This is a genomic window from Dyadobacter crusticola DSM 16708 (assembly GCF_000701505.1).
In the GTDB taxonomy this organism is placed as follows: Bacteria; Bacteroidota; Bacteroidia; order Cytophagales; family Spirosomataceae; genus Dyadobacter; species Dyadobacter crusticola.
The window spans coordinates 1-57,671 of the sequence record NZ_JNJB01000006.1; the positions used below are offsets into that span (position 1 = coordinate 1).

At 46.6% G+C, this 57,671-nt stretch carries 51 protein-coding genes and 1 pseudogene (1 of these 52 running past the window's edge); 25 read left to right on the forward strand and 27 right to left on the reverse strand.

Annotated elements, in window-relative coordinates; translation table 11 throughout:
- The 6 genes and pseudogenes from Q369_RS0108485 to Q369_RS27575 form a co-directional block, all read right to left on the reverse strand.
- Positions 1-858: an IS3 family transposase gene (locus tag Q369_RS0108485; RefSeq protein WP_157488114.1), complete on the reverse strand. Its 858-nt coding sequence runs from the start codon at positions 856-858 to the stop codon at positions 1-3.
- Between the two features lie 20 nt (positions 859-878).
- Positions 879-1,172 (reverse strand): transposase, encoded by a 294-nt coding sequence (locus Q369_RS0108490; protein ID WP_084165687.1) that lies wholly within the window; start codon positions 1,170-1,172, stop codon positions 879-881.
- A 338-nt stretch (positions 1,173-1,510) separates the two neighbouring features.
- The gene (locus Q369_RS27565) at positions 1,511-2,068 is read right to left on the reverse strand and encodes a peptide deformylase (RefSeq protein WP_445438675.1); all 558 of its coding nucleotides are present in this window, start codon (positions 2,066-2,068) and stop codon (positions 1,511-1,513) included.
- Between the two features lie 225 nt (positions 2,069-2,293).
- The gene (locus Q369_RS27570; RefSeq protein ID WP_229206774.1) at positions 2,294-2,722 is read right to left on the reverse strand and encodes a Crp/Fnr family transcriptional regulator; all 429 of its coding nucleotides are present in this window, start codon (positions 2,720-2,722) and stop codon (positions 2,294-2,296) included.
- Positions 2,723-3,039: 317 nt separating this feature from the next.
- A pseudogene (locus Q369_RS29655) lies at positions 3,040-3,123 on the reverse strand (hypothetical protein); the annotation flags it as partial.
- 12 nt (positions 3,124-3,135) lie between these two features.
- Positions 3,136-4,101, reverse strand: a complete 966-nt coding sequence (locus tag Q369_RS27575) for a helix-turn-helix transcriptional regulator (protein WP_051663976.1) — start codon at positions 4,099-4,101, stop codon at positions 3,136-3,138.
- An 88-nt stretch (positions 4,102-4,189) separates the two neighbouring features.
- Between Q369_RS27575 and Q369_RS0108515 the strand changes: the two genes are divergently transcribed.
- The gene (locus Q369_RS0108515) at positions 4,190-5,383 is read left to right on the forward strand and encodes an FAD-dependent oxidoreductase (RefSeq protein ID WP_031527381.1); all 1,194 of its coding nucleotides are present in this window, start codon (positions 4,190-4,192) and stop codon (positions 5,381-5,383) included.
- Positions 5,370-5,750, forward strand: coding sequence for a hypothetical protein (locus Q369_RS0108520; protein WP_031527382.1), 381 nt, complete (start codon positions 5,370-5,372; stop codon positions 5,748-5,750). The genes Q369_RS0108515 and Q369_RS0108520 overlap by 14 nt, the downstream gene beginning before the upstream one ends.
- A 527-nt stretch (positions 5,751-6,277) precedes the next feature.
- Here Q369_RS0108520 and Q369_RS0108525 read toward each other — a convergent pair.
- The 12 genes from Q369_RS0108525 to Q369_RS0108580 all read right to left on the reverse strand — a co-directional run bounded on the left by Q369_RS0108525 (position 6,278) and on the right by Q369_RS0108580 (position 16,788).
- The gene (locus tag Q369_RS0108525; RefSeq protein ID WP_031527383.1) at positions 6,278-6,808 is read right to left on the reverse strand and encodes a glycosyl-4,4'-diaponeurosporenoate acyltransferase CrtO family protein; all 531 of its coding nucleotides are present in this window, start codon (positions 6,806-6,808) and stop codon (positions 6,278-6,280) included.
- A 24-nt stretch (positions 6,809-6,832) separates the two neighbouring features.
- Positions 6,833-7,948, reverse strand: coding sequence for a serine hydrolase domain-containing protein (locus Q369_RS0108530; protein WP_031527384.1), 1,116 nt, complete (start codon positions 7,946-7,948; stop codon positions 6,833-6,835).
- 89 nt (positions 7,949-8,037) lie between these two features.
- Positions 8,038-9,603, reverse strand: coding sequence for a carbon-nitrogen hydrolase family protein (locus Q369_RS0108535; protein ID WP_031527385.1), 1,566 nt, complete (start codon positions 9,601-9,603; stop codon positions 8,038-8,040).
- A gap of 297 nt (positions 9,604-9,900) precedes the next feature.
- Positions 9,901-10,584, reverse strand: coding sequence for a phytoene/squalene synthase family protein (locus Q369_RS27580; RefSeq protein ID WP_310588981.1), 684 nt, complete (start codon positions 10,582-10,584; stop codon positions 9,901-9,903).
- A 186-nt stretch (positions 10,585-10,770) separates the two neighbouring features.
- On the reverse strand, positions 10,771-11,484 hold the full coding sequence (locus Q369_RS0108545) for a hypothetical protein (protein WP_031527386.1): 714 nt from the start codon (positions 11,482-11,484) through the stop codon (positions 10,771-10,773).
- Positions 11,485-11,501: 17 nt separating this feature from the next.
- Entirely contained in the window at positions 11,502-12,266 is a 765-nt protein-coding gene (locus Q369_RS0108550; protein ID WP_031527387.1) for a LytR/AlgR family response regulator transcription factor, read from the reverse strand.
- 46 nt (positions 12,267-12,312) lie between these two features.
- Positions 12,313-13,356: a sensor histidine kinase gene (locus Q369_RS0108555; protein WP_031527388.1), complete on the reverse strand. Its 1,044-nt coding sequence runs from the start codon at positions 13,354-13,356 to the stop codon at positions 12,313-12,315.
- An 81-nt stretch (positions 13,357-13,437) separates the two neighbouring features.
- Positions 13,438-14,391, reverse strand: a complete 954-nt coding sequence (locus Q369_RS0108560) for a fasciclin domain-containing protein (protein WP_031527389.1) — start codon at positions 14,389-14,391, stop codon at positions 13,438-13,440.
- A gap of 343 nt (positions 14,392-14,734) precedes the next feature.
- Positions 14,735-15,139: a hypothetical protein gene (locus Q369_RS0108565; protein ID WP_031527390.1), complete on the reverse strand. Its 405-nt coding sequence runs from the start codon at positions 15,137-15,139 to the stop codon at positions 14,735-14,737.
- Positions 15,139-15,603 (reverse strand): hypothetical protein, encoded by a 465-nt coding sequence (locus Q369_RS0108570; protein WP_031527391.1) that lies wholly within the window; start codon positions 15,601-15,603, stop codon positions 15,139-15,141. Before Q369_RS0108570 ends, Q369_RS0108565 begins: the two co-directional genes overlap by 1 nt.
- Before the next feature lie 120 nt (positions 15,604-15,723).
- Positions 15,724-16,002, reverse strand: coding sequence for a hypothetical protein (locus Q369_RS0108575; RefSeq protein ID WP_031527392.1), 279 nt, complete (start codon positions 16,000-16,002; stop codon positions 15,724-15,726).
- 105 nt (positions 16,003-16,107) lie between these two features.
- Positions 16,108-16,788 carry a VCBS repeat-containing protein gene (locus Q369_RS0108580; RefSeq protein WP_157488116.1) on the reverse strand — a complete coding sequence of 227 codons (681 nt, stop codon included), beginning with the start codon at positions 16,786-16,788 and terminating at the stop codon, positions 16,108-16,110.
- A gap of 215 nt (positions 16,789-17,003) precedes the next feature.
- On the opposite strand from Q369_RS0108580, the gene Q369_RS0108585 reads away from it, so the two are divergent.
- Together Q369_RS0108585 and Q369_RS0108590 are read left to right on the forward strand one after the other, a co-directional pair.
- Complete coding sequence (locus tag Q369_RS0108585; protein WP_084165709.1) at positions 17,004-17,750, forward strand: MBL fold metallo-hydrolase; 747 nt, start codon at positions 17,004-17,006, stop codon at positions 17,748-17,750.
- A gap of 9 nt (positions 17,751-17,759) precedes the next feature.
- The gene (locus Q369_RS0108590) at positions 17,760-18,335 is read left to right on the forward strand and encodes a GrpB family protein (protein WP_157488120.1); all 576 of its coding nucleotides are present in this window, start codon (positions 17,760-17,762) and stop codon (positions 18,333-18,335) included.
- Positions 18,336-18,402: 67 nt separating this feature from the next.
- Here Q369_RS0108590 and Q369_RS0108595 read toward each other — a convergent pair whose 3' ends face one another.
- Positions 18,403-19,182 carry a hypothetical protein gene (locus Q369_RS0108595; protein WP_035333180.1) on the reverse strand — a complete coding sequence of 260 codons (780 nt, stop codon included), beginning with the start codon at positions 19,180-19,182 and terminating at the stop codon, positions 18,403-18,405.
- Positions 19,183-19,509: 327 nt separating this feature from the next.
- On the opposite strand from Q369_RS0108595, the gene Q369_RS0108605 reads away from it, so the two are divergent.
- The gene (locus tag Q369_RS0108605; RefSeq protein WP_229206775.1) at positions 19,510-20,193 is read left to right on the forward strand and encodes a response regulator transcription factor; all 684 of its coding nucleotides are present in this window, start codon (positions 19,510-19,512) and stop codon (positions 20,191-20,193) included.
- Between the two features lie 11 nt (positions 20,194-20,204).
- Positions 20,205-20,531, forward strand: a complete 327-nt coding sequence (locus Q369_RS0108610; RefSeq protein ID WP_084165688.1) for an Hpt domain-containing protein — start codon at positions 20,205-20,207, stop codon at positions 20,529-20,531.
- Positions 20,532-20,549: 18 nt separating this feature from the next.
- Here Q369_RS0108610 and Q369_RS0108615 read toward each other — a convergent pair whose 3' ends face one another.
- Positions 20,550-26,174, reverse strand: a complete 5,625-nt coding sequence (locus tag Q369_RS0108615) for a hybrid sensor histidine kinase/response regulator (RefSeq protein ID WP_031527399.1) — start codon at positions 26,172-26,174, stop codon at positions 20,550-20,552.
- A 191-nt stretch (positions 26,175-26,365) separates the two neighbouring features.
- On the opposite strand from Q369_RS0108615, the gene Q369_RS0108620 reads away from it, so the two are divergent.
- From Q369_RS0108620 to Q369_RS0108670, 11 genes are all read left to right on the forward strand, one after another.
- On the forward strand, positions 26,366-27,616 hold the full coding sequence (locus Q369_RS0108620; protein WP_031527400.1) for a styrene monooxygenase/indole monooxygenase family protein: 1,251 nt from the start codon (positions 26,366-26,368) through the stop codon (positions 27,614-27,616).
- Positions 27,617-27,652: 36 nt separating this feature from the next.
- A complete protein-coding gene (locus Q369_RS0108625) occupies positions 27,653-28,660 on the forward strand; it encodes a class I SAM-dependent methyltransferase (protein ID WP_031527401.1) in 1,008 nt (335 codons plus the stop codon).
- Positions 28,661-28,708: 48 nt separating this feature from the next.
- Positions 28,709-29,926, forward strand: coding sequence for a serine hydrolase domain-containing protein (locus Q369_RS0108630; protein ID WP_031527402.1), 1,218 nt, complete (start codon positions 28,709-28,711; stop codon positions 29,924-29,926).
- A gap of 234 nt (positions 29,927-30,160) precedes the next feature.
- Entirely contained in the window at positions 30,161-30,883 is a 723-nt protein-coding gene (locus Q369_RS0108635; protein WP_031527403.1) for a DUF3784 domain-containing protein, read from the forward strand.
- Positions 30,884-30,942: 59 nt separating this feature from the next.
- Positions 30,943-31,836, forward strand: coding sequence for an alpha/beta hydrolase family protein (locus Q369_RS0108640; protein WP_031527404.1), 894 nt, complete (start codon positions 30,943-30,945; stop codon positions 31,834-31,836).
- Between the two features lie 113 nt (positions 31,837-31,949).
- Positions 31,950-32,630, forward strand: coding sequence for a response regulator transcription factor (locus Q369_RS0108645; RefSeq protein WP_031527405.1), 681 nt, complete (start codon positions 31,950-31,952; stop codon positions 32,628-32,630).
- On the forward strand, positions 32,627-33,979 hold the full coding sequence (locus tag Q369_RS0108650; protein WP_031527406.1) for a sensor histidine kinase: 1,353 nt from the start codon (positions 32,627-32,629) through the stop codon (positions 33,977-33,979). The genes Q369_RS0108645 and Q369_RS0108650 overlap by 4 nt, the downstream gene beginning before the upstream one ends.
- A 108-nt stretch (positions 33,980-34,087) precedes the next feature.
- Entirely contained in the window at positions 34,088-35,383 is a 1,296-nt protein-coding gene (locus Q369_RS0108655) for a TolC family protein (RefSeq protein WP_031527407.1), read from the forward strand.
- A 24-nt stretch (positions 35,384-35,407) separates the two neighbouring features.
- Positions 35,408-36,505 carry an efflux RND transporter periplasmic adaptor subunit gene (locus Q369_RS0108660; protein ID WP_031527408.1) on the forward strand — a complete coding sequence of 366 codons (1,098 nt, stop codon included), beginning with the start codon at positions 35,408-35,410 and terminating at the stop codon, positions 36,503-36,505.
- Between the two features lie 9 nt (positions 36,506-36,514).
- The gene (locus tag Q369_RS0108665; protein ID WP_031527409.1) at positions 36,515-39,613 is read left to right on the forward strand and encodes an efflux RND transporter permease subunit; all 3,099 of its coding nucleotides are present in this window, start codon (positions 36,515-36,517) and stop codon (positions 39,611-39,613) included.
- A gap of 34 nt (positions 39,614-39,647) precedes the next feature.
- Positions 39,648-41,150: a capsule assembly Wzi family protein gene (locus Q369_RS0108670; RefSeq protein WP_031527410.1), complete on the forward strand. Its 1,503-nt coding sequence runs from the start codon at positions 39,648-39,650 to the stop codon at positions 41,148-41,150.
- 307 nt (positions 41,151-41,457) lie between these two features.
- Here Q369_RS0108670 and nhaA (Q369_RS0108685) read toward each other — a convergent pair whose 3' ends face one another.
- A complete protein-coding gene (nhaA, locus tag Q369_RS0108685; protein ID WP_035333182.1) occupies positions 41,458-42,663 on the reverse strand; it encodes a Na+/H+ antiporter NhaA in 1,206 nt (401 codons plus the stop codon).
- 248 nt (positions 42,664-42,911) lie between these two features.
- Between nhaA (Q369_RS0108685) and Q369_RS0108690 the strand changes: the two genes are divergently transcribed.
- The gene (locus tag Q369_RS0108690; protein ID WP_031527413.1) at positions 42,912-44,336 is read left to right on the forward strand and encodes an alanine/glycine:cation symporter family protein; all 1,425 of its coding nucleotides are present in this window, start codon (positions 42,912-42,914) and stop codon (positions 44,334-44,336) included.
- A gap of 54 nt (positions 44,337-44,390) precedes the next feature.
- On the opposite strand, the gene Q369_RS0108695 is transcribed toward Q369_RS0108690, so the two are convergent.
- On the reverse strand, positions 44,391-44,714 hold the full coding sequence (locus Q369_RS0108695) for a recombinase family protein (protein ID WP_051663978.1): 324 nt from the start codon (positions 44,712-44,714) through the stop codon (positions 44,391-44,393).
- A gap of 200 nt (positions 44,715-44,914) precedes the next feature.
- On the opposite strand from Q369_RS0108695, the gene Q369_RS0108700 reads away from it, so the two are divergent.
- From Q369_RS0108700 to Q369_RS0108710, 3 genes are read left to right on the forward strand one after another with little or no spacing between them, the layout of a single operon-like run.
- Positions 44,915-46,684 carry a TrkH family potassium uptake protein gene (locus tag Q369_RS0108700; RefSeq protein WP_031527415.1) on the forward strand — a complete coding sequence of 590 codons (1,770 nt, stop codon included), beginning with the start codon at positions 44,915-44,917 and terminating at the stop codon, positions 46,682-46,684.
- 11 nt (positions 46,685-46,695) lie between these two features.
- A complete protein-coding gene (locus Q369_RS0108705) occupies positions 46,696-47,373 on the forward strand; it encodes a potassium channel family protein (RefSeq protein ID WP_031527416.1) in 678 nt (225 codons plus the stop codon).
- 43 nt (positions 47,374-47,416) lie between these two features.
- Complete coding sequence (locus Q369_RS0108710; RefSeq protein ID WP_031527417.1) at positions 47,417-48,742, forward strand: DUF389 domain-containing protein; 1,326 nt, start codon at positions 47,417-47,419, stop codon at positions 48,740-48,742.
- Between the two features lie 23 nt (positions 48,743-48,765).
- Here the strand turns inward: Q369_RS0108710 and nhaA (Q369_RS0108715) are convergent, their stop codons facing one another.
- The 3 genes from nhaA (Q369_RS0108715) to Q369_RS0108725 form a co-directional block, all read right to left on the reverse strand.
- Positions 48,766-49,980: a Na+/H+ antiporter NhaA gene (gene nhaA, locus Q369_RS0108715; protein WP_051663979.1), complete on the reverse strand. Its 1,215-nt coding sequence runs from the start codon at positions 49,978-49,980 to the stop codon at positions 48,766-48,768.
- 130 nt (positions 49,981-50,110) lie between these two features.
- Positions 50,111-50,425, reverse strand: a complete 315-nt coding sequence (locus Q369_RS0108720) for an HPF/RaiA family ribosome-associated protein (protein WP_031527419.1) — start codon at positions 50,423-50,425, stop codon at positions 50,111-50,113.
- Between the two features lie 53 nt (positions 50,426-50,478).
- On the reverse strand, positions 50,479-51,633 hold the full coding sequence (locus tag Q369_RS0108725) for a baeRF3 domain-containing protein (RefSeq protein ID WP_051663980.1): 1,155 nt from the start codon (positions 51,631-51,633) through the stop codon (positions 50,479-50,481).
- A gap of 206 nt (positions 51,634-51,839) precedes the next feature.
- Between Q369_RS0108725 and Q369_RS29660 the strand changes: the two genes are divergently transcribed.
- The 3 genes from Q369_RS29660 to Q369_RS0108740 all read left to right on the forward strand — a co-directional run bounded on the left by Q369_RS29660 (position 51,840) and on the right by Q369_RS0108740 (position 53,971).
- Complete coding sequence (locus Q369_RS29660; RefSeq protein ID WP_262485482.1) at positions 51,840-51,968, forward strand: hypothetical protein; 129 nt, start codon at positions 51,840-51,842, stop codon at positions 51,966-51,968.
- A gap of 12 nt (positions 51,969-51,980) precedes the next feature.
- Positions 51,981-52,961, forward strand: a complete 981-nt coding sequence (locus Q369_RS0108735; protein WP_031527421.1) for a nucleoside hydrolase — start codon at positions 51,981-51,983, stop codon at positions 52,959-52,961.
- A gap of 194 nt (positions 52,962-53,155) precedes the next feature.
- Positions 53,156-53,971, forward strand: coding sequence for a universal stress protein (locus Q369_RS0108740; protein WP_031527422.1), 816 nt, complete (start codon positions 53,156-53,158; stop codon positions 53,969-53,971).
- Between the two features lie 40 nt (positions 53,972-54,011).
- Here the strand turns inward: Q369_RS0108740 and Q369_RS0108745 are convergent, their stop codons facing one another.
- Positions 54,012-54,848 carry a putative universal stress family protein gene (locus Q369_RS0108745; protein ID WP_031527423.1) on the reverse strand — a complete coding sequence of 279 codons (837 nt, stop codon included), beginning with the start codon at positions 54,846-54,848 and terminating at the stop codon, positions 54,012-54,014.
- Positions 54,849-55,142: 294 nt separating this feature from the next.
- On the opposite strand from Q369_RS0108745, the gene Q369_RS0108750 reads away from it, so the two are divergent.
- Positions 55,143-56,453, forward strand: a complete 1,311-nt coding sequence (locus Q369_RS0108750; protein ID WP_169739243.1) for a S41 family peptidase — start codon at positions 55,143-55,145, stop codon at positions 56,451-56,453.
- Positions 56,454-56,614: 161 nt separating this feature from the next.
- Here Q369_RS0108750 and Q369_RS0108755 read toward each other — a convergent pair whose 3' ends face one another.
- Positions 56,615-57,671: the end of a TonB-dependent receptor gene (locus Q369_RS0108755; RefSeq protein WP_031527425.1), read on the reverse strand. 1,112 nt of this gene lie beyond the right edge of the window; only the last 1,057 of its 2,169 coding nucleotides appear in the window; its start codon lies off the right edge, out of view; the stop codon is at positions 56,615-56,617.

Below are 57,671 nucleotides of genomic sequence, written 5' to 3' on the forward strand. Positions count from 1 at the left end.
TTAGACTTGGTTGTTGATTGTAATGGTTGATCCTTCTTTTTTCATGGTACTTACTTTCAGCTGTATATGCTTTTGATTTGGTGTTAGTCCCTTCATTGATCTGTGCGGATGCTTGCTGTTGTAATTGTCGAGCCACTTATCCGACAAAATGCGTAGCTGCTCCAGGGAATCAAAAAAGTATGCATCCAGGACGTCTTCCCGATAAGTTCTGTTCAGTCTTTCGTTGTAGCCGTTCTGCATCGGCTTTCCTGGCTGAATAAATTTTTGCTCAATCTGCTTTTCTTCGCACCATTTGGCCAGTTTCTTGCTAATGAACTCCGGGCCATTATCAGTTCTTATTGATAACGGCAATCCGCGCTCCAACTCTAACTGCTGCAAAATTTGTATTACTTTACCAGCACAGATGGAATAGTCTGCATGCGCTGCAAGTGCTTCTCTACTAGCGTCATCCATGACTATTAACGTTCGCACGCGTCTGCCAGAGCTAAGCGCATCGCTCACAAAATCCATGCTCCAGGTTTCATTCAACGTTTGAGCCTCGATTAAGGGCTGCTTTGGTCGTTTCAGAATACGCCTTTTTCGCTTACGCCTTAATTTGAGATCCATACTTCGATAGATTCGAAGCACTCGTTTGCGATTCCAAGGCAGGCCTCTGTTTCGCAAATTACCGCGCGGCGGACCGCCATAATACCAATCGAAACCTCTGGTGGGATGTTCTTCTGCCAGCTCATTAAGCACGTCTACAACAGGCATGTCGTCCTTGACCGTTTTGTAATAAAAGACACCCGTACTTAACTGCAAAACTCTGCACGCCCGCTCAATGCTAAATCCAGTTTCCTGAGAAATGTCGGAAACAATTAGCCGCTTCTGAGCAGGCTTTAAAGCTTTTTTTCGATAATCTCTTTTGCCAGTCTATGATCCAGAGCCAATTCCGCATACATGTGTTTCAAACGACGGTTCTCCTCCTTGAGTGCTTTCAATTCGGAAAGTTCCGAAGCACCCATACCGCTGTACCTCTTGCGCCAATTGTATAATGTGGCTTTGGAGATACCATTTTCCCGAGCAACGTCGGTTGCTTGCTTGCCAGAATCCAAATCTTTGAGGATTTTGACGATCTGAGTTTCTGCGGACGCCGCGCGGTGAACGTTTTTCCCTTCATAGCAGATTAAAATTAGAAAATTTGTCTAATTCATCACCACTCTATTTTTGGGGAAGCGTACACACTCACCTGAAGCTGTATCAATAAAGTCGGGAGTGCCCTCAATAAACGATCTTAAGGAGAATTTACTTAGGATAGGTGAGTGACTTTTAACCTCTTTACTTCGCCGTTATAAATCAAAACAAGCAAGCGAAATGAGGGAAAGCGCGAAGGGAAAAGACGGCTTGCTGACGCTGGCCCGGATCAAAGATTTCTGGGTTGAAATATAACATTCAGCTGCATGCTGCGAAAATTGGTTGGAACATACTGACAGGAGCAACGTGCAGCAAGCATTATCAAAGACTACCACCGCTATTGTAAAAATTCAATAGGATACATTATCTTAACATTACCCCTTCTTAGCCGTTTTAATTTGTTTTCCAACAGTTGCCGCTTCAATATGTCTAGATGGTCTAAATATAGAATACCCTGCGTATGGTCATATTCGTGTTGGATCATGCCTGCAGTTTTGCCGCTGAATGTTTTTGTCTTTTTATCAAAGTGCCGATCAGGATATTCAAGTGTAACAGACCAGTTTCTGGGTACAAGCCCACCTATGCCCGGAATACTCAAACACCCTTCTTCCTGAAACCATACGGATTTGGATCGACTGATGACTTTGGCATTTGTAAATGTTTCTACAATGCCAGTGTCTCCAGTTTCAAAATATTGTTTCCGCTCGTCAGGATTGTATGTTTCGTAGATAGATTTACTGTCTACGATGAACAGGCATAGCGATTGGTTCACCTGGGGTGCGGCAAGTCCGCAACCGTTTGCGTTATACATGGTGTCCCACATATTACTGATCAGATCATCCAGTTGGGTGTATTTACTGGTACCTGTGCACAGGGCTGCCGTAGCACATTGCATCTATAACCAAGAATCGGAAGTATCATTTTAAATCAGAGTTTTTGGCAAAAAACTGATATATCATAGACCTGGGCAATGAACAAATGTTAACAAATTTGCTTTCGCACTCTGCTCAGTGCTTGTGGAGTGATGCCAATATAAGAGGCTACATATTTTAGAGGAACATTCTTTAAGATTTGAGGCTGTTTGCTGAAAAGGTTCAAATACCGCTCTTTGGCTGTATGGTTAACAAGCCGATAGCTCCCGCTGCGCTTTCATCACCAAAAGCCGTTCTGTGAATAGTCTGCCCAGGTAGTTTCCCACTTTTGTATGATCATAAATGTCTTGCAAACTGGAATAGGAAATTTGCCAGCTCACCGTTTTTACTAGCGCCTGGACAGAATACTGAGATGGGGTTTGGGATAGAAATGAGTCGTATGCACCGGCAAATTCTTTCTCAAAACTGAAATTGAACGTTAGTTCGTCATCCTCCTTTGGGATGTAATAACGGGACATTCCGGTTTCAATAAAGTATAGGTTCTTTCCCCGCTCGTTTAGCTTGACAATATCTTCCCCCTTGTGAAATACTCTGCGACCGAAGCAGGATGCAATAAAGTGCCAATCTGATTCAGGTATTGCACCCAGTTGCTTGTAATATTCCTTCAAGTATCCCATTGTATAAATATTAATGATAAAGGCTTGTTATGTGCATTTAATCAGTAGGCCATCGCACGTTATTATGCGATACAATATTATCAAAATGGAAAAAACCTACCTGGCCAGATAAATTTAACTGTCACAGCTCATTTCGTCAAATAATGATGTTGAACAAGTTTTGTATCAAAATGCTTTACGGTTTGGGGTTCGACCAATTGCTTGGGACGAAGATCTTAAATAGTCATATGCTCGAGTAGGTAGGGGTTCATTGTCAGGAGGCGAAAAATGGTATGAAAGGAAGTTCAGAAAGAAAAAGTTGCCCGTAATCGTTTAAGCTATATAATTTTAGACCAGGTTACTTTCTCGTTCTTAACCGCCTTCGTACCCAAACAGCTTAATGCCAACAATACCAAATCAAATACTTTCGTATACTATTGCTTCAGATTACTCTGAGTCCATTTCTTGGGTTTGGAGCCAAAGTGCCTTTCAAACAATCTCCCGAAATAACTTAAATTACTGAAGCCTAACTGATAACCTGCCTCAGAAACGGATAAATGTTCTTCTCTTAAAAGTCTAGCGGCCTCTTGCATACGCAAATATTGATAGTATGGATACATGCCTTTTCCGAATACTTGCGTAAAAACTTTGCGAAGTTTAATTATATTCATACCACTTAGTTTTATCAATTCTTCCTGCGCAAATGGCTGGTCCGTCGAAGCAGCAATTTTGTCTCGGACGCGATAGACTGATTCTATTTCGTATTTCGATAAATTTTGATGCGGAGTATCTTCTCTTATCAATAGATTTTTAAAAAGATAAAATATTAACTCAAATGACTTCAATCGATAGTAAGCGTCCGATAACGTTTTTGAAGAGGCAATATCTGCAACTTCGTTTACCAATACAGCTAGTTCTGGCGACATAAACTCTTCTATCCAAAGTGTTTTTTCATTATCGAAAAGGTAGTCAAACCGCTCGTGATCTTTCCCTATAAACGTCTTCAAATAGTCAAGGCTTATGATGATCGTTATCTGCTGAATATTCATGTCTTTAGGGAAGACAACTTCACTTTCAGTATTCAGCGGTACAATGCGGACGTGTGGCTGTACATGCTTCAATATATTTTTGTCGGCAGCGGATGAGTTTAATGATAGGTTGACAATATTCATAAATGAGATTAAGATCCCATTTTCTATCAGCTTTATCGGTTTTCTCCGAAAGTGAAATGTTTTCTTTGCTATAACAGAGCGAATCATCAATAACATTGCGGGTAAGAGATCTACGATTTTGATCTCATTAAGCTCTAGCACTTTTAATTCCTCTGCATATTGCGTTAGCGAAACCCCCAAACGCTCCGCCCAATAGATCATCTCCTGTTTGTTGTTCTCCTTTTTCATCTTTATGGACTATTTTTTATGCTTTAGCAGCTATTTTAGCATTGAAAGTATGAATAAGTTTGCATTATCAATTTAAAAAGCAGAAAAAATGAAAAAGCACATCCTAATATCCGGTGCGGGAATAGCTGGTTTAACGGCAGCCAATTTCTTAGCGAAACAAGGTTATACTATTACGATTATTGATAGATCGAACTCGTTCAGTAAAGCCGGATTTCTTATTTCGCTGAAAAGTTTCGGGGTCAGAATCATGGATGAACTGGAGTTAACCCAGAAACTTCAGGCAGAATCGTCCCCGTCTGAAACAGTTCATTTTGTAGAAAGCAATGAGGAAATCATTCGAAGCATCAAATATGATAAAATGAATGAAAATATCGAACGTTCGGTACTCATATCCCGCGGCGGGCTGCATCATGTTTTGTATGAGGCTATCAACAACGATGTAAATATACTTTTCGATACAACGATTTCACAACAGGCGGAACAAGCAGGTAAGACGATAATTATGCTTTCAAACGGAGATACGATAGTAGTTGATTTGGTAGTTGTTTCGGAAGGATTGCGTTCTGTTACCAGAGAACGTTACTTTAATAATTGCCAATTAGAAGATTTTAATATGCTTTATATGGGAGGAAAATTGATGCAAAGGCATTCGCATCAGGTTGGTGTTTTTAAGATATATATTGACGTCAAAAAGATGTTGTCTATATATCCAATTGCGTCGGATGAGATTGCCGTTCAGTGCTATATCCATAGTACACAAGATATAGGAACGATCAAAAATAATGCTTCTTTAATTCTTAAAAATTCTTTTCATGATTATGAGCCCGAAGTAAAGAAGCTGTTAGATGATCTTTTGGATAACGGCTTAGTTTTCGTTGATAAAATGGGGATGATTAATGCTTCAGGTCTAGTGAGTGGAAACTTGGTATTGCTGGGAGATGCAGGCTATTGTCCAACAGCCCTATCAGGCATGGGCGCATCGTTATCTATTTTTGGGGCAAAGGTACTGGCACATCTTATAGCGGAATACCCGGATGATATTTTAGCCGCCTGTGAAAAGTACAATAGACTGATGCAGCCGATAATCGAAAAGTTTCAAACCAATGCAAAAAATAACGCCGCATCTTTCATACCGAAAGACGAGGTCGATTTAGAGAAATTCGTCAAAAAGTTCCAGTCTGCAAGCGATAAAGATGTTCAAAAGATAATGACTGAGCCTATCGTGCTTACAAAAGATCAGGAAAATTTTATAATTAACAAGATAAGTCATGAAGTTCAGTAAGATATTATCCGTTGTGTTAGGATTCGGAACAATCGGATTGTTGAGCTCCGTCTTAGCAAAAATCCAGGGATATGTATTCCCCGGTTCATTGGCGTTGTTTGACAATTCCATCGCCGGGAGCCACGATATTATTCAGTATTTTATTAAACTATTTTGCGTGTACATCAGTTGTTTTATGGGAGGACTTGTATGTGCTTTATTAAAAGGAGGGCGGCGGGAAATACTAATTATTGTCGGATGTATTACCATCGCAATTGGCTGGTTATGGCTGAGTGTGGGACAGCCCATTTGGTTTTGGACGTTCTTAGTTTCGGGTGTTTTCCCTTTTTCATTTTTGGGAAGCCGAAATAATTTTGTCAGAAAATAGAAATCGTATTCTATGAGCTATTGCTTCCTTTTCCATTGCGCTTTTTTCTTCATTTTATTGGCAAACGCCTGTTCTTCGTAATCTTCTCCTTATACTTTGGGCAATAACTCGCCTAATGCTTCAATAAGCCGTCTCGTGTTTGTCCGGAGTTAAGAAGTCGAACAAATGGTGTGGTTCTTCCGCAAGAAAATCTGCATCATTTCATGTATGGCAGCAATCATCATTTGAACAGACTAAATCGTCAGTTCGAATTTTACGAAAATCTCTGGGCAACACACAAAAGCATTGAATTCTTCTGTTAGTAGGTCTGCGATCAAAATATTCTCTCAATTTACGATGCAATGCAGCTAGTGACGTCGAGGTGAGCTATTGAGTGAGCAGTCTTTTTGAAGAGTTATAGTTAATTGATACATAGGAGTTTGGTGTATAGTTCGACTCCCCGCATCTTCACTGATTGAAGAATCAAAACTTACAAAAACCCGCAAAATTAATTTGCGGCTTTTTGCATGTAGAAGGCGCAGGGTTTCTCACATCACTCTCTCCAACCGACTCAGCAATTTTCGTATTCTCAATCGGTTGTATTGCTGCAATAAGATAGGGTATACATTATATATGATATTCCAGACGGAAATCAGCAGGGCCATTCTGATGTTTCCGACAGGTAAGGCACTGATTGCACTGAGGGCAAAGAAAACAAAACAGCTGTAATGATATCTTTCCTGAAGTGCGATTTTACTCAGGTATGTACGGGCACTTTGTCGGTTGCTGATCAGTACGTTTTTCTTGCCAAAATGTTGATTGATTTTTTTGACAAGCAAGCCGTCCTGAACCAGCCAACGCATCATTCTTACTCCTACTAATTCATAAGTTCGGGGTTTTGAACTTAGGTTTAAGGTCGAGATCAACTTCGCGGGAATATTAAATGCGAACACACTGACCACAACAATGATATACAAAACCCATACAGATCGCCCTTCCGAAAAATACTCACCCCAGTACCATCCAACCACACTGAATGAGACAATGGTCCAGAATATATTGATCAGTTGATTGACCATAGAATTGTACAGTATAAAGAATCGCTACTGACCTGTTTTATCGTAAAGCAGTTCAATCAGTTTCCGCCAATCTATGTACGACGAAAGCTCGCCATTCGTCAGAATAGCCAACCCATTCTTTGAATGTGGATCGTAAAGCATGTAAGTCGAGACACCAGGACCATGCCCATTGTGGCTATACATAGGTGTTTCAGTGTTCAATAAATATAAGAACCAGGTATGATAGCCCAAGCTCATATCCTTGGGCGTGATTGATTGCACAGCCGCGCTATCGATTATAGCCCTTCCATTGTATAAGCCATTGTTAGTCCAGCATATCAAAAAATTTGCAAGATCCCCTATGTTGCAACGAAGCTGGCCAGCTGGATAATCCGGGAAAGTACTTTGGTGTTGTGTCTCGTAGGTTTTTAAGGAATCAGAGAAAGTGTAAGGAGTCGCAAGCATACTTGGGTCGGCTTTATCCAGAAACCAGTTGGTATGGTACATCTGAAGGGGAGCAAATAGGTACTTTGTACAATATTCATGGAAAGGCATCTTCGCAATGCATTCAACCAAATATCCCAAAAGCGCATATCCTACATTTGAGTATTCAAACTTTTCACCGGGGGCAGCTTGAATGAAATTTTTTCCCGCGTGATAATTTGCGCCATCCACTGCAAGATAGTCTCGTATAAATTTGTTCAATTGAATTTCGGGACCTTTGTAATCGCCCTCCCAAAAAGGAAGAAGATAATCTAAATCATCGCGTATCGAAGACCTGTGCCTCAGTAACTGCCTGAATGTGATTGGTCGTCCTGGGTAATCTGGACTTTTTACCGCAAATGGCAAAAAGCGGTTGATGTCATCGTCAAGTGAAATAATCCCATTCCCCAACAACTGAGTGATGGCCGCGGCTGTTATCGTTTTTGAAAGAGAAGCTATCTGAAAAATTGTATTTTCCGTAACAGGAACTTGTTTTTCCAGATTTTGATAACCGTAGTAACCTGTATAAGCAATCCTTCCTCCTTCTACCTTGGCAAAGGCCAGGCCTGGTATGTTCAGCCGTTTCAGTTCAATAGAAATGTCAGATTGATTGCGATTCTCCTGCGCTAAACATGGATAGATTCGCAATACAAACAGAAAAATCAGTAAAACCCGCATGAAAGAATTCAGTCCTGGTATAAAATTCGCAATATAAGTCCTACAAACTTCATTACTTAACGCTCTCAGCTGTGGCGTGTAACCCTCCGCTAAGTATGTTTAATTGCTACACTCTTATTCTTGCGCGTTACTGAATAGATATCGCTCCTTCTGTCTTTCAAATTCCGGACACTTCCAAACTGGTTCAATTCCCGCAGCATATCAATATCTACATCTGCAATCAGGATCATTTCAGTGTTGGGTGTAGCTTCCGCTTTGATCCCATTCGTAGGAAATGAAAAATCGCAGGGGGTAAAGACCATCGATTGCGCATATTGAATATCCATATTATGAACTTTCGGCAAGTTCCCCACGCTGCCTGCGATTGCCACGTAACATTCATTTTCAATGGCTCTTGCCTGGGCACAGTTCCTTACTCTGGAATAGCCGTTTTGGGTATCAGTAAGGAAAGGCACGAACAGAATGTTCATTCCTTCATCGGCAAGAATGCGGCTTAATTCGGGGAATTCGACGTCATAGCAAATCAGGATACCTATTTTGCCGCAGTCAGTGTCAAAAGTTTTCAGTGCGTTGCCGCCCTGCATACCCCATACTTTCGCTTCATCAGGAGTAACGTGCAGCTTTTCGAAGCGTTCAACCCCGCCATCCCTTTTGCATAGATAACCCACATTGTAGAGACTATTACCAACCACTTCCGGCATGCTCCCCGTGATAATGTTGATATTATAAGAAATAGCAAGCTCAGAAAACCGCGTAACGATTTTTTCTGTAAATTCTGCAAGCTTTCTGATCGCGTCAGGTTCCGAAAGATGGTTGTAATCCGACATCAATGGAGCGTTGAAAAACTCCGGGAATAATGCAAAATCACACCGGTACCCAGACACCGCATCCACAAAATACTCGACCTGCTGCATCAGTTCGTCAAAGTCACTGTACAGCCTCATTTGCCATTGTATCAAACCTAGCCGGATAATGGATTTCTTGAACGCAGCCCGATCAGAAATGTTCTCGTAATAAACATTATCCCATTCAAGAAGTACTGCATATTCATTAGAATCCTTGTCGCCTTCCAGGTACCCTTGCAGTATCCGCGCAGGGTGGAAATCGTTGGACAACTGAAAATTCAAAACCGGGTCGTGAATGTCCTTGTTGCGCACCTTTTCAATGTATTCCTTCGGCGACATCAAATGAGAATATTGATGGAAATTCGGGATCCGGCCACCGAATACAATCCCTTTCAAATTCAGTTTCTCACAGAGTTCTTTCCGGTAATCATACAATCGCCTGCCCAATCGGAGGCCGCGATACTTAGGGCGAATGAAAACATCAATCCCGTAGAGAATATCTCCCTTATCGGTGTGGGTATTAAAACTGTAATTTCCTGTTATCGCTTTGTAGGTGTGTTTGGAATCGACCTTTTTATAGTCAACAATAATGGATAGCGCGCAGCCGGCCAGCTCATTATCAACTCTTATTCCCACTTGTCCCTCGTGAAAAACGCTGATTAGCGTCTTAATGTGATGCTCTTTCCAATATGCATCCGGCATACTGGAATAGGTTTCAATCATCATTTCCTTTATCTCCTCGTAATCTTCCGGTTTGAGAAAAACCAGCTCTATATTCTCGATTGTCTTATTGTCTTTGGTTGATTCCATGATAAATTTCCCGTTTACCTGTGTTAACAGATCTTCGGTTCGGGACTGATTTTGTGGTTGTCGATTAGTTTAAATTCAATTTGCTTCAAGATCGCTCCGTCTTGAGCAAGGCTACCAGTTTGCGTTGGGTCTGCGACGTGTGGTGCTACTTATATTGCAAAAGTACAATAAAGTGGTAAGGAATGAGCGGGAAGATTTGAGCAGAAGCAAACCTTAATCACATTTGACATCTGCTTCAAGTCGAAAGAATGTGAATGGAGCAGCCACTTACCTAAAAACGGAATAAAGCGGCATTTCTTATAACAGGTCAAACTGATGTCTGATCAGGGAATGCATCATCAGCCAGATCTTCTCGTGGTTGGGGATCCTGATCCTGGTATCCATCACCTTTTCTGCTGGTGTCGCCCTGATCCGCAGGAAAAGCTTTTGGTAGTAATAATAAGCCAGGTAAACGCCGCGTCTCGACGAACCGGGTAACTTTTTGATACCAATTAATGCCTGCTCAAAATCATCCTGGATCTCGCGCTGGATAATTTCCTTGTTTTCACTCGAAAAACGGGTGAAGTTGATCTCCGGAAAATAACTGCGTCCAAGATCCTCGTAATCGGCTTTCAGGTCGCGCAGAAAGTTGACTTTCTGAAATGCTGCGCCCAATCTCATCGCATAATACCGCAGGTCATCATATTGGGCAGTATTCCCTTCGGTAAATACACGCAGGCACATTAAACCCACCACTTCGGCTGAGCCAAGCACATAATCCTGGAAACTATCCTGATCATGCTGCTTTTGACCCAGGTCCATTTCCATGCTTTTTAGAAATGTATCAATCAACGACCATTCAATGCAGTATCGGTTTACAACCTGCTGAAAGCTATTCAGGATTGGGTTAACGCTGATTCCGGCTGCAATTGCATCGGCGGTATCCTGCCTGATCTTGGCCATTAATCCGTGTTTGTCATAGCCATGAAAGCTGTCTACGATCTCATCGGCAAGACGGACGAAACCGTAAATGCTTTAAATCGGATCGTGGAATTTGGGCTGCAGGAAGTGGATTCCGAGTGAAAAAGAAGTGCTGTACAGCTGCGTGGTTTTCTTGCTGCAAGAGACCGAAAGTTGGTCATACAAGGCCTTCATGACATATTCATTTTAATAGCTTACAATTTTTGGTCAAAAAGAAAAACCTGCCCTTAATGTGAGCCGGTTGAAATCTTCCAACTTTTCAATACCGGTCTGGGTAACCGATGATCTTTGAAAACGATAGCCCGCGCCTATGACGAAACCGGTGTTGCCGCTGAAAAGCAGCTTGAGTCCCAGCCCCGCCGAGAATGTGGCGCCGCCGCCGAACCGGACGCTGTCCACGTCATTGGAAGTCGCATTGAAACCATAACCGCCTTCGAGAAAATAAAAGGGGATTTTCGAGCCTTTGCTGGTCAGATCGCCGCGGAGGCTCAACACGACCGGTACGAATGTCTGCACTGCATACAAATCAGCTCCGATTCCTACGCCTGTGTAAACCCATTGATTGAATTTATATCCGTTCGTAGTCTGAAAGGAGAATGCAGAAGTCGTGACGCCATTCGAAGCCCGGTTGCTCATCGCCAGCGGCCCGAGTTCGGTGTAATGGACAAATCCTTTTGTCTTGTATAGTACGTTGGGGTTCGCGCGCTTTTCCTTTAAGAGCGTATCGACTTCCTGTTTTTGAAGAACCCAAACGCTTTTATCGTACGTTTCTATCCGGTAAGCCGGACCTGCTTCGAGCAGTCGCCCGCGGATCACTGAGCCGTTTTTCAGGTGCACGCTGACTTGTTTTTCCTCCTGTCCAAATGCTTTGTAGGAACCGGCGGCAAGCAGCAGCATCAAAAATTTAAATACCAATTTCATGAGGTGAAGGATTTTTTCTAGTTGTCAAGCCAGTTTTTGAATTCCTGACTTCTGTATTTACTGATGAAAATGTCCTGGTCAAAAGGAGGTTTCAGATAAACCTGTAACCGGTAGCTGAGCAGGGTTTTGACTTTCTGGATAGATTCAATCCGGGCGATGACTTTGCGGTTCATCCTGAAAAACAGGGAAGGATCAAGCACTTCTTCAAGGCTTTCCAGCTTGCTGTCCATGAGGTACTTTTTACCGTCGGTACTCACCATAAATACGACCTTATCATCCGCATAGAAGTAGGCTACTTCCTCCACATTCTTGAAATGAATGGTATCTGCATACCTGACCAGAAACCGGGTTTTGTATTTTTTAGTCAGCTGCTGTATCGTGGATCTCAGCTTTTCAATGTCCGACGCGGTAATGTTCCTGTAATCACGGTTCAAGCTGTGGTATTTATCGAGTGCGCGGCTTAATTCGGCCTTATCCAGCGGTTTGAGCAGATAGTCAATGCTGTTGATCTTGAAAGCCTGCAATGTATACTGGTCATAAGCGGTGGTGAAAATGACCGGACTTTTGACGGTAACTTGCTCGAACAGATCAAAGCACAGTCCGTCGGCGAGATGAATGTCGAGCAGCAGCAGATCCGGCTCCGGATTCTGACTAAACCAGCTGGCTGCGTCTTCCACGGAGTCCAGGATATCCAGCACCTGAATATCCGGGTCGTATTCTGTTAATAGCTGTGAAGCCCTTTTTGCCGAAAGCGCCTCGTCTTCTAAAATAAGTACTTTCATAACGGTGGGTAAGGAGCGTTGATTCGCACGCAATGCGCTGCTTTCTTTAAGAACTCTGGGTTTCCGGTTTAAGGTGTATTAATGGGATTGTTACGCTAAAAGAATGCTCGTTCTCCTGAACACTGATGCCATGATGCCCGAGAAAATCATACCTTCTTGCAATATTGGTCAGTCCGAGGTGTGTGGATTGATCTTCGCTCACTTTCTTTTTCTGCAGGTTATTTCTCACAGTGATGGATTGATCGTCCAAACACAATATTTCAATATGTAAAGGCTTGCTTTTCGAAACAATGTTGTGTTTAACAGCATTCTCCACGAGCATTTGAAGAGAAACCGGGAGTATGTATGCAGAGAGGCAACTCTCAGAGATATTGATATCGATACTTAACCCGGAATCGAAACGTGTTTTGAGCAAATACAAATAGGAATGGATAAAGCCGATCTCATCGCGCAAATGGGTCAGCTCGCTTTCATCGCTCTTTAAGATATACCGGTAAACGTTTGAAAATTGCTTTACAAATTCAATGGAGGCATTCGTATCCTGACCGATCAGCGCGGTTAACACACTCAGGTTATTGAATAAAAAATGAGGGTTAACCTGATTTCTTAAAGATTGAAGCTGTGCCTGACTACTGATCCGTTTATAGGTTTCCAGCTGCTGGTGACTGGATTCCAGCTGCTGCATGTAAAGAAAAATGACGTGAATGGTATTCAGGAACAAATTGATCCGGAAACAAAACATGAGCAGCAGCTTCATCGGCAGCAGCCATTCCCGCCAATTTTCTGATAAAGCATAGCGCGCAGTGGGAATGCCAATCAACAACGCGGCAAGCGCTGTAATAACCAGACTGCCCGCAAAATTATAGAGAATTCTTAACCAGAACGGTTTGATCTCCCTCTCAGAAAGCCAATTGTCCCAAAACCGGTTACCTTCCCAAATGGCGGCTGTAACTGCAAGAAAGAGTAAAAAGATAATCCACCTGTCCGCACCAACATGGTAGTAATCAAAAGTTTCTATCAGCAATGTATTCAGAAATGAATACCCGCCGAGCAAAAACATGAAAACGTACCGGTACCTGAGTTGGAACATGATTCTGGCAAATGGGCTATAAAAAAGAAAGACTGGCAAGATAACGCAACGCGCCAATCTGCCAATCTTTCCAGTACTTCATTAAGGCATTAACACCTTGTCGATTACATGTATCACACCGTTTGTTGCCAGGATGTTTGCAGCAGTGATGTTCGATGCACCGCTTGTCGCTCCCACTACTTTGGCGCCGCCAGCAAGGTCGAAAGTGAGTGTACCGTTTGTGTTGGCTGTTGTAACAGGCGCTGTTACATTAGGCAGATCCGTAGAGAATACACGGTTTGGCAAAACGTGGTAGAGCAGCACACTGGTAAGGAGCGCACGGTTTGCAGGCGCGAGGAGTGTTGCTTTTGGCGTCGTTCTATAAAGCTCGCGAAAGGCTGCATTGGTAGGGGCAAATACAGTTAATCCACTCGTAGCCGACGAAAGTGCCGTTGCAACAGCCGGATCCGCCGCAAGTACCAGCGAAACGAGTTCAGTAAAATTCGTATCCGCCTGGGCAATTTCTACCAACGATCTGGTAGGCGGCACAATCACATTGTCGATGACATGGATAACCCCATTTGTAGCAGACACGTCGGTGGCAATTACCTTGATATTACCATTGATGAAAACGCCGTCTGCATTCTTGGATAGATAGATATCGTTATTTGTATTTACCGTTTCCACAGTTCCGCTTGTTACATCGGCCGCCTTCACCGAGCCGCTGATCACGTGGGAGGTAAGAATGGGCGTGAGCGCTTCTTTGGTAAGTGAATTCAGGCTTGTTATCCCAGCTTTCGCAAATGCATCATTATTAGGAGCAAATACTGTAAACGGACCTGTTCCCTGAAGCGTAGTCACCAACTCTGCTTTTGTAAGTGCAGCCACGAGCGTCGAAAACTCCGGATCGGCGGAAGCAACTGCAGGGATATTTCCTGTTACGGGATTTACTGTCTGGTTGTCGTCATCATCATCATTGCAGGATGAAAGCGAAAAAGCCATTAAAGCAGCCACCGCGCAGGTTTTCAAACTTTGGTTTCTTAGCATTGTTTTCATGATTTTAACTGTTGAAAGTTGTGAAAGATTGATAAAACACTTACCCAAGCAACCCTTCCTTGATTTGATTCCGTTCCTTGATAAGAGCCAACAGTCCACCGCAGCGCGTGAAGTGGTAAAAAGTGGCAGTGAATGGCAATTTTTGCAGAGCTTTAAGCCAAATACAAGGAGCCCTCCAAGTTGTACAAACCGCTCAACCGCGAATGAAGTGAAGCAATCATGAAGATTGTTGAGCCTGCATGCACCGTTAAAGAGAGGCTTCGGTGCTTAGTTGATCTTGAATGCTATGCGAATGAGAGAGGTTAGTCTAGAAAGTAAGAATAAGTCACAACTTGTAGAATCCTTATTTCATACGATCAAAAATTAACTGCTCCTTACTTGCGTGCTTCACAACAGAAAGCAGCTTTCCCGATTTTATATCTGAGATTAGATCTTTTAGGAGTTGCGTTTTGGCTTCGTCAGTGATATTGGGTGATCCGTCCGGTCCGGTCTTTGGATGAAGGAACATTAGATACAAATTATCGTCCTTAATAACAACGTAAAAGTAGGTGCGATATCCCCCGGAGCCGCCCAGGCGCTTTTTGATATAAAGATTTTCAGCGTTGCCGCCCAAACGCCTGCCAGCTGAAAGATCTATCTTTTCTGCGAAAAAATATTCGATGATCTCCTTTTCCAAATCTCTGTAAGCATTCTTTTTAATGAGCTTTTTGAATATCTTCTCAAACGCAGTAGTACAGAAAACTTTCATCAAAGATTTTCAAGTTCATTCATAGCGTCATTGAACTCCTTAGAAGCCGGCAATGTGACAATCGCCGATTTCAGATCTGAAATCGCTTCACCCAAATCCTCGATAGCCGCCTGATATGCTTTGAACTCCTGCTGGGCAATTCCGTTATTAATGATGGGCTGAATGCGCTCGATATGTTCCAGCTCCAAATTATACCAGGTCTGAGAAGAATCAAGTAATTCGATTATTGTTTCCCTGACCTTTTCGTCCTCGCTATCTACCCAGGTTAATTCGCCTAAATAAGAACTGACAGTTTTCGCACCAGCGGTCTTTTTTACCAGGCTATCCTGTAATTGGTTGATATGCAGGCTTAGCGACGACACCAAATCCTGCTGGTCTTTCACGCTTTTTATAGTTGCCGGCGTGGAAACCACGCTTCTCAACCCCTGAGTTAGTCTTTGGATATTTGGCTTGGTGGCGATCATTTTTGAATTTTCGTGCGGTCTAATCTGGCTAACAGGATAACAAATTAATAAGAAAAAAGAGTCTCTCAAAGAAAAAGCTGGGTGTCAGATCTGCTGATCAACATAACTTTTTACCTGCATTCACAGCACAGAAAACAAAACAGTTGCCAGCAGCCAGCTGGCGGCGAGAATGTACATTGTCCAAAGCTTCACTTTCCAGGATTGATTTGGGAGTATATATCTGATCCCGAAAGTCAAGCCGAGCGTAATTGCGGACGAAATGAAATGCAGTTTGAATGATGTATCGTCCAGGTCCAGCGCTTTTCTGAGAAGCAAGAAGACAATCGAATTCGCATTTAGTATGGTTAAAATAAAAATAGTACCACCCCACTTCTGTTCTTTCTCCTGGGTCTGATCCATATCATTTCAATTAATCATTGTCAAAAAACGGTGAACATTCTCAGAAAGCCGATTACGATGCAGCATTTACTCAATTAATTGCTTTCTTCCATCCTCATCCAGAGACTATTGCTGCTCGTACTCGCGCGGTTGTTTCGACATCAGCTTGCGACGATCTGCGTCTGTCAGGTTGGTGAGCGCCTTGTTTGTAGGCTTAATGCGAAATGGCACAAGTTTTGGATAGCCATACTTCAAACTTACATTGCTTAGTTTTTTGCCTGAAAACTGGTACAGCTCGTACTTCCAATAGCTATGCTTCCTAAACTGGATCAAATCTTTGGCAACTATTTCATACACCTTATCGCCGTTGAAATCAGTTTCAGGCTCCATCGAAAAGTCAAAAAAGGAAACTTTGGAATAAGAACCATCCGGCTCGCTGATCAGGTAGAGCTTCCTTTTCACCTTCGGGGCCAGCGGGGAAGCGCCCTGAAAATTGAAAAATATCTTCATGTCCAGCCGGCCGTCGTTATTCAGGTCAGCAGCGAAGGCAGTATCCGGACAGCTTTCCAGATTGACTGTCGGCTCACTAAATTGCTGCACCTGCCCGGTACCGGCTTTACACAACACTTCAATTCCATTCTCTTTTGTGGCGATCAGGCGAACTTGGAGTTGATCTGAGAAAAACTGTATTGTATCGCCGCTGCGGGATACGGGAATTGACTGATAACGGATCGGCTCAGGCTTGTTTTCAGATGGATTATGCTGCAACAACGTGCAGAACACCAGGTTTAAAACAGGTAATAGCAATGTAAAAGATCGGTTTGGTAATGGAAATAAATCAAAACTGTGACATCGTACGGTACAGATGCTCGTTAGTACGATTGGAACATCGAAATTCGCATTTGGAAGCTAAACTATTGCTGTATTTCGAAGTGACTTTTTACTTTCAGGTAATTTTTAACCCGATCCAAATTCAAAATATAATCGCCCGGAATATCCGGATCCGGCACTGTACATTTTACATGACTGAGAAACTGCTTATTACGCCATTAAAAATCGACTTTCCGTCTGCTTACGGAACTGATACCATCTACCCGGTGCTGATTGAACTTGGCCATCGTAAAATCCTGGTGGATTGTGGCTATCCTGCTTTCGGACCTCTACTGGAAGACGCATTGAAGCAAATTGGAGCCAACCTGGCCGTAATTACAGACATCATTATTACGCACCATGATCTGGACCATGTAGGTGCATTGGCCGAAATTTATGAGGCAAATCCCGGAATCCGCATTCATGCATCGGAACAGGAAAAGCTTTTTGTAGAAGGATTAGCAAAGGCTCCCCGGCTCGTGCAGGCAGAAGCGCTGTTTGACACACTTCCAGATGATCAGAAACCCGGCGCAATCGCATTTCAATCGCTGCTGGAAAATATCCGGCCGGCTCCTGTACATCAACTACTATCAGAGGAAACGGACAATTTTGGAGGAATAAAAGTGATTGCCACTCCCGGTCACACGCCCGGGCATGTTTCACTTTACATTCCAAATCAAAAAACGCTCATAGCCGGGGATGCGGTGGTTTATGAGAATGGGATACTCGACATCGCCAATCCCGGATTTACACTCGATCTGCGCCAGGCGATCGCCTCCGTTTGCAAGATTGCAGCCTTCGATATTACCAGGCTGATTTGTTTTCACGGAGGAACAGTCGAAAATCCCCAGCCATTGTTTTCTGAGTTAGTAGAACGCTATCAACAGCCGCAGTCTTAACCTGTTTGTTTGAAAAATACAATGATCGAGATCGTTCCTTATCAACAGAGTTGGCCGCAGCAGTTTCATCAAATCGCGGGCAAGCTTAGAGACGCGACCAGAACCTGGGACGTCGGCACCTATCATATTGGCTCGACTGCTATACCCGGTCTTGCTGCGAAGAATGTGATCGATATTCAGGTATCGGTCAATGCATTCGAGCCGCAAATGGAAGAAGAGTTTGTCAGGATCGGCTTTAACAGAATGCATTACTTGACAGATCATCAGCCGCCTGGGCGGGACGACCTGAATGGTGAGCAGCTTTATAAATGGTTCTTTCACCTCAGGGATCCTGCTGTAAACCTCCATGTTCGCAAACGGGGAATGTTCAACGAGCGGTATCCGCTGCTGTGCCGAGATTATTTGCGTTCACATCCGTATGCTGCAAAAGCTTACGAAGCAATTAAAATTGGTCTTGCCAAACATTTTCCCGACGACCTTGCTGCCTATTACGAGATCAAAGACCCCGTTTTTGACGTATTAACGGCAGGTGCAGAGATATGGGCCAGGACCGTGAACTGGTCACCCGCGAAGACTGACATATAGATAAACAATATAGCCCACGGATTTCTGATCCGAGGGCTATATTGTTAGCAGCGTATATTTATAAATATTACAGTGCTGACGGTTCGCTGTAAAAGAAGTCGTCCATAATTACCAGGTCATTGTCGGCATTGTCGGCGTATTTATTGCTGATGGAAGTGGATCCCGCCGTGATGGTGACCTTGGTAACTTTGCTGTCAGGAAAAATAGCTCCGATGAAAGAAAAGCCGTTTGCATCTTTTCTGGCAGGGGCAGTGAATTTTCCGAGACTTTTGTCTCCTTCAAAAAATTCAAGCGTCGTAGAATTTGCCTTGTCAACATCTGATAAAACAACGCCAAATCCTTTTACGAAAGCCGCAGTCGCGGTGCCTGGTACCTTAAACGTTACATCCATTTTGTTGCTTCCAACTGCCGAAAAAGTCCGCGCGGGGCTGAATGCATTGAATTGTTCTTTGTAGCCGGAAACCAGATCACTGAAATTCTTGTCGCTGATCCGCAATCCCTTTCCCGGCGTAGAGAACACTGCTCCGCGCTTTCTTCCGGCAGCTACAGCGGGGTCCGTACTATTGAAAAAGTCACCGGGGAAAGTATCTGTATTTGTCTGGTTATCAGGAACTCCGTCCCAGTTTATTTCACGTCGCCCAACAGTCTGCCCCGGCGTGGTATTCAGCTGGTCTCCAAGTAAGGTCCTGAACGATGATATTTGCGCACTAATGTCGCCGCTGCCCTTTACTTCGGTGAAGTTGACAGACGGTGCAGGCGTGTCGGGTTCGTTGTTAGAGTTACACGCTGACAACAGTGCAATGCAAGCCAATATTCTTGCTTTTTTTACAATAGATTGCGAATTCATAACTGAGTTTTGATGAGATAGTTGATACTTTTTTGATGTTGACAAAAGTACCAGTCACAGTTTGGCGCAAATTGAAAGAAATGCTAAAAAGTGTAAAAAAGTATAAAAGGCAGCAAGTGAAAATGGTATACTATATTATTGATTAAGAATCGATTAAATAAATTGTGGAGCAAATTCGGCGATTTCGCTGTAAGTTGATTTCAAATGGAATTCGAACGGCCAAACCATTAAATAAGAACTTTAACAAACAGGGGGGCAAGTGGCGCTATTCACCTATTTTTGCCGCCTTTGATTCTGACATACGCACCTAAACTCAACACCATGGAAATGCCAAAGCTGTTACTGATCGATGACGAGGTCCAGTATAGTGAATTGACCAAGGAGTACCTCGAAATGAAAGGCTGCAAAGTCATGCTCAAACACGACGGGCAGGCGGGTCTCGACGCATTTAAGCTGCATCCGTTTGACCTCTGCGTTCTGGATATTAAAATGCCGAAGAAGGACGGGTTTACATTGGCCGAAGAGATCAAGGAAATCAATGAAATGACGCCGATTATCTTCTTGACAGGGCAGTCGTTGAAGGAGGATAAAATCAAAGGCTTGACGCTGGGTGCCGACGATTACCTTACCAAACCATTCAGCATGGAGGAACTTTACCTTCGCATCCGCGCCATTTTAAAAAGGGTAAAAGTGCAGGAAAAAGCGACTCCCACAGATCAGTATCAATGGGGAGATTCGAAGTTCGATCTTGAACTTCGGGAGCTGACCGTCGCCGGCGAAAAGATCAAGCTTACTTCCATCGAGTCCAAGCTGCTCAAATTATTCTGCGAACATCAGAACAAAGTCCTCACCCGCGATGTGGCGATGATGGGAATCTGGGGCGACGAGGAGCATTACCGGGGATATAGTCTCAACGTATATGTCAGCAAGCTGCGTAAATTCCTCAAAGCAGATCCTTCTATTGAAATCCTGAATCTGCATGGGGAAGGTTATAAGCTGGTGTATAAGTAAACCGCAGCCGGATGATGGATTTATCTTTGTTAAAGAATTTGATGTCAGGTGATGAAAAGCTCGTCGCCAGCTTCATTCAAATATTCAAAGCACAGGTTCCCGCCCAGATCGAAGAGCTGCCGCGCCTTTGTGAAAACGAAGAATGGGAAGAACTTTCAACTTCGCTTCACAGCCTGAAAACCCAGTTCAGTTACGTTGGAATGGCCGCTTTTGCTGAACAGATGCGGGAAATGGAAGAGAGTGTCGACAACGGCGAAACAGCTCTCATAGGTAGCCAAATCGCCGAATTTACCGGAAAGTTTGACGAGTTCTGGCAAACGGAATTCGCTGAAAAATAGAAACTTAGTAAAGAAACTTTACTCCATCTGCGCAGCAGCTTCCAGCAATTTCCCAATCTTGTACCTGAGCTTTTTTGCCTCAATCGGTTTTGTAATATAATCGTCCATCCCTGCATTCCGGCATTTCTGGGCCTCTGCGGGATTCGCATTGGAAGTGAAAGCCAGGATAGGAATATTCTTGTCCTTTTCCCGCATTCTAATTGCCTGCGTAGCCTTGTAGCCGTCCATAACAGGCATTTTTACATCCATTAAAATGATGTCAAAGCTGCCTTCATCCAACTTTTTAAGCGCAATTTCTCCATTGTCGGCAATGGTAACGCGCACATTCTGGATGATTTTCTTCAATGTTTCTTCCGCTACGACCTGGTTGAACAGATTGTCTTCTACCAGCAATACGTTCACACCGGAAAAGACTTTCTCGTTGTACTCGTCTTCCACCCGCTCGCCAGGGTTGCAGATCTCGAAGCTGAGGTTGAAGCTGAATGTGGTTCCTTTGCCTAAGGCACTGTTTACCTGCATAGTGCCGCCTTGTTCTTCAACCAGCTTTTTAGCAATAAATAACCCCAGTCCCGTCCCTGACTGCTTGGTATTCAGATCGTCATCAATGCGGGTGAATGTTTCAAAAATGAAGGCCAGCTTATCCTGCGCGATACCGATGCCGGTATCTGTTACCTCAAAAAGCAGCTCCTCGTTCTCCCGATCTTTGCTCACCACACTTACCCGGATCGAAACCGACCCATTTTCGGTGAACTTGACCGCATTGCCTGCGAGGTTAAGCAAAATCTGGTGTAGCCGGATCGGGTCGCCGATGAGCTGCGGGCTCACATCATCATCCACCGTCACTTCCAGTTTCAGGCCCTTTTCTTCTGCGATCACTTTCAGGATATAACCCAGCCGGTTCATCCGGTCGCGTACCTGGAAGGGTTTATTGACGAATGAAAATTTACCAGCCTCAATCTTGGAGTAATCCAGAATGTCGTTGATAATCGCCAGCAGGTTTTCAGAGGAATACCGGATCCCCTTTGCATACTCAGTTTGCTTCGCATTCAGAGGCGTATCAAAAATCAGCTCGGACATGCCCAGGATGGCGGTCATCGGTGTCCGGATCTCGTGGCTCATATTGGCGAAAAACTGTTCCTTAAACCTGGACTTTTCTTCTACCAATTGCTTCTGCCGTTCGATCTCTTCTTTCTGGATCTGGATTTCAGCGGTTCTGACAGCCACTTTTTGTTCCAGCTTTTCGTACAAAATCGCATTCTCAATGGAAACCGCAATTTGTCCTGATAACAGTTTCAAAAGCTGCGTGCGTTCGTTTGTAAAAACAGCCGTAGCGAGATTATTTTCCAGGTAGAGTACGCCCACAAGCTTGCCCTGGTTCAGCGCAGGAATGCATAATGCCGACCGGATTTCCCGCTTAGCGATCACAGGATCACTCTTGAAAGCTTCACTCGAAAACGCATCGTGCAGAACAACGTCGGATTTGGTTTGGAAAACGTGCTCAATAATACTGGCAGGAACTTCATCCGAGTCGGAAAGGCGCAATTTGCGGATATCGCTCACTTCGTCGATTACCGATCTTCTGGCTTCAATGTAAAGTTCGCCACCCCAGTCCAGTACAAAATACCCCGACTGTGCGCCTGCATTTTCAATCGCAAACTGCATCAGTTTTTCCATTAACCGGCTAAAAACTACTTCGCTGGAAATGGCAGTAGACGCTTTCATGAGCGTAGCCAGGTCCAACGTGGAAACAATGCTTTCGCCGTTTCTGCTTTTGGATCCAAATGCAACCAATTGCTCGGGATTATCCTGAGAAAGTCCCGAGAACGCAGCCAGTAATTGTTGCTCTTTGATAACACATCCCCATTCTTTGTAACCATCCAGTGCTGCACTGAGGTAAGTCAGTGCCATTTTCGCCTGGCCTCTCTCTTGCCAATACCGGCCGCAAAGTTCATTCGCCAGCGCGGCTTCATGTAAATGCCCGTTTTTATTACTCGTTTTTATGGCCTTATCATAGCAGGCAGCAGCTTGCTCGCTGTTCCCTTTTGCGGCGAGGATTTCCGCTTCAAGCAGATCAACGCGGTGCGCTAAATTGACTGGTATATGTCTGGAAAGCTTCCGCAGTTTATCACAATGTTTGACTGCCGCTTTTAGATGAACATGCTTTCTCCCGTCTTTGTAAACCGCGATATTGATCAGACCAAAAAAGAATGAAAAAAGTGACTCAAACTGGGTGCCGCGCACATTTGTGGCAAACCGCTCTGCTTGACCCGCATATTCCAGACCAAGTCGCATCTCACCGGAAAAATAGGCGATAGCCATTTTGTAGGCGAAACAAACAAACATCCGGGAGTTATTCTTCAATGCGAAAATGCCGGAAAATGCCGCGCCTTCATCGAAATAATCGCCGGTTAAGGTAACCGGATTTTCATTCTCACCCAGCAGGTTGGACGCGATCTGGATCAATGGTTCATTGTAGTGGGAAACGGGACCCTTGGAAAGCGATTTGGGCAGCTGGTTGTAGCGGAGCATTTCGTGCTTTACCCAATGGAGGTTTTTCCCTGAAAGCAATAAATGAAAGCTGTATGAGCTTGATGCATAGGAGCAATATTCCACGTCACCCCGTTCGACGCCGGTCTGGTAAGTGACCCGCAATGGTTCAAGCGACTCATTGATATGCTCGCCCGACGACCTGTTGACGATGTTATACACAAGCAGCGTGCGTGCTTTCGCAGCTGAATTCTCCATTCGGTCGGCCATTTTCAATGCTAAATTCCCGAACCGGTAACAAGCCTCATGATTTGTTTCAATGGCATTCACAATGGCGCCATAGGTCGCGAAAGTAATCGCTGATTCAGGTGCTATCCCATATTTAAGTGAAAGCTCAACCATTTTCAGCACCATTACGGGATATAGCTTTGGGATCGCTGAAAAGGAAGCAGCTGTGATATTTTGCAAAAGGCGCATCGCAGCCAGCTTATCGGGCAAACTCATGGCAGGCAAATTTTCGAGTTCTTCGATCTTCCTGCCTCGCATCAGCCACTTGGATTTCAGGTAAGCGGCTATCGTATGGAATGTCTTTACCCTGGATGGAAAGGTTACCTTGAGTCCGTTCAACACTTTCAGCGAGAGTTGAATGGCTTCCGAAGGCTGCTCATGAAATATCAGGCTTTGGATCTGGATATGGTAAAGCTCTATCTGGTCGGCTGAATTAATTACGTGATCCAATGCGGTTTGGGCAACTGCCATGCACGTGGCCGCGTCGCCGGCGAGATAGGCACTTTCGGCAAAATGCAAATGGAGGTCGAATGTAAGCTGATATGCATTCGTCCAATCCTCGCCAACCAGCATTTCCTGGCCCATCTTGAAGTAAGCCACTGCTACTGAATAGGCGGAGGACGACCGGGCTTTTTTACCCGCTTCTAAATTCAATCCTGCAATTTTATGCCGTTCTTCCGGCTGAGGAAAATGCTTTGGATGGTGATTGAGGTGGTTAACGATCTCAAACAGCTGGTCAAAGCGCTCGGCTGCCGAAAGTCTTTCAAGCAAAAAGTAGCCAATATTCACGTGCATTTCATCCCGTGATTCGGCAGAAAGTAGATTGTGTGCTGCCTGCTGAACCTGGTCGTGGACAAACCGGTAACGTTTTGTAGTCAAGATCGGCTGCTCCTGCTCCCGGTCGGCAGAGAGGCGCAGCAGGTTTTCCGTTACAGCCTCCCGCAGATCTTCCGCTGTTTCCTGAGGGGTTTTATCGTTCAATGCCGAAAGCATCACCAGGTCAAACTCCGAACCAATGCACGAAGCAGTTACCAGCGCCTGCCGCGCAGGTTCTGCAAGGTTGTTGATCTTCGAAGTAAGTAATTGCTGCGATGTTCCCGACAAGGTATACCCCGCTACTTCATGCTGGTCCCAAGCCCATTTGCGGTACTCTCTGCTGTAAGTTACCAGTCCATTAGAAACCAGGTCTTTGATTGTTTCCGAGACGAAAAACGGGTTGCCCAGCGTGCGGGTGAGCACGATGTCGGCAAGCTGGGCTGCAATGTTGGGCGGACATGAAAAGGTATCTGAAACCAGTTCCGTGATGTCGGCCGACTGCAACGGATACAATGTGATCAGCGACAAGCCCGAGGTTGCCGCATCCATGTCCTTCAATGCAGTGCGCAAAGGATGCGCATCTGTGAGTTCATTGTCGCGGTAGGTGCCTATGATCAGCAGATTGGAACCCGCAACAGAATAGGTAACGCGGCTTAGAAAACGCAGGCTCGAAGGGTCTGCCCAGTGAAGATCATCCAGGAAAATGACCAACGGATGTTCCTTTTTGGTAAAAACATTGATAAACTGCGTAAATACATTGACGAAGCGATTTTGCGCTTCAATGGGTGTCAGCGATTCGACAGCCGGCTGATTTCCGATAATCTTTTCCAGCTCCGGAATTACATCCACGACAATCTTTCCAAACTGTCCCACAGCTTGCAGGATCTGGGCTTTCCAGTAAGCCAGATCTCCGTGGGCTATTTTACAAACCAGTTCCTTAAAAGCCTGAATGATCGCCTCAAACGGAATATTCTGGACGTATTGATCAAACTTTCCGGTTATAAAAAGGACATGCTCTGCTTCCACCCGCGTTTGCAGTTCACGGACCAGCGAAGACTTACCAATGCCGGAGTTGCCCGAAACCAGTACCATTTTATTACAGTCACCGATTTGCCTGAAAGCGTCCAGCAGCGTCTCCATTTCACGGTCTCTACCGTAAAGTTTTCCTGCCGGACTGAAATCGCCGGGCAGATCGTGTGTGCCGATAGTGAACTGCATTCCAGAAATCCCTCTCTGTAACCCAGCCTGACAAGCTGCCAGGTCACGTCGGATCCCCGCTGTGGTCTGATAACGTTCCGAAGGTTTTTTGGATAATAATTTCAAAATCAACCCGGAAATCACAGCAGGTATTTCAGCATTGATCTCCGATGGATTTGCAGCAGAACGCGCCATATGCGCATGCACCAGTTCGTTGGGATCAGCATTTTCAAATGGTAAAACGCCGGTGAAAAGCTGGTATAACATCACTCCCAAATGATAGTAGTCCGACCGGAAATCTACCGGAATATCCATCAGGCCGCTTTGCTCGGGCGACATATACTGCAATGCCGCCAGGGAAGTATTTGCATGGCCGGGCTGGCCCGAACTGTCTCCCAAAATGGCGTTGGCTAAATCACTCAGTCTGATCTCCAAAGTTTCTTTGTTAATCAGAAAAAGGGCTGGTCTCAGGTCGGGATGTGCGATACCGGCATATTGCAGTTCTTCAATGATCTGGGTCAAAGACATGGCGATACGCAGCGCGGCGGATACAGAAGGCCGGTTTTCTGTCAGATATGCTTCGAGGTTGAACCCGTCAAAATCGTCCATTTCAAGCACCAGGTAATTTTCTGGCCGTAGCATTCGACGGTAGTTCAGTATCCGGCTGAATGCAAATGTGCTGCCGAAGGCAAATTCCTGCTCGATCTCCTGACAAGCCGGATCATTGCTGCCGTTGAAAGGAACCGCTTTCAATATCACTGCTTTATCAGTGGAGGAATCCACCGCCCGAACCATGGATTTATGGAGTTCTTCGTGTAAAACACGCACGATCCGGTATTCCTGTATGTGTATCATAACAGAGGCTGCTTGTATCTTAATGCTGTGGGAATCAAAGTCCTGCAAAGGTTAACTTTCGGCTGATAGCATCAAATCCGGTCGCCCGATTTTTATATTTTTTTATACTTTTTAAGGACTTCTTTCGATTTGGCTCCTCCGAGCCGCGTTACCTTTGTCGTGTTCAAAGTCAAATGCTAAAACACAGCGCAATGAGAAAGATAGCAATCATGGGAGCAGGACAGTCGGGGTTACACCTGGCGATCAGACTTGTTAAAAGCGGATACGATGTAACGATCATTTCAGAACGTTCCGCCGAAGATATTTTTAATGGCCCGCCAACAGGAGCTACCTATCTTTTTCACGATACGCTGCAGTTGGAGCGCGAGCTCGGACTTGATTTCTGGAATGACACAGCTTACCATTCCACCGGTTTCAATATTAATCTCGGCAAGCCGGACGGAAGTCTTGCATTAGGTATCAAATCTCGCACAAGCAAGCCAGGTGCGTCCATTGATCAGCGTTTGAAGTTTTACCAATGGATCAAGCTGTTTGAGAAACTGGGTGGGAAATTCATTGTCAGCGACACCACGCCTTCCGATCTGCTCGCCTGCACAGCCCAGTTTGATCTCGTGATTGTGTCGTCAGGAAAAGGTCCGCTGGCCAGATTGTTTACGAAAGATGAGCAGCGCTCCACGCATGAAAAGCCCGCCAGAAAGCTGATACAGCTGCATATCAATGATTTTGAACAACCTGAAAAGACCAAATTCACCTCCATTACATTGGATGCGGTCATGGGCGGAGGGGAGATCATTACCGCGCCTTTTTACCAAAAAGACGATATTCAATGTGCTTTTATCCTTGTTGAAAGTATTCCCGGCGGTCCAATGGACATTTTCGATGATGCGACCACAGGATCGGAATTGCTGGCAAGAGCCAAGGAAATGATCCGCACGCTGATGCCCTGGCGCTATCCTGCTTTCGCCAATGCAGAAGTGATCGCCGAAAACGCCTTCTTGAAAGGTGCTTTCACGCCGGTGGTCCGCAAGCCGGTCGTGCAGCTCAATTCGACTGCCGCAGTACTTGGAGTAGGGGATACTGTGATTTTAAATGACCCTATCGTAGGTCAGGGCGGTAATAATGCTTCTAAAATGGCCAATGTTTATGCCAAAGCGATCATCGCAAGAGGCAATCAGCCCTTTGATGTAGATTGGATGAATGAAACTTTTGAAAGCTTCTGGGAATACTCGAAACATGTGAACCGCTTCTCAGACATATTCCTGGCCCCGGCGCAACCGCACGTAGTAGAGCTGCTTGGAGCCGCCACTGAAAACCCTGAAATCGCTTCCGATTTTGTCAACGGCTTCAATCATCCGCCGGCATTGTTCCCCTGGCTTGACGATGCAGGTGAAGCTAAAAAATACCTGGCGAAGAAAGCCAGGAGCACAGAGCCTGCGCTATAAGCAGATTTAGATATACTCAACCGTAAAATTCCAGAAATGAACAAGCTCAACTTCGCGTCCACAGCGGATGCCGAACAGGAGAACTATGTCTCCGCTCCAACACTGCCTGCTTACCAATTTCAGTCACAAACCGTCTCGATGCTGCGCCAAATGGTTGCCAATGGCGGCCCGGAGGAAAACGACTATCCCGTTATAGACGAAATCATGCAACAATTATATCGCATGAAGCAAAACGGTCAGATAGGGAAGGTAGAAACAGCTTTCCTGCAGACCATTTTCAACGACGAGTTTCTGGCCAATACCATTCATGGCTACGTGTATCGCAAACCGTTAGGGTATGCAGGCGATTATGCGCTCATCGACATGATCTACACCTATGCCAGTTTCAACCATCCGGCTTACGAGAAATGGGACCGTTACTTTCACTATCACGCTGCCACCAGTGCGGTGCGCAACCGGAAAACGTTCTTCAAAGAAAAGCTGCATGCCAAACTGAAAAACCGCAAGTCGCCGCTGAATTTGCTGAATGTAGCCAGCGGCCCGGCAAGGGACCTCTTTGAGCTTTATCAGTCGATCGACCCGGCCATGCTGAAAACAACCTGCGTGGATATTGACTCAGACGCGATATCGTTCGCCGGAGATCTTTGCCAACCCTTTGCAGATCAGGTTCAGTTTTGTAAAAAGAACATATTGCGCTTTTCTGGCAACGAGAAATACGATGTGATCTGGTCGGCGGGTTTGTTCGATTATTTCGAAGACCGGGTTTTTATCATGGCCATCAAAAGGTTACTTACTTTCCTGAAACCGGGCGGAGAAATGCTCATCGGCAACTTCTCGGAAAACAACCCTAGCAGGGGTTATATGGAGATTTTTGGTGAATGGTTTCTTATCCACCGGAGCCCCGAAGAATTAATCCGCCTCTCCATTGAAGCGGGTGTACATCCTGCGAATATCACCGTCGAACAGGAGCCCATGGGGATCAATCTGTTTCTTAAAATCCGTAGTGCAGTACCGGCCGAATTGTCCGCACTCTGCATGAACTAATACTGCTTACTCAATTCAATTATATCCATACCAATCAATTTCTTAAAAATGAAAAATCACTTTTTTAAAGCAATTACGTTCGGCTTTGTTTTAATGTCAGGCGTATTATCAACAAGCTGCCGGGAGGACGAGCTTTTATCAGAACAGCCAACTACCGAGAAAATGGCCGACTCCACGAGGGCCGCAAAGTTCGCCGTACCCACTACCTTAGATCATGTAGAATTCGCGCGGAAAATTGAAGACTATATGGAGCCGCTGGTGGCCGGATTCGGTTATACGATTTATAACGATGGTGTAGAATATTACGGGACAAATGGCGGAGATGGCTGGGCGCGTAAGAAAGTGGACTCGCCACTGTTGTTCCACGGTGCGATTATCGAGCAGGAGATTTCCAAAGTGACCCAGTACGTTACGGCTGTCGCGGTGATCCGGGCGCTAGAAAAACATGGTCTTTCACTTGGCTCGGTAGTTTGGCCCTATCTTCCCAAATACTGGAAGCCAAGCGCGCAGTTCAAGACCCTTACTTTTGAGCGGCTTCTTGCCCACCGTACCGGTTTGATCAACTATAATGAGATTGGAAAGCTTTCACTCACGGTGTCCGGAAAGGTGAATGAAGCAATTTACAGTTCCAAGAGCATGCAAAACAATGATGTGAATTATCTGCTTCTGGGCATTATCCTGCCATATATTGAAGCCAAAAAGCTCGCTCAGCAAGGAAACAGCTCCAAACTGGCCAAGCTGGATCAGATGGACAACAACTTCGTCGAATACGGCGCACAGTTTCGCGCATTCGTGCGGACCAATGTGTTTGCGGCGGCCAAACTATCGAATGCAAATGTGATCGACTGGCAGGTATGGAATGAAAACGGTGTAGTCTCACCTTCTCTTGGAACGAAGGGATACCCGACCAAAAATGGAGACGAACCAGGTACAACCAAAGCAGTGCGCATAACGAATTGCGGGGTTACGGGTTTGTATATGAGTGCAGATCAGTTTGCCAAGTTGCAGTCGGCAGTGGCGCAGTTCAGGATTATCAGCTTTGATAACATTAACAAGATGAAGTCGAATTTACTCGGATTTGACGGCAGCGTAGCCGGCAATAAGGGTAAATACTACTGGAAAAAAGGCGAGGAAGGCAATTGTGAGGCGATGATTGTTGATTTCGGAAAAGTGCAGGTCGCTGTATTTGCCACCTCAACACACAGCGAGATTACAAATCCCGCAGTTCTTGCGAAACTTTACGAGGCTTCTTTCAAGAATCTTTAAGTCTAAGCATCACCACTAATGAAGCGATCACCAGAATGGCACTGTCCGGACTGGTGATCGCTTTTTATTTTTGCCAAAATATTCAAAACAACCCGACTATTGCTCAAATGGGAATACGGTATCAGGGAAATGCATCTGAGTACATTCAAAGCGCAGAGATTTTTTTAACCTGCTGCGTTAAAGATTAACCCCAGCTTGCTTTTGCTCAGCAATGCGCCAACCGTTTATTCGTCCATGATTTACGTAGCACTATTTTTATCGGTCATTTTCGCGTCAGTCGGCTTCATCGTGACCAAAAACAATGCGAAGTACCTGTTATCGGGCTACAACACGATGTCAGAGACGCAAAGAGCGAGCTTCAATATCGAGGGTTACCTGGCTTACTTCAAGCGTTTCCACATCTTTCTGGGACTTTCTCTTTTCTTAGGTACCGTGTTGATTAATATCATAAACAGCAACTGGGCCAGCATTTTCATGACTACATTCCCTTTAGTCGCTTACGCTTACATGGTAGTCAGGGGCACGTTCTACATGAAAGCTTCCAGCGACAGAAGGCTGGTCTCTTACGTCGCAGGCGGTATTTTGCTGGCGATAGCCGTTTTCATCGGTATAAATGCAACCAGGGATCTTCAAAGCAGCGCGCTTGTTCTGGGAGAAGATTTCATTGAAATCAAAGGTTCGTACGGAGTGAAAATCAGAAAACACGATATACGAAGTGCGCAGCTCGTGAATGAAGTACCACCTGTTTCCTATAAAATAAATGGCTTTGCTGCCGGGGATTATGCAAAGGGATCTTTCAAGCTGAAAAATGGAAAGACCGTCCGCATGTTTGTAAATAAAAAGAAGCCACCATTTCTCGTGATCAATACCAACGACGGTGAGATTTATTACAATACAGACGAAGGTAACCTGGACACACTGGCGAAGAGAATACAGATTTGGCTAAGTTTTAAATAAGATTTCTGCCAGTCGTGCCTTCTAAGCTTAATATTCATTAAATAACTACCCAGAGCTCCATGAAAAGATCAGTATTTATTGCATTCACCCTCGCTGCATTTTTGTCGGTCGGAACGCTGGCTGCGCAGGAAGCTGCTTCGAGAGTAGTTGAGGACGGCGGGACCGGGAAGTACAGCGCGATCATGATGACAGAGGCTTCGTTGCCCACGCATACTGTTTTCAGGCCGAAGAATATCGAGCAGTTTGGCAAAAAGGAAAAGCTGCCCGTCATAGCCTGGGGAAATGGCGCCTGCTTCAATTCGCCCTGGGAGCACGTGAATTTTTTGAATGAAGTGGCTTCCCACGGTTTTCTGGTAGTAGCGATCGGCGTGATGCCGAAGGAGTCCGGGGAACAAGTGAAAGGTACTTCAAAGGCAAGCATGCTGGTTGACGCGATAGACTGGGCCATCGCTCAGAACGATGACAAGAAAAGCCCGTATTACCAGAAAATCGACGTGAAGAAAATTGCCGTGAGCGGCATGTCGTGCGGTGGATTACAAACGCTTGAAGTAGCTGGCGACCCGCGGGTTGCCACCACAGTTGTTTGCAACAGCGGCATCTTCAAAAACCCGGCAACTCAGCGCCCGGGAATGCCAAATCTGACCAAAGACCAGTTAAAAAAGATCCACACACCGACGCTCTATCTCCTGGGCGGTCCATCGGATATCGCATACAACAATGGAATGGACGATTATGCCCAGATCAACCACGTTCCGGTTTTTGTGGCTAATATGGATGTCGGGCACGGGGGTACTTACAGCAAGCCTCACGGAGGCGAGTTTGCCCGGGTAGCAACTGCCTGGTACAAATGGCAGCTGAAAGGTGATAAGGATGCGGGGAAACTGTTTACCGGCAATCCGGCAGGTTTATCCCGATCAGAAGGATGGACAATGGAAAAAAAGAATATGCCTTGATGCAAGAACTTGATTGAAGACTGGCAAGCTATCGAAAGAATGCAGATACTTACATCTTAACTGCCGGCGTGTGACTTTCGTCCGTAATTTTGCCTTCTCAACAAGTAATTGAAATGAAGATACTCGTAGTTGAAGATGATCCCAGGATAAGCGGATTTTTGCAGAAAGGATTGCAGGAAGCCGGCCATTATGTGGAGTTAGCAGAGGACGGGATTGCTGCACGCAACTTTATCCAAAACGGATCGTGGGACCTTTTCATACTCGACGTAATGGTACCCGAGATCGACGGCTTACAGCTGGCGCAGCTGATCCGGTTCAGGAAAATAGATACACCCATGCTTATGCTCAGTGCATTAGGTGAGGCTGATGATAAAATAAAAGCGCTGGACATTGGTGCAGATGATTATCTGGTAAAACCCGTCCATTTTCCCGAACTGCTTTCCCGCATCAATGCGCTGAGGAGGCGCTACGAGCTGCATTATTCCAATGATAATGTATTGGTCTGCGCCGATTTGAAAGTCGACGTCGACCGCAATGTAGTGGAGCGGGCAGGCAAGGAAATCATATTATCCGCAAAAGAATTTAAATTCCTGGTTTACCTGCTTGAAAATCAGGGTAAAATAGTGACCCGAGCGCAAATTTTGCAGGTAGTCTGGGATACGAACCAGGATACCTACACCAATGTAGTAGATGTGTACATTTCCTATCTGCGCAATAAAATTGATAGTGATTTCGGCGAAAAGCTGATCAGGACGGTGAAGGGACGAGGATATATGATCACTTCTCAAAGATGAAAATCCAGCATAAGCTCACCCTGGTATCTTCAATGGTATTCGGGCTGGTCCTGACGTTTTCGTCCGGACTGATCTATCTGAATTTCATTGAGTCAGCTGAGAATATCTTTTTTGAGGAACTCGGACGCAAGGCTGCGCTTACGGCGCTGTTTTATCTGGAAGAGGATGAAATGAGCTCCAAGGAATTCAGCCGCATTGAGCAGAAATTCCTCAATGCAACTGTCAATCAGGAGATCAGGCTATACGACAGGTCCGGTAATATCCATTTCGGCAAGGCAGATCCCGATACCAACATTACCTCAAAGATACTGAGCACCATAAGGGACCGCGATCATTACAGCTTCAAGGTAGGGAGCCTGTACTATTACGCCATTTATTACCGCGATAACCAGGGTTCTTTCAGTGTGATCATCAAAGCCAATAACCCTACTTTAAGCGCCCAGGAAAATGAGTTTTTGAAAATACTGCTGACTGCACTACTGATCGGGATTGTGGTGATCGTGGTACTGAGCTATACTTTGTCGAGAGTAGCTTATCAGCCGATACGCGGCATTATCCACCAGGTGCAGTCGCTGGATATGACCGGAAAAAAGCAGATGCTGACTTACCCGAAGACCAAAGACGAGTTGGAGGATCTTTTCAAGGAATTTAATGGAATGCTTGAAAAGTCATACAAAAGCATTCAGATCCAGAAGAACTTTATTAACCATGCCTCGCACGAGCTGAAAAGTCCCCTGGCATCTATTGTGGGTAACCTGGAAGTGCTTTTGAATAAAGAGCGGTCTGTTCAGGAGTATCAGAATACCATCGGGCACGTTCTTTCCGATGCCGAGCGTCTCGGGAAAATCCTTGAAAACCTGCTCACCCTGGCCGGACTGGATCAGAGTGCCGTTGAAATGAACACGTTGGAGCGCATTGACGAGATACTCTGGGAAGTGCTTGATCAGCTGAAAGCCGAGTACCCGGGGACCATTGTCAACCTGCTCTGGCAGCTTCCCGAAGATCGCCCGGAGCTGCTTTCATTCGTCTGCAACCGCACCCAGCTTTACATAGCACTTTACAATCTGATCGAGAACGCAGCCAAATTCTCCGACGGGCAACCTGTTGACGTACAGCTGCTCGAAACCGATAACAGGCTCATGATCGAGATCCGCGACCGGGGTATCGGGATCAAAAGCGAGGATCTGGTGCATATCGCTGAACCCTTTTACCGGGGTGGCAACACTTCACACAGGAGGGGCAATGGATTGGGAATGGCCATTGTAACCCGGATTTTTGAAAAACATCAGATCGTCATGAAAATCGACTCTGCTCCCGGGAAAGGCACCGCGATTCGGATCCGTTTCTAGTCCTTTTCTCATCTACTTTTAATGTAGCTCTCACACGGATATAATGTAGGTCAAAGATTGCTCTAATGTGGCAGAGATAATTTTGTGCCTTAACATTTAGACATTTTTGTGAAAGGATATATTGCTGTACTTGTCGTAATCGCCTCCTCTTTCTTATTCCCGTTAAAAACAGCTGCCCAGGACACAATCAGAATTAACCGGAAAGAAGCAGAGGCTTTATTCCTGAATAACAACCTTGACCTGATTGCCCAAAAACTAAGCATTCAGCAGGCAGAGGCATCCATTATTCAGGCCAGATTGTGGCCAAACCCTGAATTCAGCCTGGATGAAGTGAATTTGTGGGCTACGCGGAACCAGCTTTCGTCAGGCGAAAGGATCCCGCCGCTGTTCGGGAATTTTGGTAGAAACAGGGAATTTACCGCTGAGCTTTCCCAACTTATCGAAACGGGCGGAAAACGCAGGAAGCGCATTGCGCTCGAATCCGTGTCCAGAGATATCGCCGCCACCTATTTTGCAGAGCTGATCCGCGAGCTGAAAATGCAGCTCCGCTCGGCACTGCATGAGCTCGCATTTCAGCAGGCTTACCTGAACGTACTCGAAACGCAGAATGAGGCGGTGGGCCGGCTGCTTTCCTCTTTCGAGAGCCAGTACAAGCAGGGGAATGTCAATAAGCCGGAACTGTTCCGTTTACGCGCATTGAAGCTCGAACTCGGGCAGCAGATCGTGGAATCCCAGAAGGAAATCAATGGTTTACAAAAAGACCTGACTGTGCTGCTGCATACACCCGCGAGCAGTTACCTGGTACTGGAATCGCCGGAAGCGATTGATACCAATGCATTGGCAGGCTTATCACTGGGGAACCTGACCGCGCTCGCCGCTGCCAATCGTCCCGACGGGCAGATCAGCGTTTTACAGCAGACCTACTCGCAGAAAAGGTACGATTACGAATACGCCCAGCGTAAGCCCGACCTGAATGTAGGCATGAACTACGACCGTGGCGGTAACTTCCTGCTCAACTTTTTCGGTTTTGGTTTGAAGTTCGATGTGCCCGTTTTCAACCGGAACCAGGGCGCGATCCTGGAAAGTAAGATCGGAATTAACCTGGCCAAAGTACAGGCCGACCAGACGAGCAAGCGGATCGAGGCCGAAGTGGCAGTCGCATTCAGGAACCTTCAAAGAAGCCTCAGCGCGTACCAAAACCTCGACGCTGCTTACAGCGAAGAACTGGACAATGTGCTGGCTGCCTACACGCGGTATTTTATCGAGCGCAAAGTAAACCTGGTCGAATACCTGGACTTCTTCGAAGCCTACATTTCCAATAAGCGAACGATTTTCACGACGATCAACCAGCTGCAGCAAAGCAAGGAGGAGCTGGCTTATGTCACCGGCTCGGAAATCCAGTAATCACCCTCATTTTTAATCCAAATCATGTTTAAGTCAAAGAGCACTTTCATCACATTTGCAACCCTGTCGCTCCTGCTTGCAGGCTGCTACGAGCCGAAGCAAAATGCGGAGCAGGAAACCAAGCGACCTGCTGCCATACTACCTGCAAAAATCACGACTTACCCTGCAGTCGTTGAGCCGGTAACCGAGTCGATCAGGCTGACGGGGCAGATCGAATACAACCCCAATAAGGTAGTCCGCTACGCCAGCCTGGTCACCGGCGTGATCACCAAGTCTTACATTTCCCTCGGTGATAAGGTAACGAAAGGCCAGGTTCTGGCCGAAATGCGCAGCTCAGAACTGTCCGAGCTCAATGCACAAGGCAGAGTACTGGAAACGCAGCTGACAGTAGCAGAAAGGAAGCTGGCTTCTACAAAGTCCATGTTCGAAGACCGCATTGCGTCCGAGAAAGATCTGGTGGAAGCGCAGAGCGAGACGGAGATCCTGAAATCGGAGATTGAGAAAATTAAGTCCAACCTGTCGCTTTACAATGCAAGTTCCGAAAAGGGCGTGTTCCAGATCAAGGCACCGGTGAGTGGTTATGTGGTAGAAAATAATATGTCCGACGGCACGCAGATCAGCAGCACCGAGCCTAATCTCTTTACCATTTCCGATCTGTCGGAAGTATGGGTTACTACCAATGTTTACGCCGTAGATGTACCCTTTATACAAACCGGCATGAAGGCGATCATCAAATCAAAAGCATATCCCGACGACTTCTTTGAAGGCACAATCTCGGATATCTCGCAGGTTTTCGATCCCCTGGAACGCGTGCTCAAAGCCCGGATCAGGATGTCGAACAAGAGCCTGAAACTGAAACCCGGACTGACGATAGAGGCTGTGGTGACAAAGAATTCAGGTGAAATGGCAGTCGGGATTCCTGCTGATGCCATGATCTTTTACAACAATGAAAACTACCTCCTTATACAAAGACCTGACAATACGCTCGAACCTCGAAAAGTAACGGTTGACGTGAAGGATAATGACCGGCTTTTCTTCAAAAGCGGCATTGCAGCAGGCGAGAAAGTGGTGGTCAACAACCAGTTGCTGCTGTTTTCGGAAGTCCTAACTCAGGAAAACTAACAGATATTCATGCAGAAATTAACACAAAGCATTGTAGCCTTCTCATTGAAGAATACAATGATCATATTTTTCATGACGGCCCTGCTGGCTGTTGTGGGGGTGGTGAGCTACGTGCATACGCCCATTGAAGCGTTTCCGGATGTGACCAATACCCGGGCCAGGATCATCACCCAATGGCCCGGCCGCAGCGCTGAGGAGGTTGAAAAATTCATTACCCTTCCGGTGATGAAGGAAATGAACACAATCCCGAAAAAATCGCAGGTAAGGTCCATTTCACTCTTTGGCTTGTCGGTGGTAACTGTTTTGTTCGAGGATGATGTGGAGGACTTTTATGCGCAGCAATACGCGTCGACGCGCCTCCGGAACATTGAAATGCCCGCCGGGGCAGAGGCCGAGATTGAGCCGCCTTATGGCGCTACCGGGGAGATTTTCCGGTATGTGATCAAAAGCGATCGTCCGATCAAAGAGCTGACTGCATTGCAGGAGTGGGTAATTGAAAGAGAGCTGGTGGCCGTGCCCGGCGTGGCGACGGTGGCGAGTTTTGGGGGAGAGGAAAAGATCTATGAGATCCGCGTAAACCCCGCATTGCTGGCGCAGTACAACCTCACGCCGCTGGACGTGTACGATGCGGTTGGAAAAAGCAATATCAATGTAGGTGGTGATGTAATTCAGAAAGGCGACCAGGCTTATGTGGTGCGTGGGATGGGCTTACTGGAAAGTGTGAAGGACATTGAGAACATACTGATCAAAGTGCAGGGTAATGCGCCCGTGCTCGTGCGGCAGGTGGCTGATGTGGAGATCACAGCAAAGCCACGGTTGGGACAAGTCGGGCTGGGAGAGGATAAAGACCTGGTGGAAGGAATTGTGGTGATGCTGCGGGGTGAAAACCCAAGCGAGGTGATCGAAAAGCTCGAAAAGACCATTGCCGATCTCAATAACCGCATTCTCCCTGCCGACGTGAAGATCGAGCCCGTGATCGACCGCACCGAGCTGGTAGATGCGACGGTGAATACGGTAACCCACAACCTCGCCGAGGGGATTGTCCTCGTTTCCATTATCGTTTTTGTGTTTTTGTTCAACTGGCGTACGACCCTTACCGTTGCGCTGGTGATCCCGCTTTCTTTTCTGTTTGCAATTACAATGCTCCGCATTCAGGGGCTGCCTGCCAACCTGATCTCGCTGGGAGCTATCGACTTCGGTTTGCTGCTGGAAGGTACGATGGTGATCGTGGAGAAAATCTATGTAGACCTGGAACGAAGTTCGCTCAAACTGGGCGTCGACCGGTTTAACAAAATGTCCAAAATGGGACTGATCAAACGCAGTGTCAAGCATGTGGCACCGCACATTTTCTTTGCCCAGATCATCCTGATCGTCGCATTGCTGCCCATATTTTCATTCCAGAAAGTAGAGGGTAAAATGTTTACGCCGCTGGCATTTACGCTGGGCTATGCGCTGATCGGGTCGTTGATCCTCAGCCTCACATTTGTGCCTGCGATGTGTAAAGTGTTATTGAGGAAAAATGTGCGGGAGATCAATAATCCTGTCGTGAATTTTTTCCGTAACAACATTTTCAAACTCTACCAATGGAGCGAGCGGAACCAGCGGCTGGTGATGGTTTCATTCGTCATTTTGTTCGCGGTCTGTGTAGGTAAATTCATGAGCTACGGAACCGAGTTTATTCCCAAACTGAACGAAGGCGCAATTTATGTCCGCGCCACTTTGCCGAACAGTATCAATCTCGAACAATCGGTGAAAACGAGTAATGCGCTGCGGGATACCTTGCGGTCATTCAAGGAAGTTTCTTTTGTAATGAGCCAAACCGGCCGCCCCAATGACGGTACCGATCCCACCGGGTTCTTTAACAATGAGTTTCACATTCAGCTCAAACCCGAAAGCGAATGGACCCGCAAAATCTCCAAAGAGGAACTGCTGCGTGAAATGAAAGACGTGCTGGGCTCTTTCCCGGGCATTTCGTTCGGGTTCAGTCAGCCGATCCAGGACAATGTGGAAGAATATGTGGCTGGGGTGAAAAGCTCGCTGGTGGTGAAAATCTTCGGAGACGACCTGCACGATCTGGAACGCCAGGCCGACAGCGTGGCTGCACAATTGAAAAGAGTGGAAGGTATCACGGACATTCTGGTCTACCGGAACATCGGGCTGCCGGAGCTGAACATTAAGCTCGACGAGGCCAGGATGGCGCGTCACGGCGTGTCGATGGCCGATGCGCAGGCAGTGATTGAAATGACGATTGGCGGAAAAGCAGCTTCGACATTCTACGAAAATGACCGGCTGTTTGATATCACCGTGCGGTACCAGGAAAAATACCGCAACACGGAAGAGGAAATCGGCAATATCCTGATACCATCCCTCGACGACCACGAGGTGCCATTGAAAGAGATCGCGAGCATCAGTACCAAAACCGGCCCGGCATTCATTTACCGCGAAGGCAGCAGCCGCTACATCGGCATTGGGTTCAGTATCGAAGGCCGCGACCTGGGCAGCACCATTTCCGAGGCTCAGCAGGTAGTCAAGGACCATGTGCAATTTGCTAAAAATGCCAAAGTAGAATGGGCCGGCGAGTTTGAAAGCAAAGAGCGTGCGACAGGCCAGCTGGCGGTAATCGTTCCGGCGGCAGTGCTGATGATCATTTTCCTGCTATATATGAACTTTGGAAATGTAAAGGATACATTGATTTCACTGATCACCATTCCGTTTGCATTTATCGGCGGGTTCCTGTCGCTGTGGGTTACGGGCACCATTTTCGGTATCTCGGCAGGGATCGGATTTATCATCTTATTCGGAGTTTGTACGATCGACGGGATCATCTTAGTGCACGTGATGAAGGATAACCTGTTACACAAGCTGCCGCTGAAACAGGCGATCTCCGAAGGTATTTACGGACGTATCCGCCCCGTGATCATGATTGCGCTCATGGGTTCGCTGGGGTTATTGCCCGCAGCGCTATCGAATGGAATGGGCTCAGAGATACAAAAACCCCTGGCTATCATGATCGTCGGCGGGCTGCTGATCTGTATGCTGCTATCTTTTACCGTACTCCCGCAGGTTTTCCACTGGGCTTACCGGAAAATGGATCACTCGGAGGCATAGTACCGGGCGGCACTACTTCATCCAAACCAACTTTATGAAATCAAAATCCCGTTTTTCCACGCACACCTCTGTTTGCATCCTGCTTCTCATCTCCCAGGCAGGCTATGCACAAAGTACTTCGGGAATCATCACATACAAGGATTCGACCAGCAGCTATCTTTCAATTTCTGCCTACGGAAGCAGCTCTGGCCGAACACCTTTCTGGATACAATCGAATCAGTTTGGGATGATCCCGAAAGCGAGTCCGGCAGGGAGCGTGGGCGGGGCTTTGGAAAAATACTGGAAACTTAACCGGCGCGGACAATGGCGGTTCGGCGCGGGGGCGGAGGCAGTTGGGATTTTGGGTGAAGAAAGCAGGATCCTGTTACCCCAGGCGCACGCTACATTGCGGTTCCGTAACTGGGAATTGTTTGCGGGACGGAAAAAACAATGGGTCGGGCTCAGCGACTCCACGCTCAGTTCGGGTTCTTACTCCTGGTCGACTAATGCATTGCCCATTCCCAAAGTGCATTTGGGAACAACAAAGTTTGTTGCAGTACCTTTTACAAACGGCTGGATTTCTTTCCAGGCATCTTATTCAGATGGCTGGTTCGAGTCAGGCCGGCCAGTAACGGGCAATCTTAAACTGCATCAAAAAACATTGTATGGTAGAATCGGAAGGCCGAATTCGAAATTGAAGCTGTACGGTGGTTTCAATCATCAGGCGCAATGGGGTGGGAGTTCAGACTACAACACTGTTGACGGGAAAATGCCCAATGACCTGGAAAATTATTTCAATGTTGTCACCGGGCGGAAGAACACCAATAATCCGAGCCACCATGATAATACAAACCGCGTCGGAAATCACCTGGGAAGCATTGACCTGGGTTTTGAAATTGAAACAGCCAACCTTAGCATTCTCGGCTACCGGCAGAATTTGTATGAAGACGGCTCACTTTACTGGCTGAACAACATTGCAGACGGGCTGAACGGAATCCGGCTCAAAAGGAAAAACGCTTACGACGCTGGATTTGAGATCAATACCATGCTGATTGAATACCTGTACACTAAAAGCCAGGGCGGGCCGGATGCGGATGATAACCTGCCTAAATGGAAACGGGGTAAAGACGATTATTTCAATAATGGACAGGTCCGCGACGGCTGGTCCTATTTCGATCGGACAATCGGTACACCTTTCATTACGCCCACTTCGGAAACCATCTGGAACTGGCCAAATTATGCCAACTTCTTCACCAGCAACAATCGTGTATCAGTCATGCACCTCGGACTGGCCGGGACATTTGCGCGCAGTTTTTTGTGGGCCGGTAAATTCTCTTATTCGAGCAATGCAGGTGCCTATGATGTGCCGTTTGAAGGTACACCCAGACAGTTTTCAGCGATGGTCAGTGTAGAAACCAGGCTGCGCTTTATGGGTAACCTCCATTCCAAACTGATGCTGGCAACAGACTTAGGCGGACTTTATCCGAAAAACTACGGGGCAGGCCTGTCGATCACCCGATTTTTTCAACCAGCTCACACAGGTCGGTACCGGGATTAGAATTTTATTATAAATGCGTCTTTCTGACTTTTCCTCAGAACTAAACCGGTTTTTCCGGCATTTTCTCCCAAGACAGCCATAAAAAATACTATGACGATATACAGCCTTGCCCTTCGAGTTAAAGAGATAACTGATCTGCAAATGGAGTATGATCTCACCCGCGACAAAGAAGTCTTGACTCAGATCAATGACCGGCAATTAGATCTGGAGATACTTGTCGAAAGTATCATTAATACTTATCACGTCCCGACGGATGGTCTTTTTGACAATCTCTGTGTTGATGTCGACCAATATGGATCGTGAGTAGTTAATGATCTTCGGGTACAGCAGGTCTGTTCTTCTTGATTTTTCCATCCACCTGGCTTAGCCACATGTATCCGATAACGCCGGATATAATGGAGGCGGTTAATATGGAAAATTTGGCTTCGGCAAGGATTAGGTCCTTTCCGGCAAAAGAAAGCAGTGCAATGAAAATGGACATGGTAAAACCTATCCCGCCCAGCATTCCTACACCCAGGATATGAAGCCAGGAAGCATGTTTCGGCATTTTGGCGATCCCCAGCTTCACTGCCAGCCAGGACAGCAGCGTAATGCCAACCGGCTTTCCGATGACGAGACCGGCAATAATTCCCATTCCGAGCACGGTGGTTAGTCCCTGCAGCATTCCCGCTTCAAACTGGATGTTGGTGTTGGCGAGCGCAAAAATGGGCATGATGATAAAGTTGACCGGATTGACCAATATATGTTCGAGCTTTTCCAATGGCGACTCAGTTGCATCCGGCGTGGTAGGTATCGCAAATGCAGTCAGAACACCGGCTATAGTGGCATGTACGCCTGAGTGGTGGATAAAGTACCAGATAAATAGCCCGGGGATGAGATAAGCAGCCAGGTTTTTTACCCCTAACCTGTTGATCAATAATAAAAAGGCGAATATGCCGAATGCATACAGCAGGTAGGCGTAGTGAATGTCTGTCGAATAGAAAATGGCGATAACCAGGATCGCCATCAGGTCGTCTACGATCGCCAGGGCAGAGAGGAATATCTTCAGTGAAGATGGTACCCGTTTTCCGAGCATGGATATAATGGCAATAGCAAATGCGATATCCGTCGCCATTGGAATGCCCCAGCCGCCCGCAGTTTCAGTGCCTGCATTGAGCGCGAAGTAAATTCCTGCCGGCACCATCACACCGCCAATGGCCGCGAGGATGGGGAGCGAAGCTTTCTTGAATGAAGACAGTTCGCCTTCAACCATTTCCCGCTTGATTTCCAGTCCTACCAGCAGAAAGAAAATGGCCATCAAGCCGTCGTTAATCCAGAGTAAAACAGGATACCGAAGATGGATTCCCGCGAAGTCCGCGCCGATTTCTGTGCCAAGTATGGCTTCAAGACCGGGGCCTGCTCCGGTATTCGCCAGGATCAATGAAACGATCACGCATACTATCAGAATAATCCCGCCGGTCGAGCTGGACTGGACAAATTGCTTGAAGGAGCGGAGGTTGATGAGTTTTGCCATGGTCGCAAATCTAGCAACTATGGCTTAAAATTTCACCAAATAAGCAATTAACCTGGCCTTGAAAGAGCCTGGATATGGAAGAAAAATATCACCTTGCATCCCTGTTGAAAAACGCGCATTGACTGAGATGAACAAAAAAAGCAGTAAATAGGGTGATTAAACAGCACAAAACAGCTGCCGCAGACCAACTTTCCTTTTTTCGTAACTGACAACTAAGTTTTTTAGATAAACCCTCTCTGGATCTTCGTATGGAGCAAGTAGTGAATGCAGTCAATGGCGTTATATGGAGCAACGCGCTAATCGTTCTTTGCCTGGGCACAGGAGTTTACTTTTCAATTGTTACGCGCTTTTTACAGGTGCGGTACCTGCGGGACATGGTAAGCCTGCTTTTCGGCAACAAGGGATCTGCAAAGGGTGTTTCCTCTTTTCAGGCGTTCGCCATAGCCATTTCGGGCAGGGTAGGAACCGGTAATATCGCTGGTGTGGCCACTGCCATTGCGATGGGCGGGCCGGGCGCTGTTTTCTGGATGTGGGCGATCGCTTTCCTGGGTGCAGCATCCGCATTTGTGGAAGCTACCCTGGGTCAGATATACAAGCAGGTCAAAGACGGGCAGTACCGCGGCGGGCCTGCATTTTACATTGAGAAAGGGCTCGGCATCAAGTGGTATGCGACGCTGTTTGCCGTTGCTACCATCGCCAGTACAGCCCTTTTCTTACCAGGAGTGCAGAGCAACAGCATTGCCACCAGCGCAAGAAGTGCATTCAATATTCCCGTAGAAATGAGCGGTGCGGCTATCACTTTTTTACTTGGACTGATCATTTTCGGTGGCGTTAAGCGGATCGGGAAGGTTGCCGAGTTTGTGGTCCCTTTTATGGCAGGCGCCTACATTTTAATGGCGTTAATCATTATTGCACTCAACATCTCACACGTTCCGGAAGTGTTTGCCCTGATCTTCCGGTCGGCTTTCGATTTGGAGCCGGTATTTTCCGGGATTTTCGGAATGGCTATTTCCTGGGGAGTCAAGAGGGGTATCTACTCCAATGAGGCAGGACAGGGAACGGCCCCGCACGCGGCAGCCGCAGCCGAAGCAAGTCACCCTGCCAAACAGGGACTTGTGCAGGCATTTTCTGTGTATGTTGACACCTTATTCGTATGCACTGCTACGGCTTTGATGATCCTTTTTACCGGTAAGTTCAATGTGGTAAACCCCGCAGGCGGCTTCCTTGTTGAAAACGTCAAAGGAATGGCCATCGGATCTGAATTCACCCAGCAGGCGATCAGCATGCACTTCCCCGCATTAGGCAGCGGCTTCATTTCAATTGCCCTGCTATTTTTTGCATTTACAACGATCATGGCATATTACTATATCGCTGAAACCAACCTGAGCTATCTCATGAAAAATGGTGACAGCAAAGCGTTGCTTTGGGCATTACGCGGCCTCATTATGGCTGCTACTTTCTACGGATCGGTTAAAACCGCCGAGCTAGCCTGGACGATCGGCGATATTGGGGTAGGATTAATGGCCTGGTTGAATATCATCGCCATTTTGCTTTTGCGAAAACCTGCTCTCGACGCATTGAAGGATTATCAGAGCCAGCGAAAGCAAGGCAAGGACCCGGTTTATCGTGCTTCCGAGCGAGGCGTGTCGAATGCTGGACAATGGGATTTATAGATACGGTAAGATCCAGGCACTCGGCTGCGGCAGACATTTACCGGAAAGGAAGGACTAGTTACTGCCAGCCGGCGCAATCACAAACTCGTTGGATGTGTCGATCCTTTCCCGAATGCAGATCAGATGAATTTGCTGCTGGCCTAACCTGATCAGCAGATTGATAAAATCAAGGACAGTACCTAACTGATCTTTGCTCGACACGACGAGTGAATCTCCTTTACTGAGGTTCATCAGCAAAGATTCGAGTTCCGGGTATTTTGTCGTAGCCAGAGCGTCGGTTTCTATTGACACGCGTTTACATCCATATTCCTGTAGTTCACTGAGTTGGAGCGTAAGTGTACTCTGGCTATCAAAAAAACGGATGTATCCGGAATGCATACTGATCAATTAAGGTTCGAAATTTTTGCCAAGATAGCTGTCCACCCGTTGCCCGGTCGAAATGGCGTATTAGAAAAATATTAGATTGGCGTCGGGCCTGTTTTCTACCCGTGAGATAAGCTTCTGATTTTTTTTCCTGGCCGGCAGGCGGGCGTATCAGCCAACAAATTACCTTATGTTTGTGTTAAACATTGAGGTTGATGGATGATAAAATAAGGTATCTGCGCAAATTACTTGACCGAATCCTGGTAGGGATGAGTTTCATTTGCTCGATGGTCGTTGTTTTTCATTTAGGCTACAACACAGACCCGGAAATCGAGCAGGTGACCAACCGAATACTGGAGTGGTGCTTTCTTTTTTTTGCATTGGCGCTGGCGGCGAAGCTTTTTACAGCATTTAAAAGCAAATCTTCCGTCATCTCACGCGTGGGAGAGGCATTGCTTTTCTTCTTCTTTATCTCGGTTATCATTGCTGATAGCTATCACTTCTCGGCAATGGATGGTACCGAACTTGTCAAACCTGAATGGATGTATCTTGGCATATTCGCCATTCTGATCATTGAAGTTTCCAAACAAACGCTTTTTTTCGACAAGTTTTATTTCAATCCCACGCTGCTTTTCGTACTGAGCTTTCTGGCGTTGATCCTGCTTGGAACTGCGCTCCTTCTGCTGCCTAAAACAACCGAGGACCACCAGCTTTCTTTCGTCGACGCGCTGTTCATGGCAACAAGTGCCGTATGCATTACCGGCCTGGCAGTTGTAGACATATCCACGGAGTTCACGCGGTTCGGGCAGACGATCGTGCTCATACTCGTGCAGATAGGCGGGCTGGGGATCATGACATTCACCGGATTTTTCGGCTACTTTTTTTCAGGTGGCTTTTCGTATAAAAATCAACTGATGTTTACCGAGCTGATCGGCGAGAACAAGGTGAGCTCAGTAATTTCCACCCTGTACAAAATCATTCTGGTTACCTTTTTCTTTGAGATACTGGGTGGTATTCTCATTTATTTGAGCCTCGATGCGGAGCATTTTGAGAGTGTGGCGGATCAACTGTACTTTACCGTATTTCATGCCATTACAGCGTTTTGCAACGCAGGGTTTTCAACTCTGCCTGACGGATTGAACAACACTGCGATCCGGTTCAATTATCAGCTGCATTTGACGGTTATCCTGCTTTTTGTAATGGGAGGGCTGGGCTTCGGAATTATATTCAATTCATATGAATTCATCCGCCGCTGGATGTTCAATTTCTACCACAGGATCAGGTACGGCCGCCATTTTATCTACAGGGCACGGGTAATTACTTTCAATTCTAAAATCATCGCGTATACCAGCTTCTTTCTGATTTTGTTCGGATTTATCCTGGTCTTTATTCTGGAATCCAAGCACACGCTGCTATCACACGAGAGTTATTTCGGGAAGATCGTTACTGCATTATTTATCGGCACGAGCCCGCGTTCGGCAGGTTTTAATACGGTTGTAATGAGTGAACTGGCATTTCCAACCGTTATGCTGATTTTTCTGCTGATGTGGATCGGGGCGGCACCCGGTTCTACGGGCGGCGGCATTAAAGTCACCACATTTGCATTGGCCACACTGAACATTTTCACGCTGGCGAGAGGCAAGGACAGGATCGAGATTTTTGGCAGACAGGTTTCAGACGACTCAGTTTCCAGGGCATTGGGCATTATTTCGCTTTCCCTGATCTTTCTTGGTGCAGCTATCTTTATGCTATCCGTGACAGATCCTGATAAAAATCTTCTGTCGCTGGCGTTTGAAACTTTTTCAGCTTACAGCACAACGGGCCTCAGCCTGGGTGTCACACCGGAATTAAGCCCGGCGGGGCGCCTGGTAATCATTTTAACTATGTTTGTCGGCAGGGTAGGCTCACTGACGTTACTGGTGGCTATTGTAAAAAAAGCCAGGCCCAAAGATTATAAACTCCCTGCCGAGCAAATGAACTTTTAAATCAGATTGGCATGAAATACATCATATTTGGATTGGGCAGCTTTGGTAAATCACTCGCAGTGCGGCTGACCGAGCTGGGGCATGAAACCATTGGAGTTGATAACAACATGCAAAAAGTGGAGCAGCTTAAAGAACGCATTACCCACACTGTGTGCATGGACTGTACTGACAGGAATGCAGTCAGCTCGCTTCCACTCCGGGACGCGGATTCGTGTATCGTCGCCATTGGAGAAGATGAAGGCGCCTCGCTGCTGGCAACTGCACTGCTGAAACAGCTCGGGGTGAAAAAGATCATCGGCCGCGTCGTTTCTGACCTGCAGAAAACAGTGTTGGAAGCTATGCAGATCGAGGAATATATTCTCCCAGAGGAAGAGTCGGCAGAAAGGCTGGCAATGCGGCTGGACAATTCTGGGATTGTAGACTCATTTAAGATTTCAGAAAAATACAGTATCATAGAAACCAAGGTGCCCACGCGTTATATTGGTATGACGTTGGCGGAAGCAGATCTGACCAACCGCTACAATGTGATTGTGCTGACTGTACTGACACTTTCGAAAGGGTCGGAAAATGGGCTTGCTAAAATATTCAAGAGAGCTTCCGGCATCGCTACTCCTCAGACCGTCATGCATGAAAATGAAGTACTGGTGCTGTTCGGGGAATTGAAGGATATTGAAAAGCTGATGCATTGAGCCAATTTGCATCCCGGGGAGCTTTTTGGGTAATTATAAAAGAATGAAAATGATCATTGAAAAGCTGGCGAGCAGATTTGACATCTCTTCCGAGCGGGAGGAGTATACCAGGATTCACGATATAGTTGAGAGTGGGATTGAATTTAGAGGTACGAACCTGTGGATCCTTATATTCGCGATTTTCATCGCCTCCGTTGGTTTGAATGTAAATTCTACGGCGGTTATCATCGGCGCCATGCTGGTATCGCCGCTCATGGGGCCGATCCTGGGCATGGGGTACAGTATCGCCACCTATGACTTCCTGCTGTTCAGAAAAGCATTGGTCAACTACTTTTTTGCCATCGTCGCGGGGCTGCTTACTTCTGCTGCCTATTTTTATGTTACCCCTATCTACCAGGCACATTCTGAGCTGCTGGCGCGTACGCAGCCCAATATATATGACGTGATCATTGCATTGCTAGGAGGGCTTGCCGGCATTGTGGCCGTTTCCAGTAGAAACAAAGGCAATGTAATTCCCGGGGTAGCTATCGCGACGGCACTGATGCCTCCGCTTTGCACAGCCGGTTACGGCCTTGCGACTGCCAACTGGGGCTTCTTTTTCGGAGCGTTGTATTTGCTTGCGATCAATACGGTTTTCATTGGCAGTGCCACCCTGATCACCGTGCGGTTGCTGCGATATCCAATCCGGGAATATGCCAATGAATATCAAAAGAAAATGGCTAACCGGTGGGTGAGTTTTTTGGTTTTGTTAACCACCGTACCCAGTGTCTACTACGGTTATCTGCTTGTACAAAAGGAAAATTTCATACAGAATGCCAATAACTTCATTAACAATGAAAGCTATATTGAAGGTGATTTTTTGTTAAAACACGAGCTGGACGCTGCCAGAAAACAAATCAAGCTCATCTACGGAGGCAGGCTTATTGACGAGGTGGAAAAGAAGCGGTTGGAGAGCCGGAAAGGAATATACGGATTAGCTGGTACTACCCTCATCATTCAGCAGGGATTTTCCATTAATGATGTTTCAAATGAGCTTACGCAAACTGATCGCTACCAGGCGGAGATCAATCAGCTTAAAACCGAGCTAAGCCGCAACATTCAAAAGCAGGATAGCATCGCCTCGAACCGAAAAGCCAATGCACTGCTCTTCCAGGAAATCAAGCCACTTTTTCCTGACGTCAGGTACTGCTCTGCCGAAATGCAGACATTTTATGCAGATGCCCGCAAGACAAACCGATATACGGTTGTCGTACTAGGCACAGTCAACACAAGGCAGACAGCACGGGACCTTCCGAAGATCAGGAACTGGCTGCAGGTTAGATTGAAAAGTGATTCGATCAAAGTCTATATCGAGAAATCCACCTTATAGAAATAGAGGACGCGGAATGCGGCTCAACTGGCTTCCGGGATAATCGGGACCTCACCGGTGAAGTCTTTTTTATCCTTTTTCAAACGGCTAAGCCAGAAGTAACCCATTGCTCCGGATAGAATGGAAGCGATCAGAATAGCAAATTTGGCTTCTGAGAGGATCTGGTATTTCCCGGTAAATGAGAGCAATGCAATAAAGATCGACATCGTAAAACCGATACCTCCCAGCATGCCGACTCCGATAATATGCATCCAATTTGCCCTGTTTGGCAACCTGGCAATACCAAGTTTGACTGCAATCCAGGAAAACAAGCTGATTCCAAACGGCTTTCCGATAACCAAGCCAGCGATAATTCCCAGGCCGAGTACGGTGGTGAGCCCCTGCATCATGCCCAGTTCAAACCGTATGTTGGTATTCGCCAAAGCAAAAACGGGCATAATCAGGAAATTGACAGGCTTAACCAACGCATGCTCCAACCTTTCCAGTGGAGACTCAACCGGATCTGAGCTGGCAGGTATGGCAAATGCAGTAAGCACACCGGCAACAGTGGCATGTACGCCAGAGTGATGGACGAAATACCAAATCACTAGTCCTGGCACCAGATATGCAGCCAGGTTCTTCACCCCCAATTTGTTAAGCAACATCAGGAAGGCGAAAATACCGGCAGCGTACAAAAGATATATGTAGTGAATGTCTGCCGAATAGAAGACAGCAATCACCAGAATCGCCATCAAGTCGTCGACAATCGCAACTGCTGACAAGAATATTTTCAAAGACGTCGGGATCCTTTTTCCTAACATAGATATGATAGCGATCGCAAATGCAATATCTGTCGCCATTGCGATGCCCCAGCCTTCGGCCGTCTCTGTACCGGCATTGAATGCAAAGTAGATACCCGCGGGTACGATGATCCCACCCACTGCGGCAAGAATGGGGAGCGACGCTTTTTTGAAGGATGAGAGTTCTCCTGCCACCATCTCCCGCTTGATTTCAAGCCCCACCAGCAGAAAGAAAATGGCCATCAAACCGTCATTGATCCAGAGCAGAATTGGATACCGCAGACTAAGCCCGCCGGCTTGCGTGCCGACTTCGGTACCCAGCAGCGCTTCAAGCCCGGGACCCGCGGGTGAGTTCGCGAGCAACAGCGATATCACCACGCACACCATCAGAATAATCCCTCCGATAGAGCTGGATTGAAGGAATTGTTTAAAGAAATGGAGCTTTGTATATGCTTTCATATATCAATGCAGTGGCTGAAATACAGAAGGTAATGTGAATGGATCTGTTGTTTTTCAATCCGGGTATCAGCGAATTTGAAGCGAGCCGATACCCGGGTAAGTCGAGGCGGAATGGAATCAACCGTGCGGCTCAATAATTCCGCGAGCGTCCGATAATGGTTTCCAATGCGTTTTTGAGCTTGTCGCTTGCACCCTTTACAGCCAGCTCGCCTGAGTCTGCATCATTGGTCACAGCCAGCGGCTGCCTTCCTTCGAGCCTTGCCTCGATCATGCACCTGATATCGTCCTGACCTTCTTTGTGGCCATTCTCATCTGAAAGGTGCACTTCCAGGCGGGTGATGTGCTTGCTGAATCTTGCGAGGTCATTGTTGAGGAATTCCACCAGCGGAGCGGCGGTTTCTTCGTTTCCTGTTATGTTTTTATCTGTATTAAACTGGATAGTCATGGTTCTGTTGTTTAAATGAAAATGAAAATAAGGCAGCCTGTTGGCGCAGGTGATCAGTACCTGAAAATGGCTGCCGCGCCTGTCTGTACGGGCATTTTCTCGGCTGGTACGATAATAACCTCCCCGCCGAATTTGACTACGATCTCGCTAATGTCGTCCAGCAGATCGTCCACCTCCGGGTCCGAAAGCTCAGTCGTTTTCACCTGCCCGTCGCTCCCTTCCACTATTTTTCCGGGAATGATCTTGTCAGATTCCAGTAACAGCGTTTCGATCCGTCCCGACGTAGCAGCAGCTACGATATCAGAAATCAGGTCACTGCCTTTCTGGTCTACTATCGCCTGACAAACCTTGTCCGACCAGGTATCGAATTGTGCATTGTACTCAGGCTCCATCACTTCCCAGGCTTTTGTCCTGAGCTGCTCAGAGGTAAATGCCTGGGGATTGGACAAAATCCCGTCGCTTAATAGAAAAGGATTCCGGCTGACCTTTCTGAACAGGCTGTGGTGCTCCGGCAATGCAGCCAAAATCAGAGGAAGTCCCGAAGGCTTTGAGAAATTTTCATGCACGGTATCGGCCACCACTCTGAAAAACCGCTCTGCGTCGATGTCGGTTTCGTCTTTTTTCCCGCCATGCCCGTGATGCATATTCCCGCCTTCTCCTCCAACACCGCCGTAGGAAGCCACGGTGATATGTTTCTCAGTTAATTCCTCGCCTAAGGCTTCCTGTAAAGTTTTAGGTATGTCTTCGCCCAGCTCGATCTCTGAAATGGAATGCCGGTTACCTTCAAAAAGCCGCATTTCATGCAGGTTCAAACTAAGTATCTGGAACCTGTCAACAGTTTGGAGGTAATTACGCAGCGGCTTCGTATGAAAGCTGTCAGCCACAACCACCAGTTCAGATGTTTGCACCGGAAGACTGATCAGGTGGAAAACGTCATCTGCGCTAAAAACAGCGAGTCCGTCAAGATTATGATTCCAGACATCACGGTCATCTTTCACATTTTCAAAGGGTCTTATAAACTCCTTTACCTCATCTGCAGAATACTTCTGTGATAAAGAGCTTTCCAATTGTTTGATCAGGTTCTGAAATCTGATAGGGTCCTGGGCGTTATCGGGATGCGACCTGTGCGTAGGCAAATACATTGAAATGCAGGGACCCGTATTTGCTGCTGATAGCTCTGAGATGAATGCTTTGGTGGGTAGTTTCATAATTTTTACAACTTAACGTTAAACATTTTCAATATTAACGGCACTATAACTGTACCACCAGGCTTTGGCAATGCACGAAAAACCTGTCAATCGGGACTGTTAGCAAACGCATGGTTTTTTATGTAAACAACTTTTATTCAGCTTTTTATAAATGAGTTTCTCCTGCTTGTCGGGGGCGGTATTAGATTTTTATTATAAAAACCCTGATGGGAATTGAGCGCCAGCGGATTGCTGACGGTTCCCGCTATATCCATTATATTACCGATTCCAGTGACTTTGCAATGAATGCGTTGCCGCCTGTAAATGGAGACACCGCTGTTTCGGGTATTCTTTAAATTCGATTTGCTATGTTCAGGCTGCTTCCATTTTGTTTCGCATTATTTCTATTGATTCAAAAGGCAAACACGACTTCCGCGCAGGTTTCCGGAAAAGCGCCGGTATCGGTGATATTGGACACGGATATGGACTCTGACGTCGACGATGTGGGCGCGCTTGCTATGCTGCATGCATACGAAAAGCAGAAGAAGGCGCGCATACTGGGTATCATCGTAACCAGCGACGAACAATATAGTGCCCCCTGTACCGACGCGATCAATGCATGGTTTGGCAGGAAGGATATCCCAATCGGGGTAAGCCAGAAAGATTCGCTTAAATCGTTTTCAAAATATACGCAGCAAATAGCCCGGCAATTTCCCAACCGCTTTGCTTCCAATGCGGATGCAGAGGATGGTACCCTGGTTTACCGGAAGCTGCTAGCCGCTGAACCCGATCAAAGCGTCGTGATAATCACCATCGGTCATCTGACAAGCCTCAGCAGACTGCTGGACTCCGCTCCCGATGCGGTCAGCCCTTTGAACGGGCAGGAGCTGGTCAGGCGGAAAGTAGTGCGCTGGTCTTGTATGGGCGGCCAGTTCCCGGAGGGGAAAGAGGCCAATTTCTACCGGCCAGATCCTTCGTCGACTGTTAATTCACTGGCCAAATGGAGCTTGCCTGTTACATTCGCTGGGTGGGAAGTCGGTAATCAGATCGTAACGGGAGGCGCACCATTCAAGGCGGAATGCGATCCTGAAAGTCCCGTTTACAAAGCGTATGAACTGTACAACGGATTCAAAGGTCGCGCCAGCTGGGATCAGGTTGCTATCCTTGAAGCAGTGGAGGGTGCAGATCCGTTCTTTCTGGTCAACAAAAACGGGCAGTGCAAGGTGGCAAAGGATGGTAGCAATACCTGGGTCGCGCCGCCAAATCAAAATCACGGATATCTTTCCATGAATGCCGAAGTTGAAAGAATACGCCGGCATATCGATCAACTGATGCTCCTTAAAGAGTAGTTGTTTGGTTTGATAGATAAATAGTTGGTTCCGCCGATCTCCACTCCCTGGCGCCCCAAACTTCGTCTGCTTTTATTTCAGCGAATATCCCAGGCTGTCAAATTTCATGATTTTGTGTGGCAGAGCGTCATTCGTTCTGCTGGGTTCACGGACTAATTTGCGCTTGTTGATTATCGGCCTAAGTGGTCCCCGAAATGAATACTGTGCAAAACATCCTGGTACCCTGCGATTTCTCTAAGCCAGCTTTGGAGGGCCTCTACTTTGCAGTCGAACTTGCTGCATTAACATCCGGGTCCATTACAGTGCTCTCGGTGATCAGCCCGCAGCAGCAGAAGGACGAACCGTTTGTTACAGCGGCATTCACGAGAAATTTCGAGGATATTCTCACCAAATTCGCGCCGCCTGTAAAGGTGCGCCACCTGATCCGTTCCGGGAAATTTGTGCCCACAATCACCGATTTCATTGCAGAGGAAGCCGTTGATACGGTTGTAATCGGCACGCGCGGTTCCCGGGGCTGGGAAGGTGCATTTATGGGTTCAAACGTAGAAAAGCTGGTCAGGGCCTCACCGGTACCGGTGTTCGCGATCAAAGGGCCAACGCACCTTCGTCATGTGAAAAATGTAGTCTTTCCATGTGATCTTGTTCTTTCAGACCAGTATGGAATATCCCGACTGAAAGCACTTCAGGAAGCACTCGGTGCTCGACTGCATTTGCTCAGGATTGATACCTCCGGAACCCACGATCCTCGACTTCTGGCGGAGCGTATGCACGAATATGCCCGTTTCCACGGGTTTTCAAAGTTTACAGTCAATGTAGTTACTGCGCCTGATGAGAAAGACGGTATCCTGCATTTTGCGCGGGAGATTGGTGCAGATATGATCGCCATGACCACGCACGGCACCACAGACCTCAACCACCTCTTTATGGCAAGCATTGCAGCTGATGTGGTCAACCACGCCCATTTACTTACCTGGACTTGCGTGCAGCAGCCGGTCGCGCGGTTGGTGTAGGAAAAATAAAGGCCGGGTTTGTTGTCCCGGCCTCGTCATTTTAGGTATGCGCGATAAAGAGAGGGTTATTTAATTTTTCCATTAAAACATCAGCCATGCTGCGGCGGAACCAGCGTGACACGAGGTCGCGTTGATAGGCACCCAGGACGATCAATGCCGATTGGTCACTTTTGGCAAGGTGATTTACAATTTCCTGCTCCGGTACGCCATGCAGCACATGATAAGTGACATTACCGAAATGCCTTTTGCAAAACTCTTTCATCAGGCGGTTATCCGGTAAATGCAGGTTTTCTTCCAGCGGTTTGACGGAGAGTATTTCCACAGGCAGCATTTTCAGGAATGGGAGCAGGTAGCTGAACATCTTGATTGCAAACATGGAAGAAGGCTGGCCGTCATATAGAAGGACAATCTTGTCAATAAATTCAAAATCATCCGGCACTACCAGCACCGGGCACTGAATGTCCCCGAGCAAGTCACGCACAAAGCCTGTCGGGGGATTCGTAGGAACTGGGGACAGCGTTTCATTTCCACTGATAATCAGCAGGTCGGCATATACTGTTTCGTGGAGTAGCTCGGGGAGTGCAAAATTCCGGTCGTGGTGTACGGTGAATTCAATGTCCGCTTTCTGGCAGATCTCCGAAAATTTCTCAACTGCTTCGGCTCTCTTAATCGTGTCTTCCTCATTAAGCTTCCGGAGCTGATGTTCCCAGGGTTCCAGTCGCGGTGCCAAGTCGTAGATCGAATAGCTGTGATAGCTGAAATCTTCGAGAAACACGCCAATCAGATGGGACTGGGTTTCCCTGGCAATCTGGATCGCATATTGAACTGTACTCTCCGCATATCTCAGGCCGTCAATGGCCGCAATGATCTTCTTCATAGTTTTTCAAATTGATGGTGGGCGAAAAGGAATAGTGGGGATTGGCCCGTTGAATGATTCACCTTTAATGCGTTCTGCCACACATGATTGCTGTGGCTGCATCAAAATAAGTCAACCCGGAGGCGGGAAAAGCTGACCTAAGCAGGGAGAAAAAATGATTTGCGTCAGGTATTCAGTTGAAGGATCGCCAGCAAGTTATGCGGTGGCCGTTGGTTTGTACGTCAAATCTGCCCCCAGCTGCTTAAATGGAAATTAATGACGATTATTGGGCTGGTGATTTCAATCGGTTTGTTCATGAAGAAAACTTTGCTCCTGTGTTTTCTGGCAATTTGTTTGGCTGGTTGCGAAAAAGAAATACAGGATAACCTATCTCAAAACATGTGGAAGGGAACCTTAAATGCGCCCGGCCAAAACATTGCCTTGTATTTCAGGTTTGAAAAACCATTTATCGGGAAATTGAAATGCAAAGTCTCGATACCTCAGCAGCAAGTATTCGAATTACCTGCGTCTGAATGCCTGATTGTGGGTGACAGCTTGTATCTGGAATTTTCTGAGGGAATGAAGGCGACGTACAAAGCCAGACTCGGCACCAGCCAGGTCTCCGGGAAATGGATTCAGGGCAACTACACTTTTCCGCTGACATTGGAAAGATATGCAGGATCATTATTCGCGCTTTATGCGGATCAGGCGCTGGTTATTGCTGAAAAGAATGCATTGAATACCAGGAACGTAGATTGGGCAAAGCTCCGGCATAGTGTTTCAAAGGCGGCTGAGAATGCAGCGAGCGTAGACCAGCTTGTTCCTGCATTGGAATTGATCCTTAAAGACTTAAAGGATAAACACGGTTTCATTTATTACAACAATAACAGCATTGGTTATGAAACTGATACCTACAAGAACGTAAGTCCGGCATTGAGAAAGGCCGCTTACGGGAATGATAAGGATATCGTGTCCGTGCAGCTTCACGACTCCATTGCATACCTGAGAATTCCGGCGAGCCCGGATTTTCAATCAGGGAAGGAAGACGCTTATAATCAACAGATTCAACAACATGTTTGTGATCTGATTAACAAGGATGTAAAGCATTGGATCATTGATCTGAGGCTGAATTACGGCGGAAGTATGTTTGCGATGTTTGGTGGATTGAACAAGTTATTGGGCGACGGGAAAATTGGTTCTTTTGTTAACAGCAATGGAGAAGTATCAGGCAACTGGATCATGAAAACCGGCGATTTTTATGTTCAGCAGGAGCGAAGAACTTCCTCGGGAGTGCGCTGCAAATCCCGCCTAAATCCCGGGAAGATTGCCGTGCTTACGGGACCAATTACTGCCAGCAGCGGCGAGGCAGTGGCAGTCGCATTCAAGAGCCTGAACAATAGTAAAACGATAGGCGAACCAACAAAAGGATTTACAACAGCATTAAGTGGGTTTGCCATCGGAAAAGATCTGACATTCTTCATTTCAACAGGCTACTACTCAGACGCGAAGGGGCAAGTTTATCGCAACGGTGTCAAGCCGGATATTGAAGTTCAGAACGGCGACGACTTCAAAGAACTCCTGAAAGACAAAAAAGTGACAACCGCCATCGAATGGATGCGAAACTAGCCTCAGATTCTTAGTCTGTATCTTTTGTAAAAGCTAACAGCTAAAAGCCAATAGCTAAAAGCAACAGCCACCGAAAGAACCCGGCCCTTTGCCTTGTCCGATGAACAAGCGGCAGAAGGACCGGGGTTGATCAAATGGAACACGGCGGCAACTTACATTTCCTATAAACGAAGCTTGATGCCGCCATTGATTACAAAACCATCGAGCGGCGCGTAAATGTCTTTGAATACGGGATTAGTGATATTGCCGTTGTAGATCGAGCCGAAGCGTGTCTGCCGGGTATCAGTGAAGTTTTCAAAGTTGATAAACAGCGAGAATTTCTCCCAAAGCCGCTCTGCCATGAAGCCGGTAATCCAGTACGATCTGCCCACCGATCCGTCATTGAGCGTCTGCTTGCTGTAATAATATGCTTCCAGGCCGATCTTCCATTTGTCTTCTACTTCGTACATCAGCACATTATTGAGCCGGTGTTTGGCTGTTAGCGGGTTCACACGTTTTGCACCTTGTTCGTGTAGTTTCGCATCTGTGAATGTGTATCCGATAAAGAGTTTAAAATCCCCATAACCCAGTTTCAAATTGGTTTCTGTTCCTTTTGTGTCAACGAAACCATCTGCATTCGAAAGTTTAGCAGTGCCGGAATCTCTGGTTGGTCCAAGGAGCAATGGATCATTGATCCGCGTGTAGAAGAACATGTGGTTTAAACCGAAGCTCAATGCGCCAAAGTGCGTGGTGTAATTAACATCGAAGTTGGCACCATAAGATCTTTCCAGCTTATTGTTCTCCGGGCCTATCGGCAATACAGAGCGGAATTGCCTGCGCTCAGTCTCCTCTGTAAAAATGGTAGGAGTTTTGTACCCGAGTCCGCCACCAAGTCGGGAGCTCCATTCAGGCGTGATTTTGAAAAGTCCGGAGATCCGGGGCAAGAGTACCAGGCTGTAATCGAACACGTAATCTCCACGGAGGCCCGTTTCAATACTGAGCCAGGGCGCCGTCTGCCAGGTATTCTGTACAAATGCGCCGAGCGTATTCTGGGTATAATCCCTCTTGACAAAGTTATCGGCCGGCGATTCCCGGAACTGCTCGGTATACAGATTGACACCCGCCACCCAGTCGGAGCGCTCGTGATTCATGTTGAATGCTGCCTCCGAATACGTCGAAAGTTGCCGGCCGTCGAAAGTATAGGCAGGAATACTGATCCTGCGATCAAAGCTGTTTACG

Bases quoted from the DNA above. Each gene is read 5' to 3' on its own strand.
- Q369_RS0108705 (WP_031527416.1), top strand. From the start codon at position 46,696: ATGAAATACATCATATTTGGATTGGGCAGCTTTGGTAAATCACTCGCA.
- Q369_RS0108695 (WP_051663978.1), bottom strand. From the start codon at position 44,714: ATGCATTCCGGATACATCCGTTTTTTTGATAGCCAGAGTACACTTACG.
- Q369_RS0108635 (WP_031527403.1), top strand. From the start codon at position 30,161: ATGATTTACGTAGCACTATTTTTATCGGTCATTTTCGCGTCAGTCGGC.
- Q369_RS0108545 (WP_031527386.1), bottom strand. From the start codon at position 11,484: ATGAAATTGGTATTTAAATTTTTGATGCTGCTGCTTGCCGCCGGTTCC.
- Q369_RS0108605 (WP_229206775.1), top strand. From the start codon at position 19,510: ATGCCAAAGCTGTTACTGATCGATGACGAGGTCCAGTATAGTGAATTG.
- Q369_RS0108690 (WP_031527413.1), top strand. From the start codon at position 42,912: ATGGAGCAAGTAGTGAATGCAGTCAATGGCGTTATATGGAGCAACGCG.
- Q369_RS27570 (WP_229206774.1), bottom strand. From the start codon at position 2,722: ATGGGATACTTGAAGGAATATTACAAGCAACTGGGTGCAATACCTGAA.
- Q369_RS0108565 (WP_031527390.1), bottom strand. From the start codon at position 15,139: ATGAAAGTTTTCTGTACTACTGCGTTTGAGAAGATATTCAAAAAGCTC.
- Q369_RS0108750 (WP_169739243.1), top strand. From the start codon at position 55,143: ATGAAGAAAACTTTGCTCCTGTGTTTTCTGGCAATTTGTTTGGCTGGT.
- Q369_RS0108735 (WP_031527421.1), top strand. From the start codon at position 51,981: ATGTTCAGGCTGCTTCCATTTTGTTTCGCATTATTTCTATTGATTCAA.
- Q369_RS0108630 (WP_031527402.1), top strand. From the start codon at position 28,709: ATGAAAAATCACTTTTTTAAAGCAATTACGTTCGGCTTTGTTTTAATG.
- Q369_RS27575 (WP_051663976.1), bottom strand. From the start codon at position 4,101: ATGAAAAAGGAGAACAACAAACAGGAGATGATCTATTGGGCGGAGCGT.
- Q369_RS29660 (WP_262485482.1), top strand. From the start codon at position 51,840: ATGGGAATTGAGCGCCAGCGGATTGCTGACGGTTCCCGCTATATCCAT.
- Q369_RS27565 (WP_445438675.1), bottom strand. From the start codon at position 2,068: ATGCAATGTGCTACGGCAGCCCTGTGCACAGGTACCAGTAAATACACC.
- Q369_RS0108595 (WP_035333180.1), bottom strand. From the start codon at position 19,182: ATGAATTCGCAATCTATTGTAAAAAAAGCAAGAATATTGGCTTGCATT.
- Q369_RS0108700 (WP_031527415.1), top strand. From the start codon at position 44,915: ATGGATGATAAAATAAGGTATCTGCGCAAATTACTTGACCGAATCCTG.
- Q369_RS0108515 (WP_031527381.1), top strand. From the start codon at position 4,190: ATGAAAAAGCACATCCTAATATCCGGTGCGGGAATAGCTGGTTTAACG.
- Q369_RS0108665 (WP_031527409.1), top strand. From the start codon at position 36,515: ATGCAGAAATTAACACAAAGCATTGTAGCCTTCTCATTGAAGAATACA.
- Q369_RS0108560 (WP_031527389.1), bottom strand. From the start codon at position 14,391: ATGAAAACAATGCTAAGAAACCAAAGTTTGAAAACCTGCGCGGTGGCT.
- Q369_RS0108670 (WP_031527410.1), top strand. From the start codon at position 39,648: ATGAAATCAAAATCCCGTTTTTCCACGCACACCTCTGTTTGCATCCTG.
- Q369_RS0108620 (WP_031527400.1), top strand. From the start codon at position 26,366: ATGAGAAAGATAGCAATCATGGGAGCAGGACAGTCGGGGTTACACCTG.
- Q369_RS0108550 (WP_031527387.1), bottom strand. From the start codon at position 12,266: ATGAAAGTACTTATTTTAGAAGACGAGGCGCTTTCGGCAAAAAGGGCT.
- Q369_RS0108555 (WP_031527388.1), bottom strand. From the start codon at position 13,356: ATGTTCCAACTCAGGTACCGGTACGTTTTCATGTTTTTGCTCGGCGGG.
- Q369_RS0108640 (WP_031527404.1), top strand. From the start codon at position 30,943: ATGAAAAGATCAGTATTTATTGCATTCACCCTCGCTGCATTTTTGTCG.
- Q369_RS0108720 (WP_031527419.1), bottom strand. From the start codon at position 50,425: ATGACTATCCAGTTTAATACAGATAAAAACATAACAGGAAACGAAGAA.
- Q369_RS0108530 (WP_031527384.1), bottom strand. From the start codon at position 7,948: ATGCGGGTTTTACTGATTTTTCTGTTTGTATTGCGAATCTATCCATGT.
- Q369_RS0108740 (WP_031527422.1), top strand. From the start codon at position 53,156: ATGAATACTGTGCAAAACATCCTGGTACCCTGCGATTTCTCTAAGCCA.
- Q369_RS0108520 (WP_031527382.1), top strand. From the start codon at position 5,370: ATGAAGTTCAGTAAGATATTATCCGTTGTGTTAGGATTCGGAACAATC.
- Q369_RS0108625 (WP_031527401.1), top strand. From the start codon at position 27,653: ATGAACAAGCTCAACTTCGCGTCCACAGCGGATGCCGAACAGGAGAAC.
- Q369_RS0108660 (WP_031527408.1), top strand. From the start codon at position 35,408: ATGTTTAAGTCAAAGAGCACTTTCATCACATTTGCAACCCTGTCGCTC.
- Q369_RS0108645 (WP_031527405.1), top strand. From the start codon at position 31,950: ATGAAGATACTCGTAGTTGAAGATGATCCCAGGATAAGCGGATTTTTG.
- Q369_RS0108610 (WP_084165688.1), top strand. From the start codon at position 20,205: ATGATGGATTTATCTTTGTTAAAGAATTTGATGTCAGGTGATGAAAAG.
- Q369_RS0108575 (WP_031527392.1), bottom strand. From the start codon at position 16,002: ATGGATCAGACCCAGGAGAAAGAACAGAAGTGGGGTGGTACTATTTTT.
- nhaA (WP_035333182.1), bottom strand. From the start codon at position 42,663: ATGGCAAAACTCATCAACCTCCGCTCCTTCAAGCAATTTGTCCAGTCC.
- Q369_RS0108525 (WP_031527383.1), bottom strand. From the start codon at position 6,808: ATGGTCAATCAACTGATCAATATATTCTGGACCATTGTCTCATTCAGT.
- Q369_RS0108615 (WP_031527399.1), bottom strand. From the start codon at position 26,174: ATGATACACATACAGGAATACCGGATCGTGCGTGTTTTACACGAAGAA.
- Q369_RS0108570 (WP_031527391.1), bottom strand. From the start codon at position 15,603: ATGATCGCCACCAAGCCAAATATCCAAAGACTAACTCAGGGGTTGAGA.
- Q369_RS0108710 (WP_031527417.1), top strand. From the start codon at position 47,417: ATGAAAATGATCATTGAAAAGCTGGCGAGCAGATTTGACATCTCTTCC.
- Q369_RS0108650 (WP_031527406.1), top strand. From the start codon at position 32,627: ATGAAAATCCAGCATAAGCTCACCCTGGTATCTTCAATGGTATTCGGG.
- Q369_RS0108745 (WP_031527423.1), bottom strand. From the start codon at position 54,848: ATGAAGAAGATCATTGCGGCCATTGACGGCCTGAGATATGCGGAGAGT.
- Q369_RS0108535 (WP_031527385.1), bottom strand. From the start codon at position 9,603: ATGGAATCAACCAAAGACAATAAGACAATCGAGAATATAGAGCTGGTT.
- Q369_RS0108725 (WP_051663980.1), bottom strand. From the start codon at position 51,633: ATGAAACTACCCACCAAAGCATTCATCTCAGAGCTATCAGCAGCAAAT.
- Q369_RS0108585 (WP_084165709.1), top strand. From the start codon at position 17,004: ATGACTGAGAAACTGCTTATTACGCCATTAAAAATCGACTTTCCGTCT.
- nhaA (WP_051663979.1), bottom strand. From the start codon at position 49,980: ATGAAAGCATATACAAAGCTCCATTTCTTTAAACAATTCCTTCAATCC.